Origin of the sequence: Clostridium arbusti SL206 (genome assembly GCF_000246895.1) — a bacterium.
In the GTDB taxonomy this organism is placed as follows: Bacteria; Bacillota; Clostridia; order Clostridiales; family Clostridiaceae; genus Clostridium_I; species Clostridium_I arbusti.
The window spans coordinates 1-47,191 of sequence record NZ_BAEV01000019.1 but is presented as its reverse complement, the minus strand read 5'-3'; the positions used below and the strand labels follow the sequence as shown (position 1 = coordinate 47,191).

General features: G+C 31.5%; 43 protein-coding genes, 6 pseudogenes and 2 other annotated features. Of the genes and pseudogenes, 44 read left to right on the top strand and 5 right to left on the bottom strand.

The features are described 5' to 3' along the window. Positions 1-8: 8 nt before the first annotated feature. Positions 9-1,667 (bottom strand): biosynthetic-type acetolactate synthase large subunit, encoded by a 1,659-nt coding sequence (gene ilvB / locus RH99_RS05570; RefSeq protein ID WP_010235092.1) that lies wholly within the window; start codon positions 1,665-1,667, stop codon positions 9-11. A 44-nt stretch (positions 1,668-1,711) separates the two neighbouring features. Beyond that, positions 1,712-1,908: a binding site (T-box leader), on the bottom strand. 25 nt (positions 1,909-1,933) lie between these two features. Further along, positions 1,934-2,135: a binding site (T-box leader), on the bottom strand. A gap of 443 nt (positions 2,136-2,578) precedes the next feature. Between ilvB and ilvC the strand changes: the two genes are divergently transcribed. The 5 genes from ilvC to ilvD all read left to right on the top strand — a co-directional run bounded on the left by ilvC (position 2,579) and on the right by ilvD (position 8,617). After that, positions 2,579-3,583 carry a ketol-acid reductoisomerase gene (gene ilvC / locus RH99_RS05565; protein ID WP_010235090.1) on the top strand — a complete coding sequence of 335 codons (1,005 nt, stop codon included), beginning with the start codon at positions 2,579-2,581 and terminating at the stop codon, positions 3,581-3,583. Between the two features lie 467 nt (positions 3,584-4,050). Beyond that, on the top strand, positions 4,051-5,319 hold the full coding sequence (leuC, locus tag RH99_RS05560; RefSeq protein WP_026038412.1) for a 3-isopropylmalate dehydratase large subunit: 1,269 nt from the start codon (positions 4,051-4,053) through the stop codon (positions 5,317-5,319). Further along, positions 5,319-5,813, top strand: a complete 495-nt coding sequence (gene leuD / locus RH99_RS05555) for a 3-isopropylmalate dehydratase small subunit (RefSeq protein WP_010235086.1) — start codon at positions 5,319-5,321, stop codon at positions 5,811-5,813. The genes leuC and leuD overlap by 1 nt, the downstream gene beginning before the upstream one ends. Positions 5,814-5,879: 66 nt before the next feature. Next, positions 5,880-6,953: a 3-isopropylmalate dehydrogenase gene (gene leuB, locus RH99_RS05550; RefSeq protein ID WP_010235083.1), complete on the top strand. Its 1,074-nt coding sequence runs from the start codon at positions 5,880-5,882 to the stop codon at positions 6,951-6,953. 14 nt (positions 6,954-6,967) lie between these two features. Next, positions 6,968-8,617: a dihydroxy-acid dehydratase gene (ilvD, locus tag RH99_RS05545; protein WP_010235080.1), complete on the top strand. Its 1,650-nt coding sequence runs from the start codon at positions 6,968-6,970 to the stop codon at positions 8,615-8,617. Between the two features lie 149 nt (positions 8,618-8,766). On the opposite strand, the gene RH99_RS05540 is transcribed toward ilvD, so the two are convergent. Then, a complete protein-coding gene (locus RH99_RS05540) occupies positions 8,767-9,558 on the bottom strand; it encodes a sulfite exporter TauE/SafE family protein (protein ID WP_050993329.1) in 792 nt (263 codons plus the stop codon). Between the two features lie 356 nt (positions 9,559-9,914). Continuing rightward, positions 9,915-11,834 (bottom strand): LTA synthase family protein, encoded by a 1,920-nt coding sequence (locus RH99_RS05535; RefSeq protein WP_010235076.1) that lies wholly within the window; start codon positions 11,832-11,834, stop codon positions 9,915-9,917. 727 nt (positions 11,835-12,561) lie between these two features. Between RH99_RS05535 and RH99_RS05525 the strand changes: the two genes are divergently transcribed. The 22 genes and pseudogenes from RH99_RS05525 (at position 12,562) to RH99_RS05430 (ending at position 33,188) form a co-directional block, all read left to right on the top strand. Further along, positions 12,562-12,933 carry an RDD family protein gene (locus tag RH99_RS05525; protein WP_010235071.1) on the top strand — a complete coding sequence of 124 codons (372 nt, stop codon included), beginning with the start codon at positions 12,562-12,564 and terminating at the stop codon, positions 12,931-12,933. A gap of 25 nt (positions 12,934-12,958) precedes the next feature. After that, positions 12,959-14,317: a 23S rRNA (uracil(1939)-C(5))-methyltransferase RlmD gene (rlmD, locus tag RH99_RS05520; RefSeq protein WP_010235069.1), complete on the top strand. Its 1,359-nt coding sequence runs from the start codon at positions 12,959-12,961 to the stop codon at positions 14,315-14,317. Between the two features lie 367 nt (positions 14,318-14,684). After that, a complete protein-coding gene (locus tag RH99_RS05515; RefSeq protein WP_010235067.1) occupies positions 14,685-14,981 on the top strand; it encodes a PadR family transcriptional regulator in 297 nt (98 codons plus the stop codon). Positions 14,982-14,998: 17 nt separating this feature from the next. After that, on the top strand, positions 14,999-15,235 hold the full coding sequence (locus tag RH99_RS05510; RefSeq protein WP_010235065.1) for a hypothetical protein: 237 nt from the start codon (positions 14,999-15,001) through the stop codon (positions 15,233-15,235). Positions 15,236-15,479: 244 nt separating this feature from the next. Then, a pseudogene (gene tnpA / locus RH99_RS05505) lies at positions 15,480-15,952 on the top strand (IS200/IS605 family transposase). Positions 15,953-16,443: 491 nt separating this feature from the next. Continuing rightward, complete coding sequence (locus RH99_RS05500; RefSeq protein ID WP_010235061.1) at positions 16,444-17,211, top strand: ABC transporter ATP-binding protein; 768 nt, start codon at positions 16,444-16,446, stop codon at positions 17,209-17,211. Continuing rightward, positions 17,198-19,204, top strand: a complete 2,007-nt coding sequence (locus RH99_RS05495; protein ID WP_010235059.1) for an FtsX-like permease family protein — start codon at positions 17,198-17,200, stop codon at positions 19,202-19,204. The genes RH99_RS05500 and RH99_RS05495 overlap by 14 nt, the downstream gene beginning before the upstream one ends. A gap of 215 nt (positions 19,205-19,419) precedes the next feature. Continuing rightward, positions 19,420-20,091: a response regulator transcription factor gene (locus RH99_RS05490; protein ID WP_026038409.1), complete on the top strand. Its 672-nt coding sequence runs from the start codon at positions 19,420-19,422 to the stop codon at positions 20,089-20,091. Positions 20,092-20,351: 260 nt separating this feature from the next. Beyond that, entirely contained in the window at positions 20,352-21,119 is a 768-nt protein-coding gene (locus RH99_RS05485; protein WP_243441454.1) for a sensor histidine kinase, read from the top strand. A 586-nt stretch (positions 21,120-21,705) separates the two neighbouring features. Further along, on the top strand, positions 21,706-24,783 hold the full coding sequence (locus RH99_RS05480) for a hypothetical protein (RefSeq protein ID WP_010235052.1): 3,078 nt from the start codon (positions 21,706-21,708) through the stop codon (positions 24,781-24,783). Positions 24,784-24,955: 172 nt separating this feature from the next. After that, the gene (locus tag RH99_RS19660) at positions 24,956-25,333 is read left to right on the top strand and encodes a hypothetical protein (RefSeq protein WP_243441453.1); all 378 of its coding nucleotides are present in this window, start codon (positions 24,956-24,958) and stop codon (positions 25,331-25,333) included. Between the two features lie 29 nt (positions 25,334-25,362). Then, positions 25,363-25,647, top strand: coding sequence for a hypothetical protein (locus RH99_RS19655; protein ID WP_243441452.1), 285 nt, complete (start codon positions 25,363-25,365; stop codon positions 25,645-25,647). A gap of 154 nt (positions 25,648-25,801) precedes the next feature. After that, positions 25,802-26,584 (top strand): alpha/beta fold hydrolase, encoded by a 783-nt coding sequence (locus RH99_RS05470; protein ID WP_010235050.1) that lies wholly within the window; start codon positions 25,802-25,804, stop codon positions 26,582-26,584. A gap of 37 nt (positions 26,585-26,621) precedes the next feature. Continuing rightward, entirely contained in the window at positions 26,622-27,254 is a 633-nt protein-coding gene (locus RH99_RS05465) for a TetR/AcrR family transcriptional regulator (protein WP_010235048.1), read from the top strand. A gap of 211 nt (positions 27,255-27,465) precedes the next feature. After that, positions 27,466-28,688 (top strand): annotated as a pseudogene (locus tag RH99_RS05460) (phage portal protein). Continuing rightward, entirely contained in the window at positions 28,675-29,580 is a 906-nt protein-coding gene (locus RH99_RS05455) for a minor capsid protein (RefSeq protein ID WP_010235046.1), read from the top strand. The pseudogene RH99_RS05460 and the gene RH99_RS05455 overlap by 14 nt, the downstream one beginning before the upstream one ends. Positions 29,581-30,391: 811 nt before the next feature. Beyond that, entirely contained in the window at positions 30,392-30,895 is a 504-nt protein-coding gene (locus RH99_RS05445) for a capsid assembly scaffolding protein Gp46 family protein (RefSeq protein ID WP_010235042.1), read from the top strand. Positions 30,896-30,953: 58 nt separating this feature from the next. After that, positions 30,954-31,692: pseudogene (locus RH99_RS18555) on the top strand (terminase TerL endonuclease subunit); the annotation flags it as partial. Between the two features lie 77 nt (positions 31,693-31,769). After that, positions 31,770-32,576 carry a hypothetical protein gene (locus RH99_RS05435; protein WP_010235038.1) on the top strand — a complete coding sequence of 269 codons (807 nt, stop codon included), beginning with the start codon at positions 31,770-31,772 and terminating at the stop codon, positions 32,574-32,576. A 70-nt stretch (positions 32,577-32,646) separates the two neighbouring features. Further along, positions 32,647-32,838 carry a hypothetical protein gene (locus RH99_RS19650; protein ID WP_010235036.1) on the top strand — a complete coding sequence of 64 codons (192 nt, stop codon included), beginning with the start codon at positions 32,647-32,649 and terminating at the stop codon, positions 32,836-32,838. Continuing rightward, positions 32,810-32,911: a type II toxin-antitoxin system RelE/ParE family toxin gene (locus tag RH99_RS19645; RefSeq protein WP_010235034.1), complete on the top strand. Its 102-nt coding sequence runs from the start codon at positions 32,810-32,812 to the stop codon at positions 32,909-32,911. Before RH99_RS19650 ends, RH99_RS19645 begins: the two co-directional genes overlap by 29 nt. Further along, on the top strand, positions 32,904-33,188 hold the full coding sequence (locus RH99_RS05430; RefSeq protein ID WP_010235032.1) for a helix-turn-helix domain-containing protein: 285 nt from the start codon (positions 32,904-32,906) through the stop codon (positions 33,186-33,188). The genes RH99_RS19645 and RH99_RS05430 overlap by 8 nt, the downstream gene beginning before the upstream one ends. A 215-nt stretch (positions 33,189-33,403) precedes the next feature. Here RH99_RS05430 and RH99_RS05425 read toward each other — a convergent pair whose 3' ends face one another. Beyond that, complete coding sequence (locus RH99_RS05425; RefSeq protein ID WP_010235030.1) at positions 33,404-34,561, bottom strand: epoxide hydrolase family protein; 1,158 nt, start codon at positions 34,559-34,561, stop codon at positions 33,404-33,406. Between the two features lie 146 nt (positions 34,562-34,707). On the opposite strand from RH99_RS05425, the gene RH99_RS05420 reads away from it, so the two are divergent. The 3 genes from RH99_RS05420 to RH99_RS05410 all read left to right on the top strand — a co-directional run bounded on the left by RH99_RS05420 (position 34,708) and on the right by RH99_RS05410 (position 37,387). Next, complete coding sequence (locus tag RH99_RS05420) at positions 34,708-35,562, top strand: helix-turn-helix domain-containing protein (RefSeq protein ID WP_010235028.1); 855 nt, start codon at positions 34,708-34,710, stop codon at positions 35,560-35,562. A gap of 393 nt (positions 35,563-35,955) precedes the next feature. After that, a complete protein-coding gene (locus tag RH99_RS05415) occupies positions 35,956-36,804 on the top strand; it encodes a sialate O-acetylesterase (protein ID WP_010235026.1) in 849 nt (282 codons plus the stop codon). 61 nt (positions 36,805-36,865) lie between these two features. Beyond that, positions 36,866-37,387 (top strand): PadR family transcriptional regulator, encoded by a 522-nt coding sequence (locus RH99_RS05410; protein WP_026038407.1) that lies wholly within the window; start codon positions 36,866-36,868, stop codon positions 37,385-37,387. A 447-nt stretch (positions 37,388-37,834) separates the two neighbouring features. Here the strand turns inward: RH99_RS05410 and RH99_RS05405 are convergent, their stop codons facing one another. Then, positions 37,835-37,981, bottom strand: coding sequence for a hypothetical protein (locus RH99_RS05405; RefSeq protein ID WP_010235021.1), 147 nt, complete (start codon positions 37,979-37,981; stop codon positions 37,835-37,837). A 194-nt stretch (positions 37,982-38,175) separates the two neighbouring features. On the opposite strand from RH99_RS05405, the gene RH99_RS05400 reads away from it, so the two are divergent. From RH99_RS05400 to RH99_RS05345, 14 genes and pseudogenes are all read left to right on the top strand, one after another. Continuing rightward, positions 38,176-38,499 (top strand): PadR family transcriptional regulator, encoded by a 324-nt coding sequence (locus RH99_RS05400; RefSeq protein WP_026038406.1) that lies wholly within the window; start codon positions 38,176-38,178, stop codon positions 38,497-38,499. Further along, on the top strand, positions 38,499-38,846 hold the full coding sequence (locus tag RH99_RS05395; RefSeq protein WP_010235016.1) for a DUF1048 domain-containing protein: 348 nt from the start codon (positions 38,499-38,501) through the stop codon (positions 38,844-38,846). The genes RH99_RS05400 and RH99_RS05395 overlap by 1 nt, the downstream gene beginning before the upstream one ends. Before the next feature lie 9 nt (positions 38,847-38,855). Beyond that, positions 38,856-39,206: a DUF1048 domain-containing protein gene (locus RH99_RS05390; protein ID WP_010235014.1), complete on the top strand. Its 351-nt coding sequence runs from the start codon at positions 38,856-38,858 to the stop codon at positions 39,204-39,206. A 40-nt stretch (positions 39,207-39,246) separates the two neighbouring features. Further along, positions 39,247-39,405 (top strand): annotated as a pseudogene (locus tag RH99_RS18540) (cysteine-rich KTR domain-containing protein); the annotation flags it as partial. Positions 39,406-39,521: 116 nt separating this feature from the next. After that, a pseudogene (locus tag RH99_RS05385) lies at positions 39,522-40,202 on the top strand (ABC transporter ATP-binding protein). Between the two features lie 111 nt (positions 40,203-40,313). After that, positions 40,314-40,766 carry a DUF2975 domain-containing protein gene (locus RH99_RS05380; RefSeq protein WP_010235009.1) on the top strand — a complete coding sequence of 151 codons (453 nt, stop codon included), beginning with the start codon at positions 40,314-40,316 and terminating at the stop codon, positions 40,764-40,766. 10 nt (positions 40,767-40,776) lie between these two features. Beyond that, the gene (locus RH99_RS05375; protein ID WP_010235006.1) at positions 40,777-40,986 is read left to right on the top strand and encodes a helix-turn-helix domain-containing protein; all 210 of its coding nucleotides are present in this window, start codon (positions 40,777-40,779) and stop codon (positions 40,984-40,986) included. Positions 40,987-41,053: 67 nt separating this feature from the next. Continuing rightward, positions 41,054-41,365, top strand: a pseudogene (locus RH99_RS05370) (B12-binding domain-containing radical SAM protein); the annotation flags it as partial. Between the two features lie 196 nt (positions 41,366-41,561). Next, positions 41,562-42,365: a hypothetical protein gene (locus RH99_RS05365; RefSeq protein WP_010235000.1), complete on the top strand. Its 804-nt coding sequence runs from the start codon at positions 41,562-41,564 to the stop codon at positions 42,363-42,365. 10 nt (positions 42,366-42,375) lie between these two features. Continuing rightward, complete coding sequence (locus RH99_RS05360) at positions 42,376-43,497, top strand: ATP-binding protein (RefSeq protein WP_010234998.1); 1,122 nt, start codon at positions 42,376-42,378, stop codon at positions 43,495-43,497. A 6-nt stretch (positions 43,498-43,503) separates the two neighbouring features. Then, the gene (locus RH99_RS05355; RefSeq protein WP_010234995.1) at positions 43,504-44,913 is read left to right on the top strand and encodes a vWA domain-containing protein; all 1,410 of its coding nucleotides are present in this window, start codon (positions 43,504-43,506) and stop codon (positions 44,911-44,913) included. Between the two features lie 336 nt (positions 44,914-45,249). Further along, on the top strand, positions 45,250-45,399 hold the full coding sequence (locus RH99_RS19190) for a hypothetical protein (RefSeq protein ID WP_158511936.1): 150 nt from the start codon (positions 45,250-45,252) through the stop codon (positions 45,397-45,399). Positions 45,400-45,742: 343 nt separating this feature from the next. Next, a complete protein-coding gene (locus RH99_RS05350) occupies positions 45,743-46,330 on the top strand; it encodes a CDP-alcohol phosphatidyltransferase family protein (protein ID WP_010234993.1) in 588 nt (195 codons plus the stop codon). Between the two features lie 188 nt (positions 46,331-46,518). Beyond that, the coding region (locus RH99_RS05345; protein WP_010234991.1) for a ferredoxin-like domain-containing protein at positions 46,519-47,191 on the top strand (673 nt) is incomplete at its 3' end.

The window sequence follows — 47,191 nt, the reverse complement described above, 5'->3', positions numbered from 1 at the left end:
CACTTTTTTTAATCTTCAAATTCAATAAGATCTGTATTTGCGGAACCAGGAGGAACTATAGGTAATACTTTTTCCTCTCTAAGTATCTCACAATCAATTATTACAGGTTCATTTAAGGAAAGAGCAGATTTTAGAACTTCATCTATTTCATCATTAGAAGATATTTTAAAAGATTTTATTCCATAAGCAGCTCCAAGTTTACAAAAATCTAGGTTAGAATCAAACACAGTTTGTGAAAAATTTCTATTGTAAAACATATCTTGCCATTGATATACCATACCAAGTACATGATTATTTAAAACTAACTGAACTATTGGAAGTTTGTATTTTGCTAGAGTTGCTAGTTCGTTACAATTCATTCTAAAACTACCATCACCAGCTACATTTATTACTTTTTTATTATTGCTTCCAATACAGGCGCCTATTGCAGCACCAAGTCCAAAACCCATTGTTCCAAGTCCACCAGAGGTAATGAATGTTCTTGGATATAAGAAGTTGAAAAACTGTGCAGTCCACATTTGGTTTTGACCAACTTCTGTTGTAACGATGCAGTTTCCGTCTGTAAGTTTATGAAGTTTATCCAATAAAATCTGTGGATTTACACTGGTATTTTCTTTATACATAAGTGGATGAGCTGTTCTCCAAGTATTAATTTGTTTTAGCCACTGAGATTCACATTTATTATCTAAAGATTCTATTAAATCTGTAAGTACATTTTTAACATCGCCCCTTATAGAAACATCTTCAGGTAAGTTTTTGCTGAACTCAGAAGCATCGATGTCTATATGAATTATTTTTGCATTTGGTACAAAGGAACTAACTTTTCCTGTGACTCTGTCACTAAAACGTGAGCCAATGGCAATAAGAAGATCACAATTGGAAAATGCATAGTTAGAAGTATAAGTACCGTGCATACCTACCATGCCAAGAAATAATTCATCATTACTAGGAAAACCACCAAGCCCCATAAGTGAACAGGATACAGGACAATTTATTTTCTTTGCAAAATTATATAATTCTTTTGATGCATTGGAACTTATAACTCCACCACCGGCGAAAATAACAGGTTTCTTTGCTTCTTTTATTAAATAAATTGCTTCAGATAAATCTCCTGATTCAGGCAAAATATCTTTTGCAGTTTCAGTTGGCTTATAGTAATCAATGATAGTATTTTGTATATCTTTTGGAATATCTATAAGTACAGGACCAGGACGACCGGTTGAAGCAACTCTAAAGGCTCTTCTTACAGTATCAGAAAGACTTTCAGGGTCCTGAACAATGTAATTTTCCTTAGTTATTGCCTTGGTTATACTAGTTATATCAACTTCCTGAAAAGAAGATTTGCCTAGATAGGCTTTACCAACTTGACCAGTAATAACAACTAGTGGTATAGAATCTCCAAAGGCAGTAGCAATTCCTGTAACTGTATTAGTAGCACCAGGTCCAGAGGTTGCTATTACAACACCAACTTTTCCAGTTGCTCTTGAATAACCATCTGCAGCATGAGTTGCACCTTGTTCGTGGGCAGTTAGTATGTGCTTTATTTCCTTCTCATTGTATAAAGCATCATATATTGGCAGCACGGCCCCACCTGGATAACCAAAAACAACGTCAACGCCTTGCTCCTTTAAGCATTCTAATAGTACTTTCGCACCTGATAATTTCAATTTAAATCCCCCTTAATAAAAAATATAAAAAAATAGACACAGAGCCCTGGGGCGTGTGTCTATTCGCGGTACCACCCAAAATTTTTCTTGTAAAGATAACGATCAATAGACCGGCACAGCTTACTGATTTCAGCCTGCAGCTCTAGGGTGATTTTCAACATATAATTATCCACGGGTTTTCAGCTGGTCCCGCTCTCTTTAGGATATTATTGTGTATACTAGTCCCTGTCATAGCTTTTAATGAAAAATAAAAAAACAGTCATCCTACCTGGGGCGAGGAGACTGTTTCGCGGTACCACCCAATTTATTACTTGATTTATATATAACGGCTACACGCCGGCACAACTTACTTAATTCAGTCTGCAACTCCAGGGTGAGATTCAGTACACAATTATCCGCAGATTTTCAGCTCCCTCTGCTCTCTTTAGGACATCTCTTATACTTACTGTTCCCTTTCAAGGTTTTTCAAAACTAATATTTATGTATTAATATACTATCATCATAAAAATATGTCAATGATATTTTCTAAGAATTTGCATTTGTTTAATTTTTCATATGCTTTATTAAAAATATAATAGAATATTTTATAAATATTGATATTTTAAAAAATATATTTGTGCAGGTTGACAATTTGAAATTTTGGTGTTACGATTTTGGAAAAGTTGGTAAACTAATTTTTAGATTCAGTTGGAAGTGTTCACTCTTACTGGATTTTAGAAGTCGTTAGCTGATAATGATCAACAAACAAAGTTACATAAAATTTGTTAAAAACATAAAAAATTTGTTAGAAAACAAATTTTTTATAATAAAAACAAATTAAAATATTTTTAATTTTTCAATAAATGTAGTAGAATAAAAGTTGCTTACAAAAATTTTTAAAATTTTTAAAATAAAATTAGGGGGCATTTATAATGGCAAAAGTTTATTATGAACAAGATTGTAATTTAGGATTCTTAAAGGGAAAAAAGGTTGCCGTAATAGGTTATGGTAGTCAAGGACACGCTCATGCACTTAACTTACATGAAAGTGGAGTTGATGTTATAGTTGGACTTTATAAAGGCAGCAAATCTTGGGAAAAGGCTGAAGCAGCTGGATTAAAAGTTACTACATCAGAAGAAGCAGCAAAGGTTGCAGACATAATAATGATTCTTATAAACGATGAAAAACAAGGTAAACTTTATAAAGAATCAATCGAACCAAATCTAACTGAAGGAAAAGCATTAGTATTTGCACATGGATTTGCTATTCACTTCGGTCAAATAGTACCACCTAAAAACGTGGATGTATTCTTAATAGCTCCAAAGGGACCTGGTCATACAGTAAGAAGTCAGTTCTTAGAAGGAAAAGGTGTTCCATGTCTTATCGGAATTCATCAAGACGCAACTGGAAAAGCTAAAGATGTAGCACTTGCATATGCACTTGGAATTGGTGGAGCAAGAGCTGGAGTTATTGAAACTTCATTCAAAGAAGAAACTGAAACAGATCTTTTCGGAGAGCAAGCAGTATTGTGTGGAGGAGTAAGTGCACTTATAAGAGCTGGTTTCGAAACATTAGTTGAAGCTGGTTATCAACCAGAAATGGCATATTTTGAATGTTGCCATGAAATGAAATTAATTGTAGACTTAATAAACCAAGGCGGTCTTAACTTAATGAGATACTCTATCAGTGATACTGCAGAGTATGGTGATTATACTGCTGGTGAAAAAGTAATAACAGCTGATACTAAGAAAGCTATGAAAGGCATACTAAAAGACATTCAACAAGGTGTATTTGCAAGAAATTGGCTTTTAGAAAATCAAATTGGAAGACCATATTTCAATGCTAGAAAGAGAATGGATAAAGATCAACAATTAGAAACAGTTGGTGCTGAACTTAGAAAAATGATGTCTTGGAGCGATAAAGAAAAATTAGTATAATATCTATGAAATTTATTAATTCATCTAAATTTAGTGAGAGTGCAAACTCAATCTATGCAAGAAATTTATTGATAACTAAGTAAAAAACATAATAGATTAGAAAACCAAGTTTATTTTATAGATTAGACTTGGTTTTCTAATCTATAAAATAAAAATAAGTTCATATGTTAGAAGTATAATAGTTCAAACGGATCAAAATAGACTGAATATTCAATTTATATCCCGTATAATATATAAATCTATAAGTAATATAAACCCAGTGAAAGTAACACTAACTAAGATGTATTGATACTATTTTGATCACTGTGGTATAACTATAACCTATAGTTATGATAGACATAATTAATATCTATTTTAATTATATAAGAGAACAGGTTATAATGATATGTAGTCTATTTTCTATGAAAGATAATTAATGCAAATTATTTTTTTAAAATATAGTTTTAAACCTAAGGAGGAAAATAAGTATGAAAAAGGGCATGACAATGACTCAAAAGATAATAGCAGCACATGCAGGTCTAGATTATGTTGAGGCAGGACAATTAGTAAACGCTGATTTAGATCTAGTTTTAGGTAACGACATTACTGGTCCTGTGGCTATTAAGGAATTTAGAAAATTAGGACTTGATAAAGTCTTTGATAAAAATAAAATAGCATTAGTACCAGATCATTTTACTCCAAATAAAGATATTAAATCTGCTGAACATTGTAAAATGGTGAGAGAATTTGCGAAAGAAATGGAAATAGTAAACTATTTTGAAGTAGGAGAAATGGGAATTGAACATGCACTTCTACCTGAAAAAGGTCTTACAATTCCTGGAGATATAATTATAGGGGCAGATTCACATACCTGTACCTATGGAGCACTAGGAGCTTTCTCTACAGGAGGCGGTAGTACAGATATGGCTGTAGGGATGGCTACAGGAAAAGCATGGTTTAAAGTGCCAGAAGCAATTAAATTTGTTTTAAAGGGTAAGTTTAATAAATGGGTAAGTGGTAAAGATCTTATTCTTCACATAATTGGAATGATAGGTGTGGATGGTGCACTTTATAAATCAATGGAATTTGTTGGTGAAGGTGTAAAAGAGATAACGATGGATGGAAGATTCACTATAGCAAACATGGCTATTGAAGCAGGAGCTAAAAATGGAATATTCCCAGTAGATGAAAAAGCTATAGAGTATGTAACTGGTAGAACAGATAGAGAATGGAAAGTATTTGAAGCTGATGAAGATGCAGAATATTCACAAGTTATTGAAATAGATTTAAGTGAAGTAAAATCAACAGTTTCTTTCCCTCATTTACCTGATAATACAAGAACTATAGACGAAGTGGGAGAAGTAAAAATAGACCAAGCAGTTATAGGTTCTTGCACTAATGGAAGAATAGAGGATTTAAGAATTGCAGCAGAGATTTTAAAGGGCAAAAAGGTTAAAAAGGGAATGAGAGTTATAATACTTCCAGGAACTCAAAATATATATCTTCAAGCACTAGAAGAAGGGCTTGCAAAAATATTTATTGAAGCTGGAGCGGTATTTAGTACTCCTACTTGTGGACCATGCCTTGGAGGATATATGGGAATACTAGCTAAGGGAGAAAGAGCTATATCAACAACAAATAGAAATTTTGTAGGTAGAATGGGACATCCTGAAAGCGAAGTATATTTAGCTAGTCCAGCAATAGCAGCAGCATCTGCATTAGCAGGAAAAATTGTTTCACCAGAGGAGGTATTATAATGAAAGCAAAGGGTAAAGTTTTAAGATATGGAGATAATGTTGATACAGACGTCATAATTCCTGCAAGATATTTGAATTCATCAGATCCAAAAGAACTTGCAAGTCACTGTATGGAAGATTTAGATGTAAATTTCTTAGAAAGATTAAACAAAGGTGATATTGTAGTTGCAGACAAAAATTTTGGCTGTGGTTCTTCAAGAGAACATGCACCTATAGCTCTAAAGGCAGCGGGAGTATCTTGCGTTATAGCTAAAAGCTTTGCAAGAATATTCTATAGGAATTCTATAAATATAGGTTTTCCAATACTTGAATGTGATGAAGCTGTTAATGATGCAAAAGATGGTCATGAACTTGAAGTTGATTTCAAAGCAGGTGTAATAAAGAATATTACTTTAGGTAAAGAGTACAAAGCTCAAGCTTATCCTCAATTTATTATAGATATTATGGAAAATGAAGGATTAATAAATTGCGTTAAAAAGGGAAGTTTTAAATAATTTAATCCAGATTTATTCTAAATATAAGACTAAAGGAAATATGTAGTATAAGGAGACTGATTATAGATGAAAGAATTTAAGATTGCAGTTATACCTGGTGATGGTATAGGTCCAGATATTATAAGAGAAGCCGTAAAGGTAATGACAAAGGTTGGAGAAAAGTATGATACAAAATTTAATTTTGTAGAAGTCAAAGCAGGTGGCGATGCTATAGATGCCTATGGCAATCCACTTCCTCAGGAAACAATAGATGAATGTAAAAGCAGTGAAGCTGTGCTTTTAGGAGCAGTAGGAGGACCTAAATGGGATAATCTTGAAGGCTCTAAAAGACCAGAGAGAGCTCTTCTTGGATTACGTGGTGCACTTGGATTATATGCGAATCTAAGACCGGCAAAAGTTTATAATGTATTAAAATCTGCATCTCCTTTAAAAGATGAAATAATAGATGAAGGCGTTGATCTATTAGTAGTTAGAGAACTTATAGGCGGTATATATTTTGGTGACAGAGGAACTGAAGAGGTAAACGGAGTAGAAACAGCTTATGATACAGAAAAATATAATGTAGATGAAGTTAAGAGAATAGCACATTCTGCTTTCAAATCTGCTATGAAAAGAAGAAAGAAAGTTACTTCAGTGGATAAAGCCAATGTACTTGATGCATCAAGATTATGGAGAAAAACTGTTAACGAAGTAGCAAAAGAATATCCAGAAGTGGAATTAAATCATTTATATGTTGATAATACTGCTATGCAGCTTGTTAGAAAGCCATCTCAATTTGATGTAATATTAACAAACAACATATTTGGTGATATATTATCAGATGAAGCATCAATGATAACTGGTTCTATAGGAATGCTTGCATCTTCAAGTATAAGAGAAGACAGCTTTGGAATGTACGAACCTATCCATGGATCAGCTCCAGATATAGCTGGAATGGATATAGCAAATCCTCTTGCTCAAATTCTTTCAGCTGCAATGCTTCTGGAATATTCGCTTAATATGTCAGAGGCTGCAAGAGATATAGAAGCAGCAGTAGAAAAAGTATTGAATGCAGGATATAGAACAGCAGACATATATGTTGAAGGAACTGAAAAAGTAGGAACTACAGAAATGGGAAAACTAGTTCTTGAACAAATATAGAGGAGGAAAATTATATGAGATCGGATGCAGCTAGAAAAGGATTGGAAAAAGCTCCACATAGATCACTTTTTAAAGCACTAGGCTTTATAGATGAGGAAATGAATAAACCCCTTATTGGTATTGCAAGTTCATATAGTGAAATAATACCAGGACATATGAACTTAGATAAAGTTGTTCAGGCAGTAAAAGATGGAGTAAGAATGGCTGGAGGTGTTCCAGTAACTTTTGGAACAATAGGAGTTTGTGATGGCATATCAATGAATCATACGGGAATGAGTTATTCATTACCTTCAAGGCAGCTTATTGCAGATAGCATAGAAATAGTTGCAAGTGCTCATGCCTTTGATGGTATAGTTCTTGTACCTAACTGTGATAAAGTAGTACCAGGAATGATGATGGCAGCAGCAAGACTTGATATTCCAGCAATAGTTATAAGTGGTGGCCCAATGCTTGCAGGAAATACCTGTGGAAAACCTACAGATTTAAGTGGTGTTTTTGAAGCAGTAGGAGCTGTAAAAGCTGGAAAGATGACTGAAGAAGAACTTGGAGAGCTTGAAGATACAGCGTGCCCAACTTGCGGATCATGTTCAGGCATGTATACTGCTAATTCAATGAACTGTCTTTCAGAGGTACTTGGACTTGCACTTCCTTATAATGGTACAATACCAGCAGTATATTCTGAAAGAATGAGACTTGCTAAAAAATCAGGAATGAAGATAGTAGATCTTATAAAAGAAGATATAACACCATCAAAAATACTTACAGAAGATGCATTTATGAATGCTATTACAGCAGATATGGCTCTTGGATGTTCTACAAATTCACTTCTTCATTTACCTGCTATAGCTAATGAAGTTGGAATATCTATTGATTTTGATAGAGTAAATGAAATAAGTGCTAGAACACCAGACTTTTGTAAATTAAGTCCAGCAGGACATCATCATATTGAAGATTTCCATTTTGCTGGAGGAATACCTGCACTTATCAATTCCTTAGTAGATAAAGAATTGATAAACAGAGACTGTTTAACTGTTACAGGTAAAACTGTTTATGAAAATGTAAAAAATGCCAAAGTAAGAAATAATGATGTAATAAGATATGATCATCCTTATAGCCCTACAGGTGGACTTGTAGTATTAAAGGGAAGTCTAGCTCCAGATGGCGCTGTAGTAAAGAAGGCAGCTGTTGCACCAGAGATGCTTCAACACAAGGGACCTGCTAGAGTATATGATAGTGAAGAAGAGGTTTCAAAAGCTATACTTGGTGGAGAAATAAATCACGGTGATGTAGTTGTCATAAGATTTGAAGGACCAAAGGGTGGACCTGGTATGAGAGAAATGCTTTCTCCTACATCTTTACTTGCTGGTATGGGAATGGACAAAACTGTAGCTCTTATAACTGATGGAAGATTCTCCGGTGCTACAAGAGGAGCATCTATTGGTCACGTATCACCAGAAGCTGCACTAGGTGGACCTATAGCTTATGTTCAAGAAGGCGATATCATAGAAATTGATATGGATAAGAAAACATTAAATCTTTTAGTAGATGAAGAAGAACTTAAAAAGAGAGTGCCTAAAACTAAAGAGAAAAAAGTTTCTGGTTATCTAAAGAGATATGCTAAAGGAGTTTCTTCTGCTGATAAAGGTGCTATATTTGAAAGATAGATTATAAGAATAGAAAAGGAACTTACACTAAGTAAGGATTTATTGATATGTAAGTTTTAAATTTAAAAGGAGTGGTCTCACAATGCATATATATGTATTGCGACACCACTCCTTTGATTTTCTAATGAATGTAGGAATACTGAAGCTTACTAAGATATTATTGAAACTAACATTTTTACAGCTACAGCTAGGGACATAGTTATAAATACAGGTTTTATGATTTTAGCACCTTTAAGTAAAGCAAGCTTTGTACCTAATTTTGCACCGAAAAGCATACAAATTGCTACAGGAATTGCCAAAATATAATTTACTTGTCCATGTATTGCAAATAGAATAAGTGCAGTTATATTACTTATGAGATTTAGAAACTTACTATTTCCACTGGCATTAATGTAATCAAATCCAAATATACTAATAAGTCCGAAAATAAGAAAGGAACCAGTTCCTGGGCCTAAGAAACCATCATAAAAACCTATGGAAAAGGCTAATAAAATTCCTAAAATAATATTTTTTCTAGTTAGTCCATTAAAATTATTTATAAGTCCTTGTGATTTTGAAAAAATACTAAATATTCCTACGAATAAAATTAAGATAAGCACTAAAGCTTGCATAAAGTCTTCATTTATATTTAGAACGGTGAAAACACCAATTACAGCACCAATTAGAGTAAAGGGAAATAAATATTTTAACAGCTTAAAGTTCATTTTGCCATTTTTATAATATTCAAAAGAGCTCATCAAAGTTCCAGAAGTTGAACAAAACTTATTTGTACCTAGAGCCAATCTAGCTGGAAGACCAGCAAGTAAGAACGCAGGAAGACTGATTAAACCTCCACCACCAGCAATAGAATCTACAGCTGCCGCAATAAAGCCGAATATGCATAATAGTAGCAATATACTTGGAGTCGTTTGAGAGGATATGGATTTAGGGAGTAGTGCCATTGAATTAATATGGATTTGTAAAAAATACATCATTATTATGTCATCCTTTCTGTTGAAGAAATCGAGTATGTATAAATATAAAAAATATTAAAAAGTACTAAATTTTAATATTTTAGTATACAATATATTATTTTATCATAATTATAGAAAATGAAAAGAAATATATACAATAATAAGTTCTTATAATCAATGAATGACAATTTAGGCATGTTCAAATAAATAATATACTAGTACAAATAAAAAATAGACATTAAGAAAATTATTGTATTCCATAATTTTTCTTAATGTCTATTGATAATTCATAATAATTATTTTAAAGTTTTGTAATAAAAAAACATGTGTCTAAAGGTTAGTTTTTATTTGCTGGATTTACTCTCGCTGTCTTCCTGCATAAACTTCTTTAAAAGATTATGATTTAAAATATCATCTGAATACTGAAGCTCTGTAAGCGTAGTATTCTTTTGGGCCTCTAAAGCTGGAGTAGAGGGAATAACTTTTTTAGTTTTAGTATTATAATAAGTATTTGTCCAAGATACATAAAAGTTATTTCCATCTGTAAAGGAGCCATTTCTAAACTTTACATCTCCTGAAGTACTATTAAGCATATCCTTTCCAAGCATATACTTGTTTGGAAGGTTATATAAATTAGCTATAGTAGGAAATAAATCTATTTGTCCTGTATATAAATGATTTACACTCTTGTTTGAATCACCAGGAAAATGTATGAACATAGGTACTTTTTGAAGCTCATACCAATCCAAGTCCGTTGGGTTTTGGATACCTTTAAAGTCATATAGTGAAGGCATTTCATTTTTAGGAATAGCGTAATGATCCCCATAAAGCATTACTATGCTATTGTTCATCATACCAGAAGATTCTAATTTATCTAAAAACATTCCCAGTTGTTGATCTGTATAATGTATGCCTTTAAGATAATTTCCAAAGAGTGTATTCTCATATTTACCTGAATTGAATTCTCCAGCAGTACCTTTTGCATAACCAGCTACATCATCATAAGGATAATGACTGCTTAGAGTTATGGTAAAGGCAAAATAAGGTTGAGAAAAAGTTTTTAGCTTATCAAAGGTTTGATTAAGGAAAGATTTATCGCTTAAACCAAGACCAACATTCTCATTTATATTGTAAGTTCTTTCACCGTAGAAATCATCAAACTTTTCAGCTTTATACATTACATTTCTATTCCAAAAACCTTCTTTATAACCATGTAATGCAGCAGTATAATAGTTTTTATCATCCATTTCCTTAGCAAGAGAACTGAATGAATCACTTGAATACATATAATAAGCAGCTCCAGAGGCAGCAGGATAAAGAGAATTATTTGATAAGAACTCTGCGTCGGAGGTATTTCCAGCCGCTACTTGGTAAAAATAATTATCAAAATACATACTTTTATTTATCCACCTATTTAAATTTGGTGTAATTTCTTGACCATTAATTTTTTGATTTATTACAAATTGCTGTAGAGCTTCAACTTGAATTACTATTAGATTTTTACCTTTGCCATCACCTGTAAATTTCTCTGCCCCTGTAGAGGCATTTTTCTTTTCTAAATAAGTTTTTATTTCATTTTGTCTTTCAGCAGGTAATTTTTTCATGTTGGATAAACTTGTTGAAACCACATTATAAGTATCCAATACATGAAAATCTATAGTTCCAAGTAATTGAGTTAAGTAAATTCTATTAAACATTGTGGAAATAAGTCTTGGCTGCTCTACAGATAAATCATATATTTTTTTTGCATTTACAGAGGTGGAAATAGCAAATATTATTATAAATATAGCAAATCTCTTAATAAAGCTTAGTTTTGGCCTATCAACTTTCTTATACAATCTTAGGAGTGGAATTAATATAAAAATATCTAAAAGGTATAAGAAGTCAGTGGCATGTATAAGCTCTTTTACACTGGCACCTACACCCCCTAAAAGGAATCCATTTCTTACAACTCCAAGGGACATTACATCTTTAAAATATCTGTAATATACAGTATCTATAATTATAATTACACTTATAACTATATTAAATATGTATAGAAGCCTTGTCCTAGTATTATTTTTAAAAATTAAAGCAATACTTCCAAGGATTACTACAGAAGATATTATAGCCGCACTTACATATATATAGCTAAAATATGTAGGAGAAATTGATTTATTAAAATTAAACGACTTTATGGATAATATAATTATAAAATAAATGATATCTAGATTGTTAATTAAAAATGGTTTCACTTTTTCTTTAAAGTTATTGTTTATGTGCATTGGTGTTAGAACCCCCTGTAAAAATAAATTGTAATTGAAGCAAGTTCTTAATTAAGGTGGGGATTCTTTTACCCCATCTGAATTTTAGAACTGCAAATGCATGGCTTACTTGGCGTTGGACTCCCACTTGAAGAAAAGCAGAGAACCAAAATCTTCTTTTTGATTTTGTGTGAATCGCTTTCACAGAGTGCGTGGGAGACTTACACCAAGTTAGTCAGGTTAAATTAATACTATTATAATATATCTTGAAACTATGTATATAATAGAAATAAAATGTAAATTATTTTGTAAATAAGTATTAAATAAAGATTGTGTAATATATTAATTCTAACACATTATAGTCAAAAACATTAATAATATCAAGTATAAAGTTACACTATGTTTAATAAATATGTATTTACATATAAGGGATACTATTGCATAATAATGTTATACTTATTTATATAAGTTGTATTTTATTTCATGGATGCCTGCTGAAGTAAAGTTTTTAGAGGTTTATTCAGTAGACATTTATATAAATAGTTAAGGCATATGAAAATAAATAGTAAGTCAAAGATGCGACGTATATTTTGAAGTCTACAAGGAAACGGGTTCTGAGGATAGTGAGCTATCTGAGGGTTCTGTTGACGTAGTAGGATTCAAAATAGATTAGCATACTGACTAGTTATTTATTTGAATATGCCTAAATTGAACTTATAATATTTAATTAATCAGGAGGATTGAATATATGTCAGAACAAAATGGTAATAAAGGCAATGAAATTAAAAAGGACAATACTTCAGAGATAAAACCTTTAGAAGAAAGTGCAGTAAAGGGAAATGAAGAAGCTAAAGCTCAGCATAAAGTAAAAACTGTAAATTGCAAAAATTCATTTGTAAGTATAATAATAGATCAGGCAATTTCCTTAGGAATATCTGTTGTAGCACTATTTATAATTGATGCTATTATGCGAGCTTTTGGATTTTATATAGAGAATAGAGAGGGAATGTTTATTATATTCTTTGTAATTGTCAATGTAATATACAATACAGTTATGCACGGATCAAAATCTTCAAGTACTTTTGGAGAAAAAGTAGCTCACTTAAAAGTTACAAAGTAAAATGGCCTAGGAGAGAAGAGAATAAATGAGAAGACACAAGGAATATGAATTTGAAATAGTAGATGTAGAATTTCCAGGTATGGGTGTTGCTTATGACAAGGAGAAGAAGATATACATAAAAGGTGCCGTCCCAGGACAGAAAATCTTAGGTTATGTAAAAAAACTTAAAAAAGAATATGGTGAGGCAAAGATTGTAAAAGTACTTAACACAATTGAGGGACAGATTGAACCAAAATGTCCCCATTTTGGAGTCTGTGGAGGCTGTACTCATCAATTTATTGACTATGAAGAGCAGATAAGGTTGAAGGAAATACAACTTTTAAAACTCTTTAAAGATGCCAATATGGATGGGTTTCAATATGAAGGTATAGAAAGAAGTCCTAAGGAATTTGAATATAGAAATAAAATGGAATTCACCTTTGGAGACATGGAAAAAGATGGAGAACTTACTTTGGGAATGCACATGAAAAACAGATCTTTTGGAATTATAAATGTGCAGGAATGTGTTCTCATTCCTAAGGATTTTAGAATAATCTTAGATACTATTGTAAGTTATTTTAGAAATAAGAATGCTAGCTACTATAAAATAATGAAAGTAGAAGGATATCTTAGAAATTTAGTGATAAGAAGTACTGAAAATACAGATGAAATATTAGTTAATCTTGTAACCACTTCAAAGGGTTCTTGTGATGAAGAAGAAATTGTTAAATTATTGATGGATTTAGAATTAAATTCTAAAATAGTTGGGATTCTGCATACTACTAATGATTCCTTAGCAGACATGGTAGCAGCAGACAGAATTGATATAATCTATGGAAGAGATTATATCATTGAAAAAGTTCTTGGACTTAAATTTAAAATATCACCACTATCATTTTTTCAGACTAATACACTAGGAGCGGAAAAGCTGTATAGTATAGTCATGGACTTTGTAGGTAAACTTGATTCAAAGATGATTTTTGATCTATACTGCGGAACAGGTACCATTGGTCAAATAGCAGCATCTAAAAAAGCTAAAAAAGTTATTGGAATTGAGCTCATAGAAGAAGCAGTAAAAGCAGCTAATGAAAATGCTGAGCTAAATAATTTAGATAACTGTACTTTTATAGCTGGAGATGTAGCTAAAGTAATACAAGAACTTCAGGATAAACCAGATGTAATAATATTAGATCCACCAAGACCAGGTGTACACCCAAAAGCTTTAGACTATGTAATAAAGTTTAACGCTAAGGAAATAGTATATGTTTCCTGTAACCCTAAGACCTTGATGGTAGACCTTAGAAAGCTTATAGATAGTGGGTATAAGGTTGAGAAGGTTAAGGGTATGGATATGTTTCCGCAGACAGGGCATTTGGAGTGCGTAGTAAGGATATATAAAGCTTAGAAGCATTGAAAATACTGGGATTGTGAATGATGAGAATATGTTCCCTCAGACAATAAATATAGGTTAGGGTTGTGTGGGGAAACATAAAAATTCTTTATGTTATTATCCTACACACGGCATTTGGAGTGTGTGGTAAGGCTATATAAGGAAAAGTAGATTTTGTAAGTATAATAAAGGACATCTGACAGATTGAAGTTAGATGTCTTTTGTTATGGTTAAGTAAATATATACTATATAAATGATATTAGGATTTTTGTTTATAACTTATTCAATGGAAAGATTACATAAATTTTCATATAAGTTATTGACTAAACTATCGGTTGTCGATATAACGGCTACTGATAATAGTATATAAGGAGTGATAAATGTGCCAGAAAGTAATGAACGTGGAGCATTAACGGAAGCAGTATATTATATTCTTTTGGCTTTGCATACTCCAATGCATGGATATGGAATTATGCAGTATGTTAAGGAGATAAGTAAGAAGCGTGTTAATTTAGGAGCAGGAACTATTAACACAATGTTATCAAAAGGGTGGATTAAATCAATAGCAAATGAAACAGATAGTCGAAAAAAAGAATATAAAATAACCGAAGTAGGTCACAACATAGTATTAGAAGAAACACGACGATTAGAGGAACTAATAAGTAATGGTAAAAAATAGCAAGAGGATTAATATCAATGAAACATGCTGCTGTATTAGCAGGATTAGGCAGGATAGGGAAGAACACATTATTAATAAATAAAACATATGGAAATATGCTTATGCTTGGTGGTGTATTAACTAATCTTAACTTAAACTCTGATTTATTAGCTGAAGAACTATGTTTAAAAGAATGTAGATTATGTATTGAAAGCTGCCCTCAAAAGGCTTTAGATGGAACTACAATTAATCTAAATTTATGTAGACAAATTTAGATATAGTAATAATAAAAAAGGATTCGATATATGTAATTGTAGCATATGTAGGAAGATATGTCCTATATCAAAAGGGGTCAAATAACTATATGTTATTTCGGAATATTCTTGTATTTAGAATACCACTGGTTTTACCAGTGGTTCCAAAAAGCTTTTAGCTATGAGTAGAAAAAATAAAACATCCAATATAAAATAGAAGTAGGTTTACCGACCACAACTAAAATATATTGGAGGTGTGTCCAAAATGGACAATAGTAGTTTAGCACATAGTAAATGGAATTGTAAATATCATGTAGTTTTTGCACCAAAGTATAGGAGACAAATAATATATGGTAAGATAAAAGCAGATATTGGAGTAATACTTAGAAAATTATGTGAACATAAAGGGGTTGAAATTATGGAGGCAAATGCATGTAAAGATCATATACATATGCTTTTAAGTATACCACCTAAATTAAGTGTGTCTCAATTTATGGGATATCTGAAAGGTAAAAGTTCACTGATGATTTTGATAGACATGCAAATTTAAAATATAAGTATGGTAATAGGCAATTTTGGTGTAAAGGATACTATGTTACAACTGTAGGAAAAAATAAAAAAGTCATAGAAGAATATATAAGGAACCAGATTCAAGAAGATTTAGCATGTGAACAAATGAGTTTAAAAGAATATATTGACCCGTTTATAGGTGAGACAGTAAATAAAGGCAAAAAATAAAGCACTTTTTAGGTGCAGCCAGTGAAGGCATGCGGTTGGCAAACCGTTCAGTGTGCGAGTAGCACTGCCAGTAACATGCCCTTATAGGGCTAGAGAAACCACCCGTTTTACGGGTGGTGCTGATTATATTGTTCATCAACAAAAAAGGCATTACTACCTTTTTTTATTTCTACTTTGCCCCTGGTTACACGGATGCTACAATTACTCCCTATTGATAAAATTGATACTTGACATGATTAGAGTTAGTATGAAATAAGTAGGTTAAAGTATGACGGAGAAATATAAAATTACAAATGTAATAATGATGCACGTAAAATTGAAAACTTTAAAATATATTACATAGAAAACGCCACTAATATATTCAAACAATTTATTTTTGTGTACCTTTCAAAATTGTAAGGTTACATTGGCGTTATTGTAAGGTCAATCGATGGCAGAAAAACAAAATATCCTATACAATTTGATTAAAGTACAAATTAGGAGGTTTTATTATGCCAGTATTAACTGTTAAAGATGTTAAAAAAGTATATGGTTCAAAAATTGGAGGAAGCACATCCATTGCTTTAAACGGAGTAAGTTTTGAGGTTGAAAAAGGTGAATTTGTAGGAATCATGGGACCTTCCGGTGCTGGAAAGTCAACACTGCTGAACGTAATAGCTACAATTGATACGGTGACTTCGGGGCGAATTTCAATTGGAGGACAAGATATTTGTCAAATAAAAGAACCTGCACTCTCAGATTTCCGCAGGAGTAAACTTGGATTTATTTTTCAAGATTATAATCTACTTGATACTTTAACACTTAAAGATAATATTTCTCTTCCTCTCATTTTATCGAAAAAAAGTGTGGAACAAATTGAAGCTTCTGTAAAAAACGTGGCAACTCATCTTGGCATCGAGAAGATTTTAAACAAATATCCTTATGAAGTATCTGGAGGTCAAAGGCAAAGAGCTTCAGCAGCAAGAGCAATTGTAAATAATCCAGAGATAATTCTTGCAGATGAGCCTACTGGGGCACTTGACTCAAAATCTTCTAGAGATCTGTTGCAATGTATGCAAAATCTTATTGAAAGCGATAAAGCAACCATTTTACTCGTAACGCATGATGCGTTTGACGCAAGCTTTTGCAAAAGAATCATTTTTATAAAAGACGGATTGTTGTTTATGGAAATAATTAATACAGGAAATAGAAAAGAGTTCTTTGACAAAATACTCAAGGTGCTATCTTCTTTGGGAGGTGACAACAGTGAACTTATTTAACATAGCACTCAATAACATAAAGAAAAAGTTCAGTAGTTATTTAATATATCTTATAAGTACCATATTTTCTGTCACTATATTCAGCCTTTTTTGCTCTATATATTTTAACCCACAGTTTTCAAAGTACAAATCTGGCGAAAGTAAAATGGGGGTTGTTCTACAGGCATCTGCCATAGTCGTTATAATATTTTCTTCAATCTTTGTTCTGTACTCAAATAAGTTTTTCTTAAAGACACGAAAGAAAGAAATTGCCATCTATTCATTATTAGGAATGAGAAAGAGTCAAATAGGCAGGATGTTGTTTTACGAGAACATTATCATTGGCATATTTGCAACTGTATGTGGTATAATGCTTGGAACGTTATTTTCGCGATTCTTTGCAATGATTTTGTTCAAATTGATGGCTGCGGGAACCAAAGTCACTTTTTCAATTGAAATTGGAGCTGTTGTTACGCCCATCGTGGCATTCTTTATATTGTTTGTTATTAGTTCTGCCAATGCTTACGGAATCATTTACAGATATAAATTGATTGACTTGTTGTCTGCAAGCAGGGAGGGAGAACAAATCCCAAAGTATTCTGTTTGGGGAGGTCTATTATCTGTTTTGTTGATAGCAATTGGATACATCATCTCTCAGCAGATGAATGTAAATCTAGGGGGATTCAAATTACTCTTCCCAGCATTTTTGATGATGGTTTTCATTGTAGTTGGTACATTGTTGTTTTTCAAAAATTTCATACCTATGGCAATGGTAAAGCTCAAAGGAAACAAACATTTTTATTATAAAACTTCTAATTTTATCAGTACATCTCAAATTGTATATCGAATTAAGGCAAACTCAACCATGCTTAGTGTGATTACCATTCTATGTACTGCAACAATAGTAATGACCAGCGCAACATATTCATTGTATCATGGATTAGAGGACTCAGTGTCCTATTATGCACCATTTTCATATATGGCCAAAAATATAGACAAAACACAGTATACAAATATTGTGGATACTGTGAAGCAAATTGGTAAAGTAAAGATTACGGCAACAAATCAATTTGGGCTGATAGAAGCACAAGTTCAGAACAATAATTATTCTACCCAAACAGAGAAGACTCATGGAATGACTGCAAATGCATTCATTCTTTCTGAGAGCGATTATAAGTCCATCATAAAAACCACAAAAGCTAAAATCGGCTCAATGAGCAATTTGAAAACTGATTTTAATGTAGAACTTAAGGATAACCAATGCTATTTTATTGACGGCAATACAACTGGTGAATACTGTAAAAATCTCAAAGGAAGTCAAGTGAATGTTTATTTCGGTAACCAGACAAGTAGTTATGATGTTGCAGGTGTATCATTGTACAAATACATTGGAATTTCAGACCTATATGGAAAGCCTACGATTGTTGTGAGCGGTAAAGTATATAACAGTTATCTTAAACAAGCGACCAATGGTAACGTTGCCCGTTTCACAGGCTTTATGTTTGATGAACCTATGAATTCTGAAAGCACCGTAGATGCATTAAATAAAATTGTACCTGGGCGCTTTGATATTCCCGGAGTTCCTAACATCAGTTATATTGGATTTTACAAATCCAATTTCGCTCTTTTCGGCGTTTATGTTTTTATTGGTTTGTTTCTTGGCATTCTATTCATGCTTGCAATGGGTAGTATAATGTATTATAAACAGATTATTGAAGCGCAGGAGGAAATAACGAGATATGACATTCTAAAAAAGGCAGGAATGAACAAGAAAGAAGTCAAGGAATCGATATCAAAACAGCTTGCAATTGTTTTTGGACTTCCACTCTTAGCTGGTCTTTCACACACATTTTTTACATTATTAGTATTTAACCGTACGATGGACATTATTGGTCAAGAAACTCCAACATTACTAAACGCATCAATAGTTGTAGCAATATTTATTGTAATATATGGTTTCTTTTATGACATTTCTGTGAAAAATTATCTACGAATTGTATGGTGCAGCGAATAATATAACGCTTACTTTTGCCTGAGTTTTTGGACTTAGGCAAAAGGCATATGATATAAACCAAATAGAAATATTCAGAAAAATATGTACAAAAGTATTAATTCAAAAATATATGTGGTAAAGTTTATATTATACTAGGATGTAAACAATGAAGTATAATGAATATTTTCGGAAGATAAATGCATATTCCCCAATGCAAATTAGAAAGAAGTGACGTTGTGTTTAAAATTTTTATAGTCGAAGATGATGAAAAAATAGCGGACATTGTCGTGCAAAACCTATCAAAGGCGGGATATGTTTGCAAAGCTTCAAAACAACTGTCAGACATTATGCCCGAATTTATTGGATTTAAGCCTGATCTCGTACTAATGGATATTATTCTGCCGTTTTACGATGGATACTACTGGTGTGGTAAAATCAGACTTCTTTCAAAGGTGCCAATAATGTTTATCTCATCCAAAAGCGAAGATATAGATATTATTGTTGCAACCAATATGGGGGGAGATGATTATATCGTCAAACCTTTTTCTATTGATGTTCTTGGGGCAAAGGTAGTTGGACTATTAAGAAGGACTTATTCATATGATAACTCTGAAATGGATGTTATCTCTCACAATGGACTTATCTTAAACATCGGAAGTGGGGTAGCGTCCGCAAACGGTAAAAGCGTAGAGCTGACAAAAAACGAAGCCCAAATACTTACGTTGCTACTGAAAAACCGTGGAAATGCAGTTAGCCGTGAAAGAATCATACGGAGCTTATGGAAAGATGCCAGCTTTATTGATGATAATACGCTTACGGTAAATATTACAAGGCTTAGGAAAAAACTAAGTGATCTTGGTCTTGGAAATTATATAGAAACCAAAAAGAACTTGGGGTACATGCTATGAAACTATTTGATTATTTATGGGATAAAAAGTTTCTAATACTTTTATATTTAACAACATCTCTGTTTACAGGTGCGGTTATTTACATGGGTGAATCAACTTCACTAAATGAATCACACGGATTGTATGTCCTTTTTGTATCCTTGTTTCTTTTTTCGATTTACTTGACAGTGGACTTTATATTGAAAAGAAAACATTTCAGTATCTTAAAAAAAAATTCGCTTTCAGAGGGTATTGATTGGGTAAATTCCATTACGTCACCTATGAGTGCAGAGCAACGCATTTACCATGATCTTTTGATAAAACTTTACAAAGATGCAAATGAAAAAGTTGTTGCACATAACACAAAAAGCATTGAGAATCTTGAGTTTATGACCATGTGGGTTCACGAAATCAAGACACCTATTGCAGCTTCTAAGCTTATTATTGAAAACAGTGTGAATGCTCCTTCGGAAAAAGTGCTTTACAGTATTGAGGATGAAATCAATAAGATTGAAGATTTTGTTCAAATGACATTATTCTATTTAAGGTCAGATGATTTTGCAAAGGATTATTTGATACATAGTATAAACCTTAATACAATCATTAACGATTGTATTATTAGAGAGTATTCAAGTATTACAAATAAGAATCTTTCGCTAAATATGGATAACCTTGACCTGGAAATTGATACCGATGAAAAATGGCTTGGATTTATAATAAAGCAAATTTTAGACAATGCTATCAAATATTCATCCATCAACAGTGCCATAAAAATATATGCTGAACAAACTGAAAAGGAAAGTGTATTATACATAGAGGATTCCGGCATCGGCATTAAAGCCGAAGATATAAATCGTGTATTTGATAAGAGCTTTACAGGAAATAATGGGCGTAAATTTTATACTTCTACAGGGATTGGATTGTACTTAAGCCAAAAGCTTGCAAGAAAGCTCGGATATAATATTTCAGTTTCGTCTGAATATGGTAATGGAACAAAGGTGTCAATTCATTTTCCAAAATGGAGTGATTATTTTAAAATGCAATGTTAATCAGCCTTTTTAGAATAAACATCCACCCAAAATTTGCAATAGTAGATCAAAAAAATATTTGGTATGGAAGATTCTATGACTTATTATAGTACGGTAAAGTTATAATTCTGTATATACAATAAAATCACAATCTTCTATTTTTTACATACTAATTCAAAAGGCAGTTGTGCCTTTTTTCTTTATATTTTTATGAATATGATATACCAAATTGTAACATTTGCTTTTCAGTACATGACATGGATGCGGGTAACACTATTTTTAAGTAATTTTAACAACATATTATTCATGTATAATATGTTGTCACCTTTTATTTATAATGATTTTTGTAAAATAGGCCTTCATAAACATGTAAATGAATTTTATATAAAATTTAACTAGTAGTATCAACAGAGATTGTTAGGTTAATTAGCAATATCTGAAAGGTACTTGTTACCTTTCAATTGCTAATTATTATAATTTAAAATTAGCACACTAGGTACAAAGGTATCTGGTGCTTTATTTTTTTGTAAAATAGAAGGAAATTTAAGTATTTTGTGGAATATAATAATAATCAAATCCGAAATATAGATTAATATGGGGGGAACATATGAAGCAAAAACAAATTAAAATTTACAGCTTCGGAAGAAAAAATATTACAGACGGCATAATAACTTCTGAAAATTTAGAGGAAAATATAATAACTTTAACAGAAAGTTTTCTTACTTTTGCTTATGAATGTTATGAAAATGAAAAATTAGAAAATGGTCAATTCATAGAGAAAATTATAAAAGTAATGCTACCAAGTTCCGAAGAAGAAGCAAAAGCTGAATGGGATAATGCATTAACATTCAATGATAAAAAATATTATGCTTGGTTTGCAACTACTGGTGGAATGAAAAAAGAAGATTTGGGTAAGTGTGAAACCATATTTATAAGTGAAGGCATTAAAAGCTTTGCTGATGAATTTGAGGATTTAATTTCTTTAGGTAAATTTAAGGAGATTGAAAAAAGTAAGGCAGGAATTTGTATTAATAAGGATGTATTAAGTAGACTTTCTTTAGGGACTAGCAGCTGCTATATGGCAGGAGATATGCCTAATATTATTGTATTACCGCAGCCTAAATTTCATTTGATAAAGGACTATAAAACAGTAGAGAAATTCACGGAGAAGGTTAAAGATAAAAAAGATAAAGAGAAGGATAGAACAAATTATAATTTAGTAGATTATAATTTTGATGATGATATAGATGTTTTTGATGGAGGAGCTATTGCAACTCCTAAAGTTTTCAGACAGATTGAAAAGAAATTAGATGTTAGCTATGATGTAGAGTTTGCAATAATAAGAGGCTATGGAATTGGTATAAAAGGCATGATTACCAAGTTTAATATTTTAAAATACTTAGATGTGTTTTTAAAAGAAAATACAGAATATTGCAAAAAAGAAAATGATAAATTTTATTTAAAAGATATGTGGAATGAGTGGCAGGAAGTTACTGATAACACTATGCTTTTAAATGAATCAATGGTTAAGTTAGCAAAATATTATAAAACTGAAAATGATGAAAATATGGAAACATATAAAGATAGACTGGCTAATGTAGATGAAAAATATAAAGATATAATTGAAAAATTATATGTTACAAAGATAAATAAAAAAGATGAAGATATTGAGAATTACAGGAGATTAAATTATCAACTGCTAACTGCATTAGCTTTGAGTAAAAAGAATTATGTAGATTTAATAAAAGAAGATATCAAAACTTATAGAAAAATATTGAAACCCTTTGATAAAACCAGTGATAAGGAAGAATGGCAGATTAATATAGATTCCATAAGATTATTCTTTAAAAATATTATTAAGAATCATGATGAAGAAAGTGAAGAGTTCCAAGAGGAAGTTAAAAATGTTAGTAATAGTGTAGTTAATAAATGTGAAGAGCTTCTCAATATCTCAGAGGAATTTATAAACCTAAAATTTGTTAAGAATAATTTAGCCAAGCTTATAGAAAAGAAGTGTAGAGAACTTGCTTGTGGGAAGGTTACAGCTAAAGCCAAATATCAGTATATTTCAGTAGATCCTATTTCTTATATGAACTATGCAATGTTTAGAGATCAGAAGGAGGATGGACTAAAAGAAGGAGAATTCTATAGTTATGATTGCAGTGATGGAGATGCTTGTACCATAATAGATTCAGATATTATAAGAAGTGCTGTATTAGTTCCTAAAGATAGTAAGTATTTCTTAAATAAAGATGATGGTCATAAGGAATTAATGGAATATAATAAGGAAAATATATTTTTAGCAACCTATAGAGCTTCAGGAAACTTAATTGGCAGTATTGCTTTAAAGAGTGCAAGTATAAATTCAAATAGTCAGCAAACCTACGATTACTATGATACAGTTAATAAAAAATTTCTATTATATGGTAGTCTTAAAGATGATAAAGAGTCTAAAGAAGCATATGAAAAAGAAAAAAATGAAAAATTAGAGAGTGGAGAATGGATTACAACTTATAAAGCAAGTGAGCAGCATAGAGAACATATTAATCAAAGATTTTATGAAAATGAAAAGGACATATACATAGTTTTATATAATGCTATGGTTAGTATAGATGCTCCTAAAACTTTATATTTTCCAAGTAAGTCGGATATGGAAATAATAAATGATAAATACAGTAGAAAGGCTTGGTTCTTACAGTATAAAGAAAATAAAGAAAATGTAGATACAAGACATTACCAACTTACCTTTGGACTTTTAGATTCTATCACTAATTTAATAAAAAACGAATTATTAAATGAAATAAACAGCATTACTAAAAAGTTTGATAATAAAGCAGCTTTAATACAGAAAAAGCTGATAAATGGAGATTATATTGAAAAAGAATATAATGATTGTTTTGATGATATAGAAAAAATGTACAAGGATTACACAGAAAAACGAAAAAACATTGACTCAGAATGTTATAAAAAATCAAGAAAAGAAACTAAGTTTAGAGATGAAATGTTAAATAATTCTTGTTGGAGCCAATGGGAAGAAGATGAGTATGAAGCAAAAATAAAATCTTTTAAAGCTGAAAAATATAAGCAATATAAGGAAGTAGATAGCAAATATATTGTTATGGCTGATGGAATATTAAATACTTATAAAATTGTAACTATATCTAATGCCATTGGGAATATGAAGAATTGTACTGAAGATTTCATTATCAATTTATTTTATCCTGTATTCTATTATTTAAATGATAAGGTAAAAGCTGATAGATATTTTTATAAGAAAGCAGAAGATGTAGATATAACTTACCTTTATGAAAAATATAAAAAAATAAAGATTGAAGCCATAGATAATAGCAATATAGTTATGAATTTGCATTTAGAGGAAAAGAAAAGATTAGATGTTATAGATGTTAAAAAGGATGTGAGAGCAAGGGTATTAGATAGTGGAGTCATAGAATTAATTAAATCAGAACTTCAAAATAATGGACATGTTTATTTTGGAGTTAAGGTTATTGAGGATAAAGTTATTTTATTAAAAGATGAAAAACAGATGCTCCAAGTATTTGATGACTGGATTCAAATTAATGAATATAATTTATTGAAATGCAGCAGTATTAAGTTTGAAATATTAGGTGAAATAGCAAAGAGTAAAAAGAGTTTAAAATTAACAGCTACAGAAATAGCTATATAGTGGGCAAGCTTACACTAAAATTCCAGGAGTAAGAAGTATTAAAAAGCCAGCAGTAATAAGCTTTGCTGATAGAGATGATTTATGGGCAGAGTGGGAAACAAAATATAATAATTTACAAGATGAAGATAGAATTAGAACAGCTCTATCTTTTTTTTATGCAAATAAAGAGGAAATGTTAAAAGGCACAGAAATCTTATGGGATGAATACTTGGATTATTATTATTTAATGTGCAAGAAACAAGCTATGGGAGAGAATTCTTTTCATAAGGAACTTCAAAATAATCCAAGAAGTACAGATGAGTATATATTTCAAAATATTAGCTATTGGGATAGGCTACCTAACTTTGATGAAATGGAGATTGTTGCATACATTGATCCTGCTATTAAAAATGGGAAAAGAAATGACTATTCTGCTATAACAATCTTAGGTAAGCATAAGAGAACTAATCAAAAATATGTTATTGATGGGAGTATAAATAAACTTCTGCCTGATGATTTATTTACATTAGCAGTAGAAAAATTAAAATTATTTCTTGTTGATAGAGGATAGGTTTTGAAGCCATACAGGCACAATCTTATATGAAGCAGAAATTTGAAGAAGAATTATGGAAGAATAAAATTTATATACCAGTTGAAAGTGTAAATAGTAAAGGTAAAAAACATGAAAAAATAATAAGTCTTGAATCAGAGATTAAAAAAGGACATATTTTATTTAATGTTGATAATAGAGCCTACAATAACCAAGTTAAGGACTATAACAAATTTGCAAAACATGATGATGCTCCTGATAGTTTATATGGAGCAGTTCAATTATTACAGAGAATGAAGAAGTTGAAATTCTTTGATAGGAATTTATTATTCTAAATGTATTAAAAAGTTTTGAAGCTGCAATAGAAATAATATCAAGCTATACTCTGTTCTAAAAAATAAGTTTACATTATAACTTGACCATATGGTCATAATGATATTATAATATACATATTAAATGACCGTGTGGTCAAAAAAGGAGTGATTCATAATGGCTTTATTTTGTGGTGAGATAGGTAATAAATCAAGAAAATCCATAGTTTTTATTCATGGAGGAGGATTCAGTAGTTGGATGTGGGATACTCAAGTTGAATTTTTTAAAAATCAATATTATTGTTTGGCTCCTGATTTGCCTGGTCATGGAAATAGCAAACATGAAGAGTACATATCAACCAGGGACTGTACCGAAAAGGTCATTGAAATTATTGAAACAAAAGCAAAGGGAAAAAAAGTTATTCTTGTAGGTCTCTCCTTGGGAGCACAAATAGTTGTGGATATTCTTAGCATAAGACCGGATTTAGTTGAGCGTGCATTGATAAACAGTGGTCTTGTCATACCTTTTAAACTACTAAAGTCTATGATACCATTAATGGTAAAGTGGTCAATACCTCTTGCCAGCAACAGAAAATTTGCTAGGTTTCAAGCTAAATATATGTATATTAGTGATAGTTGTTTTGAAACATACTATAAGGATACTAAGTCAATTACCGCGAAAACACTTTCAACTTTTATGCTTGGATATTTTGATTATAAATTACCTGATGCTTTTAAAGAAATGACTGTTCCTTCATTAGTTCTTATAGGTTCTAAGGAACCAAGCTTCATGAAAAAATCATTAATTGCCTTGGTGAAATCAAATTCAAACTGCAAAGGATATATTATGCCTCATGTAAATCATGGTGCTTCCCTTGCTAATCCAAAACTATTTAATGAAGTACTGGATGCATGGATAAATAACCAGCCTTTGCCATCAGAAATCCATGAATTTTTATAACTAAATGCTGATAAACAAATAATATGAGGTGAAGTAATTGTGTGCTAATTTTGAAAAACTTCCAGAAGAAAAGAAGAAGAAAATAATTGATGTCTGCATAAAAGAATTTGGTAAAAATGGCTATATTAATGCTTCTACTAACAATATAGTTTTAAATGCAGGCATCTCAAAAGGTTCTCTATTTAACTATTTTGATAACAAGAAAAAGCTGTACCTCTATATTCTAGATTATACCATTAATTTCTATGTGAACTTAATGGTAAAAAAAATGAAGATAAATAATCCTGACATTCTTAAACGTATTTTAGAATGGGCTGGATTAAAGCTTTCTATTGCTATGGATGAACCAGTAGTTTATCAGTTCTTTGCATCTGCATTTATAAATATCCCAGAAGAATTAAAGACTGATATTGAGATTAGATATAACAAATTATATGCTGAAGGGTATAGATTAACTGTGGAGGATATCGACTATACATTGTTCAGGGATGATATCGATAAGCAAAAATCTATCGAATTAATAATTATGTCTATGAACGGAATTTCGGAAAAATATATTTCACTATATAAATCACTTGAGGATAATGGCTATGAGAAAATTTCTCAAGCTTATGATCAATTAAAGGAATATGTTTCAATTCTTCGAAAAGTATATTATAGGAATGCTTAGGTTAATTGCTAAAATAATTTCTACAATTGAATCCAAAGTTATATAAGCTATTTAGCCAACACTTTATTTTATAAAATTTAAATTAAATAATATTCAAATAGTCTATGCATATTATTAATACGTAGGCTTTTGTAATTTTTTCAAAGGAGATGGTACATATTGAATTTAACAGAACAACTAATAAAAGACTGCTTACAGGAATTAAGAGAAAATCAGCAACATAAGCATATATAAAGACTACTACGAAGGCAACCATTCCATTCTAAAAAACTACAGAATGCAGGATTCACGCAGCAACATGAAATTAGTTTTTACATATCCTAAAAAGTTTGTGGATAATGAAGTAGGTTATATTTTAGGAGAACCAGTTAATTATGTTTTTAAAAGTGACAATGATGAAGCTATTAGTTATATAGATATAAATTTAAGTCATTGGGATAAACATCATAATCAAGAATTGAGAAAACAGAGTGAAATATTTGGTGAAAGCTATGAACTTCAATATATAAATGCTGATGGAGAATTTAGTGCTATGGTCTTAAATCCAACAAATTGCTATGTACTAACTGATGGAACTGCCGATGACAATGTTATTTTAGCAATACATAATTTCAAGAAAAAATTTGATACAAGTGAATACCTTGATGTTTATTTTCAAAATTATATCTATCATTATAGGATAGAGACAGGAGAATTAATCAGCTTAGGTGAAGATGCACACATATTTGATAGAGTGCCTATTGTTACTTGTACAGCTAATACAGAAAAGCATTGTGGTTTTAAGGATATTATTTCTTTAGTGGATGCTTATAATGCTTTAAACTCTGACCTAGTAAATGAGATTGCTGATTTTAGAAATAGCTATATTTGTATTGAAGGGCCAACTATTGAGGAAGAAGATTTAGCTAAAATGAAGTCTATGGGGATTATTCAAGTTCCATCAAATGCTAATGTATATTTTCTTACAAAGGAGATTAATGATTCTTTTGTTCAAAATGAACTAAATAATATTGAAAAGAAAATTTATGATTTAAGTGACCAGGTAAATTTTAATGAGAATTGGGCTAGTAATACATTATCATTGGCATTAAAAAATAAATTAATTAATCTTGAAAATAGATGTTCCTTAAAGGAAAGTATAATGGAGAAGGTTCTAAAGCAAAGGCTAAGGAACTTTTTTTATTTATACAAAAGAAAACAGGTAAGTATTTTGATTATAGGGATATATCTATAAAGTTTACTAGAAATCTTCCTGTAGATTTAGCTACTACTGCTCAAATAATCACACAATTAAAAGGTGTTATTTCTCAGGAAACAGCTCTTTCACTTCTTAATTTTGTTGAAAATCCAAAGTTGGAACTTGAAAAATACAGGAATGAGCAGGATTATAATATGATTGATTTGGAAAAGGTGAACACTGATGCAGGACAATGATTTAAGTAAAGGGATTAAAGATATAAGAGTTGAGATGGAACAGAAAGTAGCAGCACCAATAAATACAATCCTAAAAGAATATAAGAAAAGCCTTGAAAATATAAAAAATGAAATAGCTCAATTATATTTAAAATATTCGGTAGATGGAGTTTTAAAAGTTAGTGAAAAGCAAAGAGCAAATGTATTGCTGTACATAGAAAAGAAACTTATTGATGAAATGAGAAAACTTGGAGATGTTGATGAGACAGAAACTACAGGATTACTCAAAGAAGTTTTTGGTGAAAGTTATTATAAAACAGCCTATGAGATAGATAGAGGAATGGATATTAATTTAAAATTCCCACTGCTTACTACTGAATTTATTGAGAGTGCAATTAAAATGCCAATAAAAGGGGAAATGTTCTCAGATAGGATTTGGTCAAATAAGAAGAAGTTATTGAATAGAGTGAGAGATGATATTAAAAGTGCAGTTATTGAAGGAATACCAATTGATAAATTAGCAGATCAAATAAAAAAAGATTATGGAGTAAGTGCATATGAATCAAGAAGACTTATTTACAATGAAGTATCAAGATGTGTAGGGTCAGCACAAGATGAAATATATAGAAAAACTGATGCAGTTGTAGAAGTAATGTTTGATGCCACCTTAGATAATAAAACATCTAAAATATGTATTGGTTTGGATGGTAAAAGATTTTCTAAAGATGAGCATCCTATAATTCCAGAAGATACTCATGTAAATTGCCGAAGTTGTATAGTTCCAGTAGTTGAAGGATGGAATCCAACAGTTAAAAGAGAAAATATAAAAGGCAAGGATGGGGAGAAACCTATTATTGATTATACTGATTATAAATCTTGGGCTGAAAGTATTGGGATTAAATATGCATATTAAAAATTAGTCACGAAGTGGTGATATTATTGCAAGAACGAAGATAATTATAAAAACTGAAAATGGAAAGACTGAAACCCAATAAGCATTAGTTCGATAAATGATTTTTAATGCTGTATTATAAGATATAAATAAGTCAGAGTACATACTGATGCTCACTATGTAAATAGAAAAAAATACAAACAATTTTATTATCAATTTAGCAAATTCTTTTCTAAAATTATTGCTTGAGCTAATATATATTCCAAATAATGATGATAAAAATTTTATAATATTTTGAATTATAGAAGCTATCATTAAAATTAATAATAAAAAGATAACTATATAATTAATATATAACAGGACATTAATTATATAGTTTATAAAATATATTAAATCATTTAAATTTTTAGGGGTTAATAAAAGAGAATTTTTTACATTAAGATAATTACTAGGAAAAAATCTGTACAAAATCCAAATAGGAAATGTAAGGAATGCTAATTTATTTATTAAATGTGATGGATTTATAAACTTAATTATTGATTGTAATAATGTGAAAAGATCTATCATGATAAACCTCCCTATAAAATTCATAATATATGTTTATGAAGCTATCTATAAATGTAGTAGTGTATTTAATTTATATGATTAAATAATATTAAAAAAACAGTATTGATATTAATAAGTGTATTTAATAAAAATTAAAATTTAAGCAAAACTGGACATCCATAATCGGGTGTCTTTTCTATATTATCGAGGGATTGAAACCTTCAACTACCAAGGGGAAGATTCAATAACTCAAACAAAAAATAATAAAATCAAGGAGGAATTTTTTATGGAAGAAAACAAAGAAAAACAAAATACTGAGGGTACAGAAAATCTGGACACTCAAGGTGGGGGTGATATTAATATTGAAGGGATATTAAATCATCCTGAGTTCAAAAAGTATATGGAGTCTTATGCTGATAAAAGAGTTTCAGATGCAGTAAAGAGTACTGAAAAAAAGCTTAAAACAAAATTTGAGGAGGAAAAGAAAAAGTCAGAAATGACTCAAGAGGAAATTTTACAGCAGAAAGAAAATGAATTGCGAGATAGAGAACTTAAACTAGAAAAAATCCAGTATTTCAAGGATAAACAATATGATCTTGATTTACTGGATTTTGTTTTTGGTGAGGATATTGAAGCTATTAGGGAAAATTCAGATGTGCTGGTAGCTAACATTAATAAGGTTATTGAACAGAAAGTCAATGAAAGGCTTAAAGGTGGTTATGTTCCACCAAAGAATGATGGCAATAAAAGTAACAATACAGACAGCATTGGATTAATAGCAAGGAGGTGACTTCCAGTCACCTCCTATGGGGTCAGGTACCATAGCTTAAACTAGAAGTTTATGCTTGCTATTCAGACAGCTAAGATTAAATCGATGGGTAAAACAATCAACTCGCTGGATGCAGATGGATAAATGGGACGAGTGTGATTTTAATATAGATATAGATTTCTTAAGAGGCAGAGAATGTTATGGCGGACTTGACCTTTCAAGTACTACAGACATAACTGCTTTTGTTTTAGTTTTTCTACCAAGAACATCTGATGAAAAATATATAGTACTGCCTTACTTTTGGATACCAGATGATAATCTGAAGCTAAGAGTAAGAAGAGATCATGTTTCTTATGATGTATGGGAGAAGCAAGGTTTTATAAAAACCACTGAAGGGAATATTGTTCACTATGGATTCATAGAAGCTTTTATTAAAGAATTAGGTACTAAGTATAATATAAAAGAAATAGCTTTTGACAGGTGGTGAGCGGTACAGATGGTGCAGAATCTTGAGGGAATGGGATTTACAGTGGTTCCTTTTGGACAAGGCTATAAAGATATGTCACCATCTTCTAAGGAATTAATGGAAGCTAACTCTTGAAAAGAAGATAGGACATGGAGAAAATCCAGTACTTAGATGGATGATGGATAACATTTATGTAAAAAATGACCCTGCTGGAAATATTAAAACTGATAAAGAAAAAAGCACAGAGAAGATAGATGGAGCTGTGGCTTTGATAATGGCTATGGATAGAGCAATAAGACATGGTGGAAATAGTGGAAGTATTTATGATGAAAGAGACATTTTGATACTGTAAACTTTTATTGTTAATGATGTTTTTAATGCTACTAATGTGTTATAATTTACTAAATATATCGTTAGGGAGTTGAACATATGGAGACCAGTGTTAACATATCAAATGATAGTAAATTTTTTATGATATTAAAAGCTGCAATGAATGTTCCAGGGGTGCAAATAAGAAGAAATGATTTTTTGCGAAAGGAGCTATCAATTGAATTTCCAGCAAATGTTGTAGATATGGCTATAGAAAAAAATCCAGCAAGTGCAGGAATAACAGTAACTCAATTAGAAAAAATTGCAAAATCATGTATAAGTTATGAAACTAACAAAGTTACCGCAATTTCAGCAGTTGCTGGAATTCCAGGAGGTTTTGCAATGATTGGAACTGTGCCTGTTGATACGACACAATACTTTGCACACATAATTCGAATACTTCAGAAGTTAATATATTTATACGGTTGGAAAGAGTTATATAATTCAAATGGCGATTTTGATGACGATACTACTAATCAACTTACTTTATTTATAGGTGTTATGTTTGGAGTGAATTCCGCTAATTCAGCTATTACTAAATTAGCACAAAGTGCAGCCGTGAAAGGTGAGAAATCTCTAGCAAATAAAGCATTAACAAAAGGAATGATTTATCCTATTGTGAAGAAGATAGCTGAAAAGTTAGGAGTAAGAATGACAAAAGAAATTTTTGCAAAGGGAGTTAGCAAAATAGTGCCAGTATTAGGTGGTGTTATTTCAGGAGGGCTTACATATGCAACTTTCAAACCATCAGCAGTACGTTTGAAAAATCATCTAAAAAAATTACCAACTGTAGATGTTGAGTTTTACAAAACAAAGCATAAGGATAGTATAGATGTAGATTTTGATGAAATTATAGATATTGAATAGATAATTACAATTAAGCATCTGATAATAACAGGTGCTTTTTTTATACACATTTTTAGAGGAGGTAAACACAATGAAAATACCAATAATATCAAGACTTTGGGAATCCAGTAGCAAGCTCAGTCATCTCTCTTTCGCCAAGGTAACAGTGACTTGGAAAATAATTCATAATGAGATTATTGATTTATTCTATGAGAATATTTTAGTTCACTTATCATGGAGACACATTTATATTATTGAGTGGTTTTTTAAAAAAGACAAATAAAACTCCAAAGACAGAACTTGATAAAGCAAGAAAATATAAAAGTGATTTTGAAAAGAGGTGTGAAGATGAGTAGAGCAAGTGTTGATTTTTTAACGATTAAGGAAGAGCTTATGAAAGATCAGGAATTTAAAGAGGAATATGAAAATTTGAGACCTCGTTATGAACTGATTTCAGAAGTGATAAAGGCAAGAAGAGAGTTAAATTTAACTCAAGAAGAATTGGCTTCTCGTATAGGGACACAAAAATCAAATATAAGCAGGCTTGAAAGTGGTAATTACAATCCCTCTTTAGACTTTCTAAGCAAACTTGCAAAGGGATTAGGTAAAGAAATTCACATTGAATTAAGATAATATAAATATTTTAAATACGCAAAGTAAAATACTCTGCGTGTTTTTTTGTGAGGTGAAACTATGTTAATAATACTATTTACTTTTTACAAAAACTTTGTTTTCTGGAATGAATAAGTTGTTTGAGTGAGTAATTATAAAAGTAGGAGATACTGTTTTTTTACATTATATGAAAAATATATATTATTTCCGCAATTGGGTTAAAAGGAAGTCCAATATTACTTTTTGGTTTTAGTTCTATATGGTCTGAAGAAGGCTCGAATTTCTTCAGCTAAAAGTTCAGGTTCTTCCATGGCAGTAAAATGTCCACCACTTGGCATTGTAGTTAAGCGAGTGATATTCAGATTGCGCATAGCCCACTCTTTTGGTGGCAACAATATATCTGCAGGGAAAAGAGCTATTCCTGTTGGTACTTCTATATGTCCCATTGGTGGCAAAGAATGCATGTTTTCATAATATATACGCGCTGATGATCCCATGGTATTTGTAACCCAATAGATCATTATATTAGTTAGTAATTCATCTTTGCTAAATCTTTGCTGTAAGTCACCATTACAATCACTCCATGCACGAAATTTTTCGATAATCCAAGCAGCCAAACCTATTGGTGAGTCAGAAAGTCCATATGACAGAGTTTGAGGTTTTGTGGATTGAATAGACATATAACCTCCCTCGTTAGAAATCCATAGAGGGGCACTTTTCTTATAGTTTAATTCTTCTTCTGAAAGTTCTTCATCCTGTGAAATCATGAGATCTCTAATGATACCAATATCGGTAAGGTGGATTCCCATTAGAAGTTCGGGATGGTTTAATGCCAGATATCTTGTAACACCTGAACCAACATCTCCGTCTGCAGCAGCGAACTTACTATAGCCAAGTTTTTCAGTCATTAGTTTTGCCCAGAGCTCAGAAACACCATAATTGTTGACACCACTATGTTTAGGGCGGCTAGAGAAGCCAAATCCAGGTAGTGAAGGGACAATTACGTCAAAAGAGTCTTCGGGATCGCCGCCGTAATGGGCAGGATCTGTAAGAAGAGGAATAATCTTTTGATAGCGTATGTAACTGTCAGGCCATCCATGAGCAAGAATAATTGGTATAGGACTAGGCCCATTACCACGCTCATGTACGAAGTGAATATCTATCCCATTTACATTACAGCGAAACTGAGAAAAGCGGTTTAACTCGGTTTCTTGTGCACGCCAGTCAAATTGTTCCCGCCAATACGAAACCAGCGATTGCAAATAATGTATATCAGTACCTCGTTCCCAAGTTGAGCCTTCTAACTGATCAGGCCAGCGGACATGTTCTAGCCTGTATTTTAAATCATCGAGTACTTCATCAGATACTTGGATATTGAAGGGTTCAATAGACATAATGATTCTCCTTTCAATAAGTTATAGCAAAATTTGTTAACCATAACTTTTCTTCAGTAATTATTAACAGTATATCATTTGAAAATTATGATACAATGTTATAAATGAAGCTTTAAACTATACTATTTGTTAATGGAGGAATATTTATGCCCCAAATGGACCGTCATAAGAATAGAACTGTATATATTGAATTTATTGCAGATGAAAGTTTTAGTAATCTCCCATATAAGGAGAGATTCACTATAATTTTTATTACAAGTGGAAGTATGAATTTACAACTGAATGACCATCCCATAAAAATTGTTGCTCCAAGTATTCTTTGTTTGTCTATGGAGGATACCATACAAGTTTCCGAAAAGCAAAATGTATCTTCACAGTCATTTTGTTTCCATCCTGATTTTTTTAATACAGCTCATTTTTCTGAAGCCCAGGGCTATATGTCAACCAGTTTAAAAATAGAAACAGGTCTTTCGCTTTTTAAAAAAGATAATATTCATAATGGGGTACATAATGTAACCGAGAAATCCTATCCCAAATTATATGAGTGGTTCTTTGTTATAGGAACAGAGGTATATGCACAGAGCGATTCACTTTGGGTGTGCAGAATAAAAAAGTACCTAATACAAATATTAGGGTTACTTGAAGAGTTGAACCACCATAGCGAACAATCACCTGTTGGCTTAGTTTTGGAATATATACACACAAACTATTCTGATAAAATAAGTTTAGAAGACTTAACAAGATGTGCTCATTTGAATCGCGTGTCACTAAATAAAATGTTTCAGGATTTATGTGGATGTACAGCAATGGGATACTTATTGTCATATCGTTTAAAAGTTGCAGAGAATCTTCTGACGCATACAGGTATGAGCTTGAGCGAAATTGCACGTGCTACTGGGTTTGAGTATGATACGTACTTTATAAAACAATTTACTGCTAAAAGAGGCATGACTCCAACTGAATTTCGAAATAGCTCACGTGAGTTTGGAAATTACCAATAATAAATTTCAATTTTGCAAAGAAAATTAGTTTCGGTAAATCTTGTAAAGAAACATTTCTGCAGATATACCTAATTCACCGATAAGACGGAATAGGACATCATAGCTTGGTTCCTTGCTTTCGTTCTTAATCGACATGAGATAGCAATGAATATGTCTCTGCATCGTCTAAACTATATTTTTACTCTACTTCTGAAAAAATATAGTTGACAATTAGTCTAATTAGACTATAATATTTAAGTGTCATTAGTCTAATTAGACTAATGACAAATTTGGTGATTTTTGATATCTAGGAAAATTTACTGAAGCAATGAATTAAATAAGTAACTACTTAGTATTTATTGAGAACTGGAAACATTTCTTCATAAATATTAAATAAAAGAGAGGATGAAAAAAGTGATTAAATCGTTTTTAATGTTAGGACAGTCAAATATGGCTGGACGGGGGTTTATTCATGAAGTACCCCCGATTTATAATGAAAGAATACAAATGTTGCGTAATGGTAGATGGCAAATGATGGCTGAGCCCATCAATTATGACCGTCCTGTTTCGGGAATAAGTCTAGCGGGTTCATTTGCAGATGCATGGTGTCGTCAAAATCAAGAAGATATTATTGGCTTAATTCCTTGTGCTGAAGGTGGAAGTTCACTGGATGAGTGGGCTGTAGACGAAGTGCTTTTTAGACATGCAATAACTGAAGCTAAATTTGCTATGCAAAGTAGTGAGTTAACAGGAATTCTATGGCATCAAGGAGAATGTGATAGTGTTAATGGTAACTACAAAGTATATTATAAAAAGTTACTTTTAATTATTGAGGCTCTTAGAAAGGGGTTGAATGCTCCAGATATTCCAATTATTATTGGTGGTTTAGGAGATTTTTTAGGCAAAGAAGGATTTGGAAAAAGCTGTACTGAATATAATTTCATTAATCAAGAGTTAGAAAAATTTGCTTTTGAACAAGATAATTGTTACTTTGTCACTGCTTTAGGTTTAACTTCTAATCCTGATGGTATTCATATTGATGCAATTTCTCAAAGAAAATTTGGTTTACGATATTTTGAGGCCTTTTCTAATAGGCAACATGTATTGAAGCCATTGATTAATGAAAATGAGTTGCTAAATTTAAATCATGCCAGAACACATACCAAAGCAGAAAAGATATATATAAGAAGTATGGATTTTGCATTAGGAAAAATATCATATGATGAATTCGCATCTCAAGTCATGCAAATCAACAATGATTAAACCTTATAATTATGAAATAACTATTAATATAATTTTGAAGGACATAAAGGAGATGTTTTTTTTGATACCATTACTAATTTTAGGTTTATTAAAACAAAACCCAGGTTCTTACGGATACGAATTATTAGCATTAATGGAAGAGAGACACTATAAATATATAGTGAATTTCACTAAAGGGTCATTCTATTATAATCTTCAACAATTAGAAGAAAAACAATATATTAAAAAAGTTGACCAATTAGACAATACTAGAGAGACGCGTAATTATATCATCACTGAACTAGGGGATAAAGAATTTGAAAAATTGATGTATAAGTATGGCTCTAAGACTGAGTATGTAAATTTATCTTTTTATGCAGCAATGCTATTTGCTAATGAATATAAAAGCGAGGAACTAAAAAAGCTAATAGAAATACAAATCGAACAAACTAATCAGAAAATTTTTTTATTAGAACAATCGCTTGAACATAATGAGACTATCCCCACTTATTTTAAAAAAATGTTGGAAAATTCACTTTCTCATCACTTAGTAAATGTTCAATGGTTTGAAGGATTGTTAAAAGATCTAAGAAATGAAAATTAATCACGACCCCCGCTCCCTAAAAAGACCCCTGGGTATAAGTACAATAATTCCGCGTTTCAGTATCACTACTTTGCTCAGACACACCTCGAGTGTGTGGTGAGGATAGTAAAGAAATAGGCTGATATCAAAGGCTTTACGGATTTCAAGTAAATATTGAAGTGTGTTTTATCTTCCCTCAGACTACGTTTGAGGGGATTTTTGGGTTAGAGGGTTGTACAAATACGCAGAACTAAGGATATTTGTGTTAAGGTTTAGGTTTTTGCGAATTTGTTTGTGTTGATAGAGGAAAACGCTCCCTTATATAGAATTTGAATACAATCAAACGTTAAATATAGAGATGGAGTGAGTTAAATGCCAAATATCTAGTGGTTGGGATTCTTCTTTTTCTGTTTTCAAGGCACTCTATGCTATAACTAAACAGCGTAGAGTGCCTTACTTGTTTTATCTCTATTCACTTATATCTACGGTAACACCAGATTTAAATTCTACCGTAAATTTATCATGAAATACTATCATCTTTTCAAGCAACCGCATTACCAGTTGCTCGTCATATTTAGTGATGGCAGTGGGCTTATCAAGTAAAAAGGCACTCATATTTGAGCTTAGCTTCTACTGGCACTATTATAAGGTGATTGTTCTCATCTTTAGTATTGTTTTAAATTTAATTGGTAAAAATAAACGTAAAAAAATATATATCATATTGACACTACCACTACTACGCGATACTATATAGTAGTAGTAAGTAATACTGAATACATGTAATACTAGATAGTGAAGAGGTGATTTGTCTGGAAAATATTACAGAAATGTTAAAAGGTGTACTGGAAGGCTGTGTTCTTGAAATTATCAGCCATGAGGAAATATACGGTTACGAGATTACGAGGAGGCTGAATGCGCTCGGATTTTCGAATATTGTAGACGGGACAGTTTATACCATATTGGTTCGCCTTGAGAAAAACAAGCTGGTGGAAATTACGAAAAAGCCATCCGATATGGGGCCGCCGCGAAAGTTTTTCACGCTCAACGACGCGGGGCGTGAGGAGCTGCGGAGGTTCTGGGAAAGATGGGAATTCGTATCATCAAAAATTAATGAGTTAAAGGAGAAAAAATAATGAATTTTTGGGAAAAGATTACAGGGAGCGACATGACTAAAGAATTGAAAACTTTTGAATCGCGAGCCAAAAAGCTGCCGGCTGATTATCAAGTGGCATGGGAAAAAATTAATGCCAATCTTTGGTCGCACTCAGATTTTACCGGTCGCAACCTCATGCCAATTCTTGACGGTGTGCTTGGCATGCTCGAAGAAACGGCGGCGGACGGTCAGAGTGTCCAAGAGGTTTTGGGTGACGATATCAAAGGCTTCTGTTCAGCGCTGGCCGGCGAAGAAGGGGCAAAGTCTTTTCGCGACAAGTGGCGCGAGCAACTCAATAATAATATCGCTAAAAAATTAGGTAAATAGGAGGATAAAATGAGAATACAAGGTATCATCGAAGGCAAAAAAGAGTGGCGAGCGCACGTGGCACGTGTCAAAGCGCTCCCGCAAGATTATAAGATTGTTTATAAAGAGATTCAAAAATATCTCTTTAAGGTCGGACCTGTTGAGCTAACTGACGGGACAGGGTTACTCTCGGGGATTATCGATCTTTTTGAAGAGGGAGCGGCCTTGGGGAAAGGCGTGCTCGAAGTGACGGGCAGTGATGTAGCGGCTTTCTGCGACGATCTAATCAAAGATTCAAAAACTTACGCTGACATCTATCAAGAATCTGTTGACCAAGAAGTTAACAAGGCCATGAAAAAGGTTACGGATAAAACAAAGTAAAAGGGAGATATCGGGATTGAAAAAGCAATTGAAGTGAAAGGTCTGTGGCAACAAAATAAGGGTCAAGATACGTGATGATACGGTGCTTGAAAACTTCCCACTATTTTGTCCCAAGTGTAAACAGGAAACGATAATCAATGTAAAACAACTGAATATATCAGTTATCAAAGAGCCAGACGCTAAGACGCAGAGCCGATAACATGTGAGTGAAATCACAGTTGTCGGCTCTTTTTTTATGATAACTACTCAAGCTGCATTGAAAGGATTAGATGCAGATTTGAGTAAGGTTACTATATTGTAGAGGAGGAAAAGAAAATGAAAAAAAATATCATACAAATTAAAGGGGTAAAGAAATCTTACAAAGATGTAGAAGTACTCAAAGGAGTAGATTTTGAAATAGAGCAGGGAGGTATCTTTGCATTACTAGGTTCTAATGGAGCAGGAAAAACAACGATGATTAGAATCATGGCTACTTTACTTAAAGCAGATGCTGGAAGTGTTGTGATCAATGGTTTTGATATTGGAAAAAATCCAGGGGACATTAGAGGTTCTATCAGTCTTACTGGTCAGTTTGCTGCTATTGATGAAATATTGACTGGACGTGAAAATCTTCAAATGATAGCAAAACTTAGACATCTTAAAAATCCAAATCAAGTAGCAGATGAGTTAATTAATTATTTTGGTATGTCAGAAGCTGCAGACCGCAGAGTGGGTACTTACTCTGGAGGTATGAAAAGAAGAATTGATATCGCAATGAGTCTTGTGGGAAATCCAAAGATTATTTTCCTAGATGGGCCAACAACAGGTATTGATCCAGAAGTACGTTTAGAAGTTTGGAAGATTGTAAAAGAGTTATCAGCTGCAGGAACTACCGTATTCTTAACGACTTAATATTTAGAAGAAGCAGAACAATTTGCAGATAAAATCACTATTCTTCATGGGGAAAAAATCATTGCTCTAGATACACTAGAAGAATTGAAAAAATTGGAGGGCTAAATTTAGAAGATAATAACAATAAATAAATAATTAAATTCAATAATAATATATTGTAAAACAATAAAACACGTGTTAAAATCAAATCAATAATATATAAGTGAGGTGCTTTTTATGAAACGATGTTCAACAATTTTCTTAAGGATAGCTGTGATTCTTATTGGAATTCCGGTTCTTGCTCTGTGTATATTTTGGTTGCCTTCAGCTGCAGATTATTTACACTATCCCATTTTAATTGGTGTGTATGTAACTTCGATAACATTTTTCTTTGCTCTATATCAAGTTTTAAAACTTTTAAGCTATATTGACAAGAACAAAGCTTTCTCGGAATTATCTGTAAAGGCTTTAAAGTATATCAAATACTGCGCAATTACAATCAGTATTATATATGTAGCACTTATACCATTGGTATTTCCTATAGCGGATGCAGACGACGCCCCAGGTCTCATGGGATTCCCAGTGATTTTTATTTTTGCTTCTTCTGTGGTTGGAGTCTTTGCTGCTATTCTCCAAAGGCTTTTACAAGATGCTATTGATATAAAATTAGAAAATGATTTAACGGTGTGAGGTGAATAATATGGCAATTATAATCAATATTGATGTGATGCTGGCTAAAAGGAAAATGAGTGTAACAGAACTTACAGAGAAGGTTGGAATAACCATGGCAAACCTCTCTATACTAAAGAACGGAAAGGCAAAAGCTATTAGATTTTCAACTTTAGAGGCAATATGCAAAGCTTTGGGATGCCAACCAGGTGATATTTTAGAATATAGAAATGATTCATAAATGAGAAGTTGAATACTGCAAGTAGATTAGTTAAATGTTGAGTAAAGTTTATTTGAGGAGGTAATGTATGAGGATTAAATTAATTCAACCTGCAATGCGGCCAAGGCCTATGGATACAAAGTTAAAAACAAGAATGTCTCCTTCATTAGCTTTATTAACAATAGCAAATCTTACGCCAAAAGAGCATGAAGTTATTATTGAGAATGAAAATGTTGAAAAGATAGATTTTGATGGACCTGTTGATTTGGTAGCAATAACTGTCACTGTAGATGTTATGAATAGAGCGGTGGAAATATCAAAGGAGTTCAAAAATCGTGGAGTAACAGTTATTGCAGGAGGTATACATATTACAGCAGATCCAGAGGGAGCTGCTGAAAGTAGGTAGTGGAATTTTTATCTTTCTATCATTTATAAATTGAGTGTGTTTTGTGTTCCCTCACACTACATTATTTTTCTATACAGTGGTATAATAATTTATATTAAATTAGGCATATGAAAATAAATAACAAGTCAAATATACTAGCATACTGAATAGTTATTTATTTGAAGGTGCCTTAAAGAAGGAAAGAAATATTATGGAAGAATCAAAGCTTATGGAAATAATAAAGAAAAATCCTTATGCCATAGCACATATAGATAATCCTACAGATGAGATGAAGCTATTGGCAGTTAAAGAAAATGGACTTGCATTAAAAAATATAAATAATCCAACCAGAGAGATACAAGAAGCAGCTATAGATAATAATGGAAGAGTTATTGAATTTATAGATAACCCTTCAGAAGATATGATGATAAAAGCAATAAATTCTGGATGGACTAATTTGGAGTTTATTAGGAATCCAACGGATAAATTAATTAAATTAGCTATAAATCAAGCTGGATGGGCTATTAAATATATTAATAATCCAAGTGAGGAATTGCAGTTATTGGCTGTAAGAAAAAATTACGAGTCAATAAAGTTTATTAAAGAGCCCTTTGAGAGTGTACAAGAAGAGGCTGTAAAAATAAGCTATGACGCATTGAGATATATAAATTCACCTTCTCATAATGCAGAGTTTATAGCTGTAAAGAATAATTACAAAGCTATTAATCTTATAAATAATTTAGATAAGAATAGAATATTAGAATTTTTAAAGGTAAATTTTTTAGTGATTAAATATTTTATTAAAGAAATAACTAAAGATGAATTAGAACAACTGTTAAAGGAGCAATTATCAAAGGAAGATGTTGATGAAAAATATGTGAGAGATTTTTTAAATTATAACAATATGGATAAGAATAATCACATTATACCAGAGGATAAGATAATGTTTATTTACAAATACGGAAGTAAAAAGGCTAAAAAAATAACTGTAGATGAAAAGCTGAAGGTTGTATAGGGGGGGTATAATGAATTTTACGGATACATTAAAAAGTGTTGAATTAGTACTAGCTACTGGGGAAGTTCCATTAATAGTTGGTGAAAGCGGAATAGGAAAAACAGCTTTAGCAAGAGAAATTGCTGAAGAAAATAACTTTAGTTTAGTTGTAATTGATGGTAATCTCCTTAAAGAAGGTGAAATAGGCGGCCTTCCAACTATAGAAGCCTATGAAGGAGTTAATAATAAAGGAGAAAAGCAACTAAAGAAGACCACGGTATATGCAGTGCATAATAAGCTAAGGGAAATTGATGAAGAAATATCCAAAGACAAAACAGTTCTTTTATTTATAGATGAGATAAATCGCTGTGAACATACAGTGCAACAGGAACTTATGAACTTAATACTAAATAGGGAAATTAATGGATATAAGTTGCATAAAAGTGTAAAAATATTAGCAGCTATGAATCCTTCAAGTAAACATGGCTATGATTATCAGGTTGTAGACATGGATACAGCACAGGAAAACAGATTTGTATGGCTATATATGGAGGCTGATTATATTCAGTGGTTAGATTGGGCAGCAAATGCAGAAATTGACCAAAAGGTTATAGAGTTTATCGGAACCTTTCCGGAATATTTATATAAAATAAATGAAGATGATATAATGGCAACTCCAAGAAGCTATGAGAGAATTTCTGGTGCTTATAAAATTTATAAAGAGAAAAAATCTTCAATACCTAGAGCTGTTTTTTTAAATGTTATAAAAGGGAATGTAGGAAAATTAATTGCTGAAGAGTTTGTCAGCTTTATTGAATCAGATTATAATCCACTAATATCCTATGAAGATGTTTTTTCAGGAGATTCTCTAAGTGGAGTTATTATAGAAAGAGTAAAAAACGAAAGTCATACAAGACTTTATCTATCTGCAAAGAATATTCTGAAAAACTTGGAAGCAAATATAAACAATAATAATTATGATTCAAATTATTATACTAACAGACTTAATGAGCTTTTAAAAATATATCCTGCAGATTTAAGGATAGGAATTATGAAGGATATTAGAAACAGTTATAGTGAAATATACAAACATGCCATTGAAAATGAAGATTTTGTAGAATCCTATTTTGAATCCTATAATTTAATAAGGTGATATTTTATGGAAAGTAATTTTGAGAATAAGGTAAAAGAACTTTACGAAAAAGTAAATAAAATTGCAGATGCTTCTTTCAAAACAAATTATAAGAATAATAAAGCTGATAAAAATGTACTAGAAGATTTTAAAAAAGAGTTTTTTAGCCTTGTAGATAAAGTTAATTTAAGTCTTATGAAGGACAAAGATAATTTTTATGGATATTTTTTGTTTCAGATGTCAAGAAAAATAAGATTTGATATAAGCAGTCCTACTGCTGTGAATTTTAAAGGAGCTAAATATGTTATATATTTTAATCCAATAATTTTTTTAAATCTCAATATAAAACAAATGGAAAGCACCATCAAACACGAAATACTTCATATATTATCCATGCATTTAATAAGGGCAAAAGAATTTAAAAGAGACTATAGTACACTGGCTGTTAATATGGCAATGGATATAGTAGTAAATACATATTTAGATAATCTGCCCCCATATGCTACTACTTTAGATTGGGTAAATTTAAAATATGCTTTAAAACTCTTGCCATATAGGCCATTCGAATATTATGCAGAAAAGCTTCAAATTGCCATAGACTTAGTAGAAGAAGAAGGTAAAGATGGCCCAGAGGATCATGATAGCAAAGATGAAAAAACAGAAACTGAATACAATCCTGAAAACACCCATGACATTTGGAAGGATTCAAGTGAAATAGATGAAAAAACACTTAAAGAATTTACTGAGAAGTTTATCAATAGTTCTCATAAGGGCACAATTCCTGACTATTTAGACAATATGATATCATCACTTAAAAACAGTAACGGTGAGCTGCCTTGGAATTTATATCTTAAAAGGTTAATGGGAACTGTTCTTAGCAATAAAAAGAAAACTATAACTAGAAGAAACAGAAGGCAGCCTGCTAGGTTGGATTTAAGAGGACAACTTAGGAGTTATAAGGCAAAAATTGCTGTTGCTATTGACATAAGCGGAAGTATTAGTGATGAAGAATTTAATCAGGCCATTAAAGAGATAATGAGTATAGTAAAAAACTATAATCATGAAATTACCATCATAGAATGTGACAATGAAATCAGACGGGTGTATAAAATCAAATCCGTAAAGGATATAAGAGATAGAATAAATATAATGGGAGGCACCAGATTTAATCCTGTTTTTGAATATGCTAATAATAATAAGATTAATTTGTTAGTTTACTTTACTGATGGCAAAGGTGAAGATAAGCTTCAAGCAGCACCCAGAGGATATAAAACTTTATGGGTTATTTCTGGAAGAGGAGATAAGCTTTCGCTGAAGGAACCTTATGGTGTAGTAAAAAAACTTAATAATATTGAAATAAAAGATGATACATCAAATATTAATGAGTCTATAAGAAGCGGATATTCCATGATGAACCAGGAACCAGAGCAGATTTAAACAAATTTTTTTACAAGTATAAAAATCAGATATTATTTGAAGAATAAAATATAACAATAAAAAGACATACCTAATGTGTGTCTTTTTATTTTGGATGTAAATGGTTATTTTACTTGAAGAAGCTAAGGCATGTGAAAATAAATAACAAGTAAAATATACTAGTATACTGACTAGTTATTTATTTGAAGATGCCTAAAGTATATTTAAATAGAAGATATATTTTCACATTATAATAAAATTATTATTATTTTATAAGAAAAAAGATAGCTAAAGGCATATATATATTTATAAAATAAATTTTTAAGAAAAATAGAAATCAAATAAGAGGGGTTGTATATGGATATTAACTTAAAAATTACATTAGAATCACCAAAACTTATGGAAGCTATACTAGCTTTAGCAGAAGAAATATCAAAGGCACAATCAGGCAATATTCTAGCCGCAAAAGAAGGACAAACTCCTAAAATTGAAAGTAGCAATGAATAAATTATAAATAAAGTAAAATTAAGGTGCTTCAATTTTGAAGTAACTTTTGAGGGTGAAAATTTCCTTTTACCAACAGCACATCTTATTTATTCCATAAATAAAACCTTAAAGAATGAGTTTGATGAAAAAGAAAAACTGATTACTTATAATGAGCATTAGCACATTAATATACGTGTTAATGCTCATTATAATTTTTTATGATATATTGTTGTTAAGTTAAAAATGGTATAATGGCAATGTATAAAAAATGACTGGGGGGAACTTTTCATGAGTGTATGTTTATGGCCTGGGAAAAATCTATCTTTATTTAATAAAACGAAGATTAAATCGGGGAGTGATAGTAATGAAACTAAAATTAAAGGAGACTTTTAATGTTCCAAATATCCTATGCTATCTTCGGCTAGCTCTAATACCGGTTTTTATAATGACATATATACATGCTGTAGAACCTAAAGATTATTATTTTTCTGCTTTGATTATTTTGATTTCAGGAATTACCGATTTTGCTGATGGTTTTATTGCAAGAAAATATCATATGATAACAGAATTTGGCAAGCTAATAGACCCAATTGCGGACAAGCTTACCCAGGCGGCTGTTGTGCTAAGTCTTACATTTCGTTTTAAAGGCATGCTGATTCTCACAATTATTTTGGTGATAAAGGAATTGTTCATGTTTTTTTGTGGATTATTGCTTTTGAGACGAAATAGAAAGCTTGATGGAGCTAAGTGGTTTGGCAAGATTTCAACAGCAGTTTTTTATGCACTTATGTTTATATTGATTGCTATTCCTACATTATCGCTAACAATAGTAGATTCTCTTATGATTATAATAGGTTTCTTCCTTCTGCTTTCTTTCACTCTATATACGTTTCTGTTTATTAAAATGTTTCGTGAAAGCAAAAATGGTAGAAGTGATGGATATGATGATTGATAATACTGTAATGCCTATAGGTTCATTGCGCACAATGTATATAGGATATGTATGTAGTATCTTAGCGCATAAAAGTTATCATAAAAAGTATCGAATTAAAATTGAATTATTATATAAATATGATACAATTAAACTGGATTAATTAGTTAATAATGTATATAAAAAAACAAGCTCGGGAGGTTATACGAATGAAAACTGATTTATTAGAAAAAGGAGCAATATTACAAAGAGATAAGGAAACATATGCAATTGCACCACATTTGACGGCTGGAATTGTAACTCCAGATATTTTAAGAAATATTGCAAATGTAGCTGAAAAATATAATTCAGCAGCTATTAAAGTTACGGGAGCTCAAAGAATTGCAATAGTTGGATTAAAAGAAGAAGATTTAGATAATGTCTGGGAAGATTTAGGCATGGATCCTGGTGCAGCAATAGGTTTATGCGTAAGAAGTGTAAAGGTATGTCCAGGAACTACTTTTTGTAAAAGAGGTCTTCAAGATTCAGTAAAAGTTGGATCCAAATTAGATAGTCTATATCATGGAAAAAAATTACCTAATAAATTTAAAGTAGGTGTAAGTGGTTGTCCCCATAGCTGCGCAGACAGTTCATTTAAGGATATAGGATTAATAGGAAGTGGAAAAGGCTGGATGCTTTATGTTGGCGGAAAAGGTGGAGCTAAGCCAAGAATAGCAGATAAAATAGCTCCTTGTGTATCAGAAGAAAAAATATATGATTTAATAGAAAAAATCATTCAAGTATATGACGAAAATGCAACTGTTAGAGAAAGATTAGGAAGTTACATAGATAGAGTAGGATTAGATGAGTTCAAAAAACAAATAAATCTTGATAGTTATTTAT

Excerpts from the sequence above, each read along its gene's own strand:
- ilvC (WP_010235090.1), top strand. The coding sequence starts at position 2,579 with ATGGCAAAAGTTTATTATGAACAAGATTGTAATTTAGGATTCTTAAAG.
- leuC (WP_026038412.1), top strand. The coding sequence starts at position 4,051 with ATGAAAAAGGGCATGACAATGACTCAAAAGATAATAGCAGCACATGCA.
- leuD (WP_010235086.1), top strand. The coding sequence starts at position 5,319 with ATGAAAGCAAAGGGTAAAGTTTTAAGATATGGAGATAATGTTGATACA.
- leuB (WP_010235083.1), top strand. The coding sequence starts at position 5,880 with ATGAAAGAATTTAAGATTGCAGTTATACCTGGTGATGGTATAGGTCCA.
- ilvD (WP_010235080.1), top strand. The coding sequence starts at position 6,968 with ATGAGATCGGATGCAGCTAGAAAAGGATTGGAAAAAGCTCCACATAGA.
- RH99_RS05540 (WP_050993329.1), bottom strand. The coding sequence starts at position 9,558 with ATGGCACTACTCCCTAAATCCATATCCTCTCAAACGACTCCAAGTATA.
- RH99_RS05535 (WP_010235076.1), bottom strand. The coding sequence starts at position 11,834 with ATGCACATAAACAATAACTTTAAAGAAAAAGTGAAACCATTTTTAATT.
- RH99_RS05525 (WP_010235071.1), top strand. The coding sequence starts at position 12,562 with ATGTCAGAACAAAATGGTAATAAAGGCAATGAAATTAAAAAGGACAAT.
- rlmD (WP_010235069.1), top strand. The coding sequence starts at position 12,959 with ATGAGAAGACACAAGGAATATGAATTTGAAATAGTAGATGTAGAATTT.
- RH99_RS05510 (WP_010235065.1), top strand. The coding sequence starts at position 14,999 with ATGAAACATGCTGCTGTATTAGCAGGATTAGGCAGGATAGGGAAGAAC.
- RH99_RS05500 (WP_010235061.1), top strand. The coding sequence starts at position 16,444 with ATGCCAGTATTAACTGTTAAAGATGTTAAAAAAGTATATGGTTCAAAA.
- RH99_RS05485 (WP_243441454.1), top strand. The coding sequence starts at position 20,352 with ATGAGTGCAGAGCAACGCATTTACCATGATCTTTTGATAAAACTTTAC.
- RH99_RS05480 (WP_010235052.1), top strand. The coding sequence starts at position 21,706 with ATGAAGCAAAAACAAATTAAAATTTACAGCTTCGGAAGAAAAAATATT.
- RH99_RS19660 (WP_243441453.1), top strand. The coding sequence starts at position 24,956 with ATGTTAAAAGGCACAGAAATCTTATGGGATGAATACTTGGATTATTAT.
- RH99_RS19655 (WP_243441452.1), top strand. The coding sequence starts at position 25,363 with ATGAAGCAGAAATTTGAAGAAGAATTATGGAAGAATAAAATTTATATA.
- RH99_RS05470 (WP_010235050.1), top strand. The coding sequence starts at position 25,802 with ATGGCTTTATTTTGTGGTGAGATAGGTAATAAATCAAGAAAATCCATA.
- RH99_RS05455 (WP_010235046.1), top strand. The coding sequence starts at position 28,675 with ATGCAGGACAATGATTTAAGTAAAGGGATTAAAGATATAAGAGTTGAG.
- RH99_RS05445 (WP_010235042.1), top strand. The coding sequence starts at position 30,392 with ATGGAAGAAAACAAAGAAAAACAAAATACTGAGGGTACAGAAAATCTG.
- RH99_RS05435 (WP_010235038.1), top strand. The coding sequence starts at position 31,770 with ATGGAGACCAGTGTTAACATATCAAATGATAGTAAATTTTTTATGATA.
- RH99_RS19650 (WP_010235036.1), top strand. The coding sequence starts at position 32,647 with ATGAAAATACCAATAATATCAAGACTTTGGGAATCCAGTAGCAAGCTC.
- RH99_RS05430 (WP_010235032.1), top strand. The coding sequence starts at position 32,904 with ATGAGTAGAGCAAGTGTTGATTTTTTAACGATTAAGGAAGAGCTTATG.
- RH99_RS05425 (WP_010235030.1), bottom strand. The coding sequence starts at position 34,561 with ATGTCTATTGAACCCTTCAATATCCAAGTATCTGATGAAGTACTCGAT.
- RH99_RS05420 (WP_010235028.1), top strand. The coding sequence starts at position 34,708 with ATGCCCCAAATGGACCGTCATAAGAATAGAACTGTATATATTGAATTT.
- RH99_RS05405 (WP_010235021.1), bottom strand. The coding sequence starts at position 37,981 with ATGAGTGCCTTTTTACTTGATAAGCCCACTGCCATCACTAAATATGAC.
- RH99_RS05395 (WP_010235016.1), top strand. The coding sequence starts at position 38,499 with ATGAATTTTTGGGAAAAGATTACAGGGAGCGACATGACTAAAGAATTG.
- RH99_RS05390 (WP_010235014.1), top strand. The coding sequence starts at position 38,856 with ATGAGAATACAAGGTATCATCGAAGGCAAAAAAGAGTGGCGAGCGCAC.
- RH99_RS05380 (WP_010235009.1), top strand. The coding sequence starts at position 40,314 with ATGAAACGATGTTCAACAATTTTCTTAAGGATAGCTGTGATTCTTATT.
- RH99_RS05375 (WP_010235006.1), top strand. The coding sequence starts at position 40,777 with ATGGCAATTATAATCAATATTGATGTGATGCTGGCTAAAAGGAAAATG.
- RH99_RS05365 (WP_010235000.1), top strand. The coding sequence starts at position 41,562 with ATGGAAGAATCAAAGCTTATGGAAATAATAAAGAAAAATCCTTATGCC.
- RH99_RS05360 (WP_010234998.1), top strand. The coding sequence starts at position 42,376 with ATGAATTTTACGGATACATTAAAAAGTGTTGAATTAGTACTAGCTACT.
- RH99_RS05355 (WP_010234995.1), top strand. The coding sequence starts at position 43,504 with ATGGAAAGTAATTTTGAGAATAAGGTAAAAGAACTTTACGAAAAAGTA.
- RH99_RS19190 (WP_158511936.1), top strand. The coding sequence starts at position 45,250 with ATGGATATTAACTTAAAAATTACATTAGAATCACCAAAACTTATGGAA.
- RH99_RS05350 (WP_010234993.1), top strand. The coding sequence starts at position 45,743 with ATGAAACTAAAATTAAAGGAGACTTTTAATGTTCCAAATATCCTATGC.